The following is a 56,973-nucleotide window of genomic DNA, read 5'->3' on the forward strand; positions in this document are numbered from 1 at the left end:
CCGGCCTGCCCCCAGCGCCCCTCAGCGATTCCGGCAACAAGGCCCTTATTGCTCGCAGGAGCTCAGCCTGAATTGGATGGCAAGCCATGCAGCCACAACCCGCCTTTCTGCTGCATAAGCGCCCCTACCGGGAGACCAGTGCCCTGGTGGAACTGATCACCCTGGACCACGGCCGGGTACGTGCCGTGGCACGCGGCGTACAGCGCCCCGGCAGCCGCAGCCGTGGCCGATTGCAGCCCTTTACTCCCCTGCACCTGACCTGGAGCGGCCACGCCGAGCTCAAGCGCCTGGGGCTGATGGAGAGTCGCGGCGCGGCGGCGCTGCTGGCCGGCGAGGCGCTGCTGTGTGGCTTCTATGCCAATGAGCTGCTGACCCGCACCCTGCCGGTGGAGTTGCCGGTGGCCGAGGTGTTCGCCTTCTATGGCGCATTGCTCGAGGCGTTGCCGTTTCCGGAGCGGCGGGCCCCGGCCCTGCGGCGCCTGGAGCTGGCCCTGCTGGAGGCCCTGGATGCGGCGCCCGTCTATATGGACGAGCAGGGGGCCGAGCTGGATCCCCAGGGTCGCTATGCCTATCGGGCCGAGGCGCGTCACTTCGTGCGCCTGGCCGAAGGCGGCCTGGACGGGCGCACCCTGCGCCTGCTGGCCCAGAGCGACTGGAGCGAGCCGGGGCTGGCGGGTCCCGCCAAGGGACTCGCCCGGGCGGCCCTGGCGCCGCTGCTGGGCAGCCGCCCGCTACGCTCCCGTGAGTTGATGCAGCGCCTCGCCGCTTCCCGGCATGCCGCGGCGTCGCCGGGTGCTTGATCCGGGCTTCCCGCTGTCGGCGTCTGCCTTTACCCTTATGCCCTGATTTCCTTTTTCCTGGAGCCCGTTATGCATCCCCCGCGTATTCTGCTCGGCGTCAATATCGATCATATCGCCACCCTGCGCCAGGCTCGTGGCACCCGCTACCCGGACCCGGTCCAGGCGGCGCTGCTGGCCGAGGAGGCCGGTGCCGACGGCATCACCGTGCACCTGCGCGAGGATCGCCGGCATATCCAGGAGCGCGACGTGCGCCTGCTGGCCGAGGTGCTCAATACCCGCATGAACCTGGAGATGGCGGTCACCGAGGAGATGCTGACCCTGGCCGAAGCCGTGCGCCCGGCGCATGTCTGCCTGGTGCCGGAGAAGCGCGAGGAGCTGACCACCGAGGGGGGACTGGACGTGGTGGGCGGCTTCGCGGCGATCGCCGCGGCCTGCACGCGTCTGGCCGCCGCCGGCTGCGAGGTGTCGCTGTTTATCGACCCGGAGCCGAGTCAGATCGAGGCCGCCGCCAAGGCCGGGGCACCAGTGATCGAGCTGCATACCGGGGCCTATGCCGAGGCCAGCGGCGAGGCGGCACGCCAGGAACATGAGCGCATCGCCGCCGCCGCCGAACTGGCCGGCGAGCTGGGGCTGATCGTCAATGCCGGCCATGGCCTGCACTACCATAATGTCGAGGCCATCGCCGCCATCCCCGGCCTGCATGAGCTCAATATCGGCCATGCCATTATCGCCCGATCCCTCTTCGTGGGGCTCAAGGAGGCGGTGGCGGAGATGAAGCGCCTGATCATCGCCGGCCAGGAGGCGGGTTTCGTGGCGGCCCTGGACGCGCACGACCACGATCATGAGCACTGAGCCGCGCCCGGGGAGACCAATCCCCCGGGCCGGCTATTTCGGCGCGCCGGAGGCGGTTTCCATGGCCTGAGGCGCCTCCTCGTCGCTCCAGGCACGCAGCCGCGCCATGGCGGCATGCAGGGCCTCGACCAGCGCCTCGGTATCGGCCAGGCCGGCGACCCGCAGGCGGGTCTCCAGGGTCTCGGCCAGCAGCGCCAACTGGGGCACGCCACAGTAGCGACAGGCGCCATTGAGGGCATGCACGGCATCCAGGAAGGCGACCTCGTCTTCGGCGTCCCAGGCCTCGCGCAGCTGGCGCTCGGTGTCGTCGAGGCTGGCCAGGAGCATTCCCAGGGTCTGGCGCGCCAGGTCCTCGCGCCCGCCGGCCAACTGGGTGCCCAGGGCCAGGTCCACCGCCGGCAGTTCCTCGTCGGCGGTGGGCGTCGGGCGCCGTCTGGCCACGCGGCGCGGCGCGGCGGCGGGCAGGCTCAGGGCCATGTTGAGATGCTGTCCCAGCAGGCCGACCAGGGCCTCCGCCTGAATCGGCTTGATCAGCACATCATGCATGCCCGCCTTGAGCAGCCGCTGGCGCTCCTCCTCCAGGGCATGGGCGGTCACCGCGATGATCGGGCAGCGTCGCCAGGCATCGCCCAGCTCGCGCAGTGCCTTCATCGCCTCCACCCCATCCATGCCCGGCATGCGGATATCCATCAGCACCAGGTCGAAGGGGCGGGAGCGGCCCCGGGCGAGGGCCTCCTCGCCGCTGGCGGCCTCCTCCACGTCCAGGCCCAGGCCATCGAGCATCTCGCGGACCAGCAGCCGATTGGAGTCGGTGTCGTCGACGACCAGCACCCGCCGGGGGGTAATGGCGGCGGCAGGCGACTCGATCGGGGCGGGCGTCGGGGCATTCAGCTGGCGCTGGATTACCGCCGCGAGGCTGCGCCGCGACAGCGGCTTGCTGATCACCTCGCCGCCATGGGGTAGGGGCAGGTCGGGGATATCGAAGGGCGGCACGTTGGCCATCACGATGCTGGGGCAGCGCACGCCGGCCAGGCATTCCCTCCAGCTGACCATCTCGGCCTTGGCCATCGGCAGCGGCGGCAGCCCCACCAGCAGCAGGTCCGGGGCCGCCTGGGGGGCGTCGCAGGGCGTCGCCTCCTCCAGGACCTGCAGCTCGGCGCCCCAGGCCCTCAGCAGGTGCGCCAGGGCGTGGCGAGTCGCCGCGTGGGGCTCGTAGAGGGCGACCCGCTGGCCGCCCAGGTCCAGCTCCAGGGGGCGCTCCTCCAGCGACTTGGCGCGCAGCGGCAGGCTCAGGGTGAAGGTGGAGCCGCGCCCCGGGGCGCTCTCCACGGCGATCTCGCCGCCCATCTGTTCGACCAGCTGGCGACAGATCATCAGCCCCAGGCCGGTGCCGCCATAGTGGCGGGTATCGCTGTCACGGGTCTGCTGGAAGGCCTGGAAGAGGCGTCGCTGGCTGGCCTCGTCCATGCCGATGCCGGTATCGCTGATCTGCACCCGCAGGATCACCTCGGCGCCTTCGGCCTCCTCGAGCATCACCCGCACCAGGATCTCGCCCTTCTCGGTGAACTTGATGGCGTTATGGACCAGGTTGGTCAGCACCTGCTTGAGGCGCAGGGGGTCACCCTGCAACTGGGCGGGTACGTCATCATAGACCAGCCCCAGCAGGTGCAGCTGCTTCTGCTGGGCCATGGGCGCCTGCAGGCCCAGCACCTCGTCGACGATCACCAGGATATCCAGGTCGACGCTCTCCAGTTCCAGCTTGCCCGCCTCGATCTTGGAGAAGTCGAGGATATCGTTGATCAGCGACAGCAGGTTGTTGGAGGCCTTGTGCACATGGCTGAGCCACTCCTGCTGACGGTCGTCGAGCTCCGAGCGGGCCAGTAGCTGGCAGAAGCCGATGACGCCGTTGAGCGGGGTGCGGATCTCGTGGCTCATGTTGGCCAGGAATTCCGACTTGATGCGGCTCGCCTCCAAGGCGCGGCGGTGGGCCATATCGAGCTCGATGTTCTTGATCTCGATGGTCTCCATGGACTCCTGCAGGTCCAGGGTGGTCTGCTCGATATGCTGCTGCATCTCCTCCTGGGCACGGCTCAGGTAGTCGGCCAGGGCATTGAGTCCGTGGGCCAGCTCGGCGGTCTCCACCGGGCCGCGGGTATCCAGGCGCGGCCGGTAGTCGCCGCTGTTGAAGCGCTCCAGGGCGCGGCGCAGCGACTCCAGCGGCTGCACCCATTGGCGCCCCAGGGCGTAGGCGAGCAGGAAGAGCGCCAGCCCCAGCACCAGGCAGCCCAGGCCGACCAGGGTCAGGTGGCGGTAGAGCGCCAGGCGCAGGGGCGTGGGGTCGAGCTCCAGGTCGACCCACAGGGGGCGCTCCAGGTCCGGCAGGGGCGTCAGCAGGCGCCACTCCTGCCAGGTGGCCGTGCTGGCCGGGTCGGGGCGCAGCGACTCCTGTCCCTTGCCCAGATGCAGGGGGGTATCGCCCTGGGAGTCACGCAGGCTCAGCGCCTGGACCGGTGGCTCGTCCATCAGGCGCTGGGCCAGGCGCTCCAGGCGTGGTTCGTCGCCCGCCTCGATGGCCTCGGCCAGGGAGGGGGCCAGCAGGCTCACGGCACGCTCCAGGCGCTGCTGGACGGCCTGCTGCTGCTGGTGTTCGAGGTAGAGGAGGCTCGCCACGGCGATGCCGCTGATCAGGATCAGCGGCATCAGGAAGACGAGCAGCATCAGGCGGGTTCGCAAGGACATCGGGGCTTCCCTTGGCACCAGGAGTTGGCGGACAGTATGACATAGCCGGGGATCATCACTGTCACCCGGCCGGTCCCACGGATATAATGGAAAAAACGTTTCCATAAGGAAAGTTAGATGCAGTTTCCCACCCTCGAGGACGTGGTCGGCAACACGCCCCTGGTGCGCCTGCAGCGCATCGGTGCCGGCCGCAACAACACCCTGTTGGCCAAGCTGGAGGGCAATAACCCGGCGGGTTCCGTCAAGGATCGTCCGGCCCTGTCGATGATTCAGCAAGCCGAGGCCCGCGGCGAGATCCGCCCCGGCGATACCCTGGTCGAGGCCACCTCCGGCAATACCGGCATCGCCCTGGCCATGGCCGCCGCCATCAAGGGTTACCGCATGGTGCTGATCATGCCCGAGAACGCCTCCGAGGAACGCAAGCAGGCCATGGCCGCCTACGGCGCCGAGCTGATCGGCGTCAGCAAGGAGGGGGGCATGGAGGAGGCCCGGGACCTAGCCGAGGCGATGATCGGCCGGGGCGAGGGCAAGGGGCTCGATCAGTTCGCCAACCCCGATAACCCCCTGGCCCACTACCAGGGCACCGGTCCCGAGCTGTGGCGCCAGACCGAGGGGCGGATCACCCACTTCGTCAGCTCCATGGGTACCACCGGCACCATCATGGGCGTCTCCCGCTACCTCAAGGAGCGCAACCCCGAGGTGCAGATCGTCGGCCTGCAGCCGGAGGATGGCGCCAGCATCGCCGGCATCCGCCGCTGGCCCGAGGAATACCTGCCGCGGATCTATGATGCCAGCCGCGTCGATCGGGTGCTGGATATCGGCCAGGAAGAGGCCGAGGTGCATATGCGCCGCCTGGCCCGGGAAGAGGGCATCATGGCCGGCGTCTCCTCCGGCGGCGCCCTGGCCGGGGCCCTGCGTATCGCCGAGCGGGTGGAGAACGCGGTGATCGTCTTTATCGTCTGCGACCGCGGCGACCGTTACCTCTCCACCGGCCTGTTCGGAGCCTGACATGGCGATGCTTGGCAAACGTCGCCCCCCGCGGCGGCGCTCCGGCGTGTCGGGACTCAGTGGCCGCGCCGCCACGCCGGCGCCCGCACCCGTCGGCGACGAGGGTGGCGTGGTGATCGAGCGTCTCGCTCACGATGGCCGTGGCCTGACCCATGGCGCCGATGGCAAGGCCTGCTTCGTCGAGGGCGCCCTGCCCGGCGAGCGAGTGCGCCTGGCGGTGCACCGCCAGCGCAAGCGCTTCGACGAGGCCCATCTGCGCGAGCTGATCACGGCCTCGCCGGAGCGAATCGAGCCCCCCTGCGCCCACTACGGCAGCTGTGGCGGCTGTGACCTCCAGCATCTGACCCCGCACGCCCAGCGTCGCCACAAGCAGGCGGTGCTCGCCGAGCAACTCGGCCGTCAGGGCGTGGCCCTGGAGGCGCCGTTGCAACTGCTGGCCGGCGAAGGGCTCGGCTATCGGCGCCGGGCACGCCTCGGCGTGCGGCTCGATGCCGAGGGGACCCTGCACCTGGGGTTTCGCGGCCGGCGTAGCCACCACCTGGTGGATATCGCCGCCTGCCCGGTGTTGACCCCGTCCCTCGACCGGCTGCTTCCGGCCCTGCGCGAGCATCTTCCCAGCCTGGAGGCACCCCGCCAGGTGGGGCACCTGGAGCTGATCGACAGCGATGCCGGCGTTGCCCTGGTGGTGCGCCAGCTGCGCGACAATCCCCGCGACGCCGAGCGCTGGCGGGCCTTCGCCGAGCGCCAGGGCGTGCACCTGGCCTGGCTGCTAGGCCGCGAGGCGCCGGTGCTGCGCTGGCTCGGCGAGGCACCGAGCCTGCACTATGCCCTGGGCGAGCTGCGGGTCCACTTCGCCCCGGGGGACTTCATCCAGGTCAATGGCGAGGTCAATCGTGCCCTGGTGGAGCATGCCCTGGCCTGGCTGGCGCCGGCCCCGGGGGAGGCCGTGCTCGACCTCTTCGCCGGGGTCGGTAATTTCAGCCTGCCGCTGGCCGCCGCCGGGGCCCGGGTCACCGGGGTCGAGGGCAGTCCGGCGATGGTCGAGCGCCTGGCCGATAATGCCCGGGCCAATGCGCTCTCCCTCGCCGCGCGTCAGGCAGACCTCAACGACCCCGGGGCGGTGGCGCGATTGCTCGACGAGGTGCCGGCGACGGCGGCACTGCTCGACCCGCCCCGGGAGGGCGCCGAGGCGGTATGTCGCGCCCTGGCCAAACAAGGGGCGGTGGAGCGGCTACTCTATGTCTCCTGTGACCCGGCGACCCTGGCTCGGGATGCCGCCATCTTGGCGGCGGGGGGCCTGCGGCCGGTGCGTGGCGCCGTGGCCGATATGTTCGCCCAGACGGCACACCTGGAGTCGGTACTGCTATTTCGCCGCGGGGAAGGTTAGTCGGGGATACGCCATTGGGAACAAAGGGGCGCTGGGGGTAGGTCGGAGCAAAGCGTCTTTATCATGGACGATAAAGTCGAGCTTCCATGGAAGGATTCACAGCGTCTTTGCGGAGTGCCTACCCCCAGGTTAGCCCCGGGACCTGGCCAGGCTGGTGGGCCAAGATGCCATCGTTTGCCTTGGCGAGGTTGTTAGAACAATTAGCGGGCCGTCGGCCGGCGGCCCGGGGTGGAATCAAGGAGCGCCAGGAGATGGTGAAGGTTCGTGAAGACCAGCCGCTGAACGGCGAGGGCCGGGTCGATATCGACCAGTGGCTGGTGCGCCTGCAGGAAGACGTGACCCTGAGTGACCCGGCGAAGCTGCGCCGAGCCTGTGAGCTGGCACAGCGCCTGGCCGCCGATAACGCGGGCAGCCACAAGACCTGGCTGCCCCAGGACACCAGCTTCCGCATGGGCCTGGAGATGGCCGATATCCTCGGCGAGCTCAAGCTCGACCAGGCCGCGCTCGAGGCCGCGGTGCTCTACCGCACCGTGCGTGAGGGGCTGCTGAGCCAGGAGCAGGTCGCCAAGCAGTTCGGCGACGAGGTGGCGCGGCTGATCGACGGCGTGCTGCAGATGGCCGCCATCAGCCAGCTGACCCCCAGCCACGGCATGCAGCAGCACGACCAGCAGGACAACCTGCGCAAGATGCTGGTGACCATGATCGACGACGTGCGCGTCGCCCTGATCAAGATCGCCGAGCGCACCTGCGCCCTGCGCCAGGTCAAGGACGCCCCCCGCGACAAGCGCCTGCAGGTGGCCCGGGAGGTGTTCGATATCTATGCCCCCCTGGCCCACCGCCTGGGCATCGGCCACCTTAAGTGGGAGCTCGAGGACCTCTCCTTCCGCTACCTCCACGAGGAGGACTACAAGGCCATCGCCAAGCTGCTGGCGGAGAAGCGCCTCGACCGGGACCGCTATATCAGCGATGTGGTGGGCACCCTCGAGGAGCTGCTGGAGGCCCAGGGCATCACCCGCTACGCGGTGGACGGTCGCGCCAAGCATATCTACTCCATCTGGCGCAAGATGAAGCGCAAGCGCATCGACTTCTCCCAGGTCTATGATGTCCGCGCGGTGCGTATCCTGGTGCCGGAGGTGGCCGACTGCTACACCGCCCTGGGGCTCGTCCACTCCCGCTGGCACCATGTGCCCCACGAGTTCGACGACTATATCGCCAACCCCAAGAAGAACGGCTACCAGTCCCTGCACACCGCCGTGCTGGGGCCGGAGAACAAGGTACTGGAGATCCAGATCCGCACCTTCGCCATGCACGAGGAGGCGGAGCTCGGCGTCTGCGCCCACTGGCGCTACAAGGGCCACGACACCAAGGCCAAGAGCTCCAGCTACGAGGAGAAGATCGCCTGGCTGCGCCAGGTCCTCGAGTGGCAGGAGGAAGTGGGCGAGTTCGGCGACCTGCGCGAGGGCCTCAACAGCGACGTGGCCCCGGATCGCATCTACGTCTTCACCCCCGACGGCCACGTCATCGACCTGCCGCGCATCGCCACCCCCATCGATTTTGCCTACCGGGTGCACACCGAGGTGGGGCATCGCTGCCGGGGTGCCAAGGTCAACGGCCGCATCGTGCCGCTCACCTACAAGCTCAAGACCGGCCAGCAGGTGGAGATCCTCACCGCCAGCAAGGGTGGCCCCAGCCGCGACTGGCTCAACCCCAGCCTCGGCTACGTGCGCACCTCCCGGGCCCGGGCCAAGATCCAGGCCTGGTTCAAGCAGCAGGCCCGGGGCCAGAACCTAGAGGAGGGCAAGGCGCTCTTCGAGCGCGAGATGAAGCGCCTCGACCTCGAGGACATGGACCTGGAGACCCTGGCCCACAAGGTCAATTATCAGGGCCCCGACGACATGTACGCGGCGCTCGGCGCCGGCGACCTGCGCATCGGCCAGGTGCTGCACCAGGCCCAGCAATTGTTCGGTGAGTCCGACGATCAGGAGCGGCTCGACCGGCTGCTGGCCAAGCCCCGCAAGGCGCCGCCCAAGGGGGGCAAGAGCGCTATCACCGTGCTCGGCGTGGGCAACCTCAAGACCAGCATGGCCAACTGCTGCCACCCAGTACCCGGGGAGGCCATCGTCGGCTTTATCACCCAGGGGCGCGGGGTCACCATCCACCGCCAAGAGTGTCCGAATATCCTCCAGCTGCGCCTCGACGAGCCGCAGCGCATCATCGAGGTGGAGTGGGGCGAGCGCCCCGGCACCCAGTACCCGGTGGATATCGTCATCGAGGCCTGGGACCGCTCCGGGTTGCTGCGTGACGTCACCGGCCTGTTGGGCAACGAGAAGGTCAATGTGCTCTCGGTAAACACCCGCACCGACAGCGAGGACGGCATCGCCCGGCTGGCCATCACCCTGGAGGTGGATAGCCTGGAGACCCTGGGGCGACTCTTCTCGCGGATCCAGCAGTTGCCCAATGTGATCGACGTCAAGCGGTTGCGCACCGGCAAGGGGGGCAAGGCATGAGCGAGCCCCGCTACGGCCTCGATGACCTGCTGACCCTGATGGCGGTGCTGCGCGACGCCGACCAGGGCTGCCCCTGGGACCTCAAGCAGGACTGGGACAGCATCGTGCCGCATACCCTGGAGGAGGCCTACGAGGTGGCCGACGCCATCGAACGGCGCGCCTATGCAGAGCTGCCCGGGGAGCTCGGCGACCTGCTCTTCCAGGTGGTCTACTACGCCCAGTTCGGGGCCGAGGAGGGACGCTTCGACTTCCACGATGTGGTTCACGCCCTGACTGCCAAGATGCTGCGCCGCCACCCCCATGTCTTTCCCGAGGGCAGCCTGGCCTCGCGGCGGCCCCCGGGGGTGAGCGCCGAGGCGATCGAGGCCCGCCAGGTGCACTCCCGCTGGGAGAGCCTCAAGGCCGAGGAGCGCGCCGAGCGGGATGCCCGCTCGGTGCTCGACGACGTGCCGAGGACGCTGCCGGCCCTGTCGCGGGCCGCCAAGCTGGCCAAGCGCGCCGCCCGGGTCGGCTTCGACTGGCCCGACGAGACCGGGGTGATCGCCAAGATCCGCGAGGAGCTCGCCGAGGTGGAGGCCGCCCTGGCCGCCGGGGACCGGGATCACGCCGCCGAGGAGGTGGGCGACCTGCTGTTCGCGGTGACCAACCTGGCGCGCAAGCTCAAGGCCGACCCCGAACGGTGCCTGTGCGGCACCAACGCCAAGTTCGAGCGCCGCTTCCGCCGCGTGGAGGCGGCCCTGGCCGAGGCGGGGCGGGATCTCGCCGACGCCAGCCTGGACGAGATGGAAGATCACTGGCAGGCCGCCAAGCGCGAGGAGCCGGCCGCCGCGCATTCCGAGGAGGGAGCCAAATGAGTCACGACCTGCACGAATCCCTGCGCGACAACGTACGCATCCTGGGCGATAGCCTGGGGCGCACCATCGCCGATGACCTGGGGGAAGCCTTCGTCGATCGTATCGAGGCGATCCGCGCCTTCGCCAAGCGCGGCCGCTCCGGCGACGCCCAGGGCCGCCGCGAGCTGATCGAGTACCTGCGCCGGCTGCCGGACCGCGACCTGCTGCCGGTGACCCGGGCCTTCAACCAGTTCCTCAACCTGGCCAATATCGCCGAGCAGCACTACCGGGCGCGCTTCCGCCGGGTGGAGGACTACAAGCCCGGCAGCCAGCCGGTGCTCGGCGAGCTGCTGGCCCGGGCCCGGGCCTCCGGCTACTCCGCCCAGACCCTGGTGGAGACGCTGGCCAGCATGCGCGTGGAGCTGGTGCTGACCGCCCACCCCACCGAGGTCATCCGGCGTACCCTGATCCAGAAGTACGATGCCATCGACGACTGCCTGACCACCATCGAGGCCTCCGGCGAGTACCCGGAGCGGGCCAGCCGCGCCCAGGGACGCCTGGAGGAGCTGATCAGCCAGGCCTGGCACACCGACGAGATTCGCCACGAGCGCCCCTCGCCGGTGGACGAGGCCAAGTGGGGCTTCGCGGTGATCGAGAACTCCCTGTGGCAGGCGGTGCCCGATTTCCACCGCGACCTGGACAACCTGCTGCTGGAGGAGGCCGGCGAGCGACTGCCCCTGGACGCCGCGCCGCTGCGCTTCGCCTCCTGGATGGGCGGCGACCGCGACGGCAACCCCAATGTCACCGCCAAGGTCACCCGGGAGGTGCTGCTGCTGGGACGCTGGATGGCCGCGGACCTCTACCTGCGCGACCTGGAGCAGCTCAAGGCGGAGCTCTCCATGTGGAAGGCCAATAGCGCGCTGAAGGCCGAGGTGGGCGAGGTGGCCGAGCCCTACCGGGCGCTGCTCAAGCGCCTGGCCGCCCGGGTCGAGGCGACCCGCGACTGGGCCAAGGCGTGCCTGGACGGGCGCCCCTACGAGGGCGGCCCGATCATCGAGAACCGCGACCAGCTCTATGCGCCCCTGCTGACCTGCTACCGCTCCCTGTGCGACGTGGGCCTGGACACCATCGCCAACGGCGTGCTGCTCGATACCCTGCGCCGGGTGGCGGTATTCGGCGTCACCCTGACCAAGCTGGATATCCGCCAGGATGCCGCCCGTCACGCCCAGGTCTTCGAGGAGCTTAGCGACTACCTGGGGCTCGGCAACTACCGGGAGTGGGACGAGGCCCGGCGCCAGGCCTTCCTGCTCGAGGAGCTCGCCTCCAACCGGCCGCTGATCCCGCGTCGCTGGGAGTGTTCCACCGAGACCCATGAGGTGCTCGATACCTTCCGGGTCATCGCCCGGGAGCAGCGCGAGGCGCTGGGTACCTACATCATCTCCATGGCCGGCCAGCCCTCCGACGTGCTGGCGGTGGCGCTGTTGATGAAGGAGGTGGGCGGCGACGTGCGCCTGCCCATCGCCCCGCTGTTCGAGACCCTGGCCGACCTGGACCGGGCCGGCGAGGTGATCGACCAGCTGCTGGCGCTGCCCGGCTACCGGGCCCTGGCCGGCGACAGCCAGGAGGTGATGATCGGCTACTCCGACTCCGCCAAGGACGCCGGCCAGTTGGCCGCCGCCTGGGCCCAGTACCGGGCCCAGGAGACCCTGGTGGCGGTCTGCGAGCGCCATGGCGTCGACCTGACCCTGTTCCATGGCCGCGGCGGCACCGTGGGTCGCGGCGGCGGCCCGGCTCACGCCGCCATCCTCTCCCAGCCGCCGGGTTCGGTGAACGGCAGCCTGAGGGTCACCGAGCAGGGCGAGATGATTCGCTTCAAGTTCGGCCAGCCGGATATCGCCCTGCGCTCCATGGAGATCTACGCCTGCGCCGTGCTGGAGGCCTCGCTGCTGCCGCCCCCGGCGCCCAAGCCCGAGTGGCGGGAGGAGATGGATCGCCTGGCGGGCATCGCCCACCGCGGCTACGTGGGGGTGGTGCGGGAGAACCCCGACTTCGTGCCCTATTTCCGGGCGGTGACCCCGGAGGGCTCCCTGGGCCGCCTGCCGCTGGGCTCGCGGCCCACCAAGCGGCGTCAGGACGGCGGCGTGGAGACCCTGAGGGCGATTCCCTGGATCTTCGCCTGGACCCAGACCCGCTTGATGCTGCCCGCCTGGCTGGGCAGCGGCGAGGCCTTCGCCACCCGGCTGGCGGAGCAGGGCGGCCTGGAGCGGCTGCGTGAGATGCGCGCCCACTGGCCCTTCTTCGGCACCTACCTGGACATGCTGGAGATGCTGCTGGCCAAGGCCGATGTGGAGATCGCCGCCTACTACGAGCACCGCCTGGTGGACGAGCCGGCGCTGCTGGAGCTGGGGGGCGCCCTGCGCGAGCGCTTCGGCCGCTTGCATCAGGGATTGCTGGAGATCCTCGATCAGCAGGAGCTGCTCGAGGGCACGCCGCTGATTCGTCAGGCCATCGAGGTGCGCAACCCCTATATCGACCCCCTGCACGGCCTCCAGGCGGAGCTCCTGCAGCGTAACCGGGACGCCGACGGCGCCATCAGCCCCGAGCTCTCCCGGGCGTTGATGGTGACCATGGCCGGTATCTCGGCCGGGCTGCGCAATACTGGCTAAGAGGGACGTCGCTTTGACCTGGGTTGAAACGCCTGATGGTGGCTCTCTATCCATCGGCCGGTATCTCGGCCGGCTTGCGCAATACCGGCCACCTCACCTTCTCTTGTGATACCGATAATGGATACCGGGGCCTTCGCCCCGGTTTTTTTGGTAAAGTTGGTTGCGGAACAGACGAAATAACCAAATAACCGGTGTGTCGCAGGGATACGTGACCCCGGGCCCCTTCTCGGTACCCAAGGTGACCCATGCATTACCAGGATTACTGCCAGCTGGTGGCGGGCTGGCAACAGCTGCTCGGCCGTTTCACGGATAGTCTGCGTCGGCAGGTGGAGGCCATCGTGGCAGCCAACACGGAGGAACTGGCCAGCCACTTCTACGCCACCATGCTGGAGGACCCCCACGCCTCGCTGTTTCTCTCCAACGAGCAGGTCAAGCAGCGCCTGCACCCCTCCATGCAGCGTTGGCTGACCAGTCTCTTCGCGGTGGGCAATACCGCGGGCGAGGCCCTGGAGAGCCTGATTCGCCAGCAGGAGCAGATCGGCCAGGTGCATGCCCGGGTCGATATCCCGGTCAACCTGGTGCTCAGCGGCGCGCGCCACCTCAAGCAGCGCCTCTATGAGTTCTTCGCCGAGCAACTGGTCGATCCCGCCCTAGGCGGCCAGGCCGCCATCTACGCCTCGGACAATATCGATATGGCCATGGAGATCATGAGTCACGCCTACTCCCTGGCCAATGATCGCAACGCCCGCACCGAGGAGGCCTACCGGCTCTTCTCCCTGACCCAGAACCTGGGCAGCGAGCGGGAGCGACAGCGCGCCGCCCTGCTGGACTGGGAAAACAACCTGATGTTTGCGGTGGCCGCGGCGCAGGACACCGAGGCGCTGCCGCGCCTTGGTGCCTCGGAGTTCGGGCTCTGGTATCACCACAAGGCGATGCATGCCTTCGAGGGCGTCCAGGAGGTCCGCGCCATCAGCGAGACCATCGCGCGTATCGACCAGTCGCTGTTGCCCGCCATCGCCGGCGAGGACCGCCAGCAGGCCATGGCGCGTCTTACCGAGATTCGCGAGGGGACCCGTTCCATTCATCTGCTGCTCAATGGCCTGCTGGAGCGCGCCGCCGGGCTCGAGGCCGGGCGCGATGCCTTGACCAAGCTGCTCAATCGCAAGTTCCTGCCGGTGGTGCTCAACCGCGAACTCGAGATGAGTCGGGCGGCCGGCAAGACCTTCGCCTTGCTGATGGTGGATATCGACCACTTCAAGCGCATCAACGATACCCATGGCCATGAGGCCGGCGATCAGGTGCTGCAGCAGATGGCGGCGCTACTGGATCGCAATACCCGCGGCGGCGACTACCTCTTCCGCCTGGGGGGCGAGGAATTTCTGATCGTGGTGGTGGATACCGATGCCGAGCGCGCTCGGCTGTTTGCCGAACGCCTGCGGCGCCAGGTGGAGGCGGAGGACTTCCTGGTGGCGGCGGATACCCTGATCGAGGTCACCGTCAGCCTGGGCCTGGCCCTGCATCACGGCCACCCCGACTACCAGCGGCTGATGCGCAGCGCCGACGAGGCGCTCTATCAGGCCAAGCACGGCGGCCGTAACCGCCTGGTGATCGCCACCCCTTGATAGCGCCGACGAGCCGGCTCTCTCCAAGTCCAGCCAAGCATGGTGGCCGTAATCGCCTGGTGATCGCTTAGGTCGGCTGTTGCATAAGGCCTAGGCCCTGGATCAGTGGTAGCGGTCCAGGCCGCGGTAGGCCGCCAGCAGGCCGTCGTGGGGGAGGCCGTGGCGGCGGGCGGCCTCGAGCAGCGGGCCGAGGATGGCGTCACGCTCGGTGGGACGCCCGGCGCTGGCGTCCTGAAGCATGGAGGCGCGGTTAGTGGCGGTGCCCTCGATCACGCCCCATACCAGCGCCGCCCAGCCCGGTTCGGGGGCGGGAATCCCCTCGGCGGCGAGAATCGGCGCCAGCTCATTGAGCATCGCCTCGACCATCGGCCGGAAGGGGCGGTCGCGAAGCTGGCCATTGCGAATCCCGAAGCGCGCCACCAGGGGATTGATGGCGGCGTTCACCGCCAGCTTGTGCCATAGCCGCTGGCGAATATCGGCGACCGCCGTGGCCGGCAGGCCGGCGCGGCTGAGGCGCTCGGCCAGCGCCGTCGCCAGCGCGGCGTGCTTCCCGTCGAGGCTGCCCAGCCAGGTATGGCCATGGCCGGCGTGTACCACGCCATCCTCCACGACATAGGCGCCCTCGCTGGTGCTGGCGCAGAGCACTGGCCCCGGCCAGGCATCGTGCAGGCGTGGCTGGACCTCATAACCGTTCTGCCAGAGCACCAGGGGCGTCTGGGGGGGCAGGACGAGCGATGCCAGGGCGGCCTCCGCCGACATCGACTTGGTGGTCAGGTGCAGGGCAGTGACGTCTTCCGGCAGCGCCGCCTCGCCGCTCAGGGCGCTATCGATCTCACGGTACAGGGTCTCGCCCTCGGGGGTGGTGAGCGCGAGTCGGGCCGACAGAGGACGGCGCCCCAACAGCTTGACCGGTTCCAGGGGGGCGAGGCGCAGGGCCAGCAATCGCCCCAGGGCGCCGGGGCCGAGTATCAGCTGGGTCATCAGGCGTCTCCCTTGGCGCGGCGTGCTCGGCCGCCCGTGGTGCGGGGTGTCGAGGCGCGTCGATTCGAGGTCTTGCTCCCCTTGCCGCCGCGCTTTCCTGCGCTGCCGCGACGCCCCTGGGTCGCGCGCCGCGGCGAGGGTGTCGGCGCCTCGATGGCCTGGCTCGCCGCCAGGGTCTGGCGCAGGGTCTGGGCGTCGGCGGCATTGAGCAGCCGGCGCAGGTCATCCACCAGGGCGCTCAGGAAGGGGGCCGGCGCCTCGTCCCGTTCGGCGATGGCGGCCAGGCGCTGCTCCCAGAGGGCGGTGCGCTCGGGCCGGCTCGCTGCCTCGGGCAGGGCGTTGATCAGCGCATGGCCGGTGCGACTGGCCCGCAGGCTACTCTTGTCGCGCACCAGATAGCCCCGTTCCACCAGGGTCTCGATGATTCCCGCCCGGGTCGCCTCGGTGCCCAGGCCATCGGAGTCGCGCAGGGTGCGCTTGACCGCCGGGTCGCTCACATAGCGGGCGATATTCATCATCGCCTTGATCAGGCTGGCGTCGTTGAAGGGCTCCGGGGGCCGGGTCTCGCGATCCTCCACCCGGGCGTCGAGGGCTCGGGCGGTCTCGCCTTCCACCAGGGGCGGCAGGGGCGGCGTCTCCTCCCGGGTGGTAAATAGCGGCTTCCAGCCCGCCACCTTGAGTTCGCTGCCCTGGGCACGGAAACGCTCGTCGAGAATCCGAAATTCCGCCTTCACCTCCCGGGTCTCCAGGGGCGGGTAGAACTGCGCCAGTACATTACGCACCACCAGCCGATAGACCCTGGCCTCGGCGTCGTCGAGGCGCGAGAAGTCCGGGGCGCGGCCGGTAGGCGCCAGGGCGTGGTGGGCGCCCACCTTGGCGTCGTCCCAAGCCCGGGAGCGCCGTGACAGGTCGGCGCCGGCCAGCCACTGGCCCAGGGTGGCGTCGCCCTGGCAGGCCCCGGCCAGGGTGCGTGGGGCCAGGGCGTGATGCTCCCGGGGCAGGTAGCGGCAGTCGGAGCGGGGATAGGTGATCAGCTGATGACGTTCGTAGAGGCGCTGGCAGATATCCAGCACCGCCTTGGCCGGGAGCTTGTAGCGCCGCGCCGCGTCCACCTGCAGCGCCGAGAGGGAGTAGGGCAGGGGCGCCGCCTGGCGCTTGTCCTGGGTCTGGAGTGCCACCAATTGACCCTCGGCGCCGGGCAGGCGCGCCGCCAGGGCCTCGGCGGGGAGCCGGGCCAGTAGCCGGCCCTGATCATCCAGGGGATGAGCCTCGCCGGGCTGCCACCAGGCCCGCAGCTGGCCGCCGGCCACCTGCAGGTCGGCCCACAGCACATGAAAGGGGCGCGGTTGGAAGGCGGCGATCTCCGCGTCCCGGCGCACCACCAGTCCCAGCACCGGCGTCTGCACCCGGCCCACCGAGAGCACGCCGTCGTGGCCCGCCTGGCGACCCACCAGGGTCCAGGCCCGGGTCAGGTTGATGCCGTACAGCCAATCGGCCCGGGCGCGCGTTTCGGCGGCACGGTACAGCGCCTGGTAGGCGGCGTTATCCTCCAGGCGGCCGAGGGCCCGCTCTACCGCCGGGCGGTTGAGGTCGCTGATCAGTAGCCGCGCCACCGGGCCCTTCCAGCCCAGGTGCTCGATCACCTCCTGCACCAGCAACTGCCCCTCCCGGTCCGGGTCGCCGGCATGTACCACCTCGCGGGCCTCCTTGAGCAGGCGGCGCAGCACCGCCAGCTGAGCGCGGGCCTTGGGGCGTGGCGTCAGCCGCCAGGGCTCGGGCAGGATCGGCAGGTGATCGAGCCGCCACTGCTTGTAGGCGGGATCGTAGGCATCCGGGGACGCCTGCTCCAGCAGGTGCCCCAGGCACCAGCTGACCCGGGTATCGCCCACCTGCAGGTAGCCCTCCTGGCGCTGGCTGCGACCCGGCAGGGCCTCGGCGATGGCCCGGGCCAGGCTGGGTTTCTCGGCGATGATCAGGCGCATGGGGCTCCCCTGAAAAAGCGGTATCTATGGATATTTTTCCAGTATTCCCGGCGCCTCGCCAGGTGTAACCTGTCAATAAATCCGTATAAGGTTTGTATCATTATGCGTGAGCGCGGCAGAACACGACGATTGCTGGGGCTGGGGGCACGGGCCGGCGGGGCCGTGCTGCGCACCCGCCTCGGCGGCGAGGCCGACTGGCAGGCCCTGGGTGAGGCCCTCTTCGAGGGACTCTCCGAGCTCAAGGGGCCGGCCATGAAGCTGGCCCAGATCATGTCCCAGTGGGATGACCTCTTGCCGCCGGCCCTGGCCGAGGAGCTGGCGCGGCTGCAACGCCAGGCCGAGCCGATGCCCTGGGAGCGGATCCGCGCCACCCTGGCGGCGGAGTATGACGACCTCGAGGCGCGCTTCACCGAGATCGAGCCGCGGCCCTTCGCCAGCGCCTCCATGGGCCAGGTGCATCGTGCCTGGACGCCGGCGGGGGAGGCCCTGGTGCTCAAGGTGCAGTACCCGGGGCTCGCCGAGGTGCTGGAGGGGGACCTCTCCCAGGTCAAGCGGCTGATGCGCCTGGGGCGTTGGCTCAAGGTGCCCCAGGCGCGCCTGGATGCGCTCTTCGAGGAGCTGGCGGAGAGCCTGCGCGGCGAGCTCGACTATCGCGCCGAGGCCGCGGCCCTGGCGCGTTATCGCACCCGTTATGCCGGCTGGCCCGGCCTGGCCTTTCCCGAACCGGTGGAGGCGCACTGCACGTCTCGGGTGCTGGCCATGCGCTACCTGCCCGGCACGCCGCTGCGGGAGCTGGAGGGTGACGACGGGGCTCGCCGCCAGGCGCTGGCGACGCAGCTCGCCGACTGGCTCACCGAGGAGCTCTTCGTGCATGGCGAGCTGCACGCCGACCCCCATGCCGGCAATTTCGCGGTGGATGACGCCGGACGCCTGGTGATCTATGACCTGGGCGCGGTGATCCGCGTCGCCGAGGCGCGCCTTCGGCAACTGCTGGCGCTGCTCGAGGCGACCCTGGCGGGGGATGCGTTGGGCATGGAGACGGCGGTGCTGGCGATGGGGGGGCGCCAGGGGCAGGGGGCGCCCCTGGCGCTCTATCGTGAGTCCGCCGAGGCGGTGGCGCCGCTGTTCGCTCCCGGTGAACAGGACTTCGGCGATGTGCGGGTACATCGCCGCCTGCGGGCGCTGAGCCCCAAGGTGTGGGCGGCCATGGATCGCCTCCAGCCGCCGGCGGATACGCTGCTGCTGGCGCGCACCCTCAATGGCCACTACTGGAACCTGGTGCGCCTGGGAGCACGGCTGAACATGCACGAGCGCAGCCGGCCACTGCTGGCCTGGGGGCGGGGCGAGGTCGGCGTTGCTGCGCTTAGCCGGGCCCCGACCGCGCCGGTATAGCCTAGTGATCTAATGCGCGGCGGGCGGTCACCAGCGCCCGATACCAGTCGCGCTTCGGGGCCCCCACCGCTGGCGGGCGCTGGCTCAGGTAGCTGACGTTGGCGGTCTCGCGAGCGCCGCCGCCCGAGTGACTGGCGTGGTAGTTGGAGAGCATGGTCAGGGTGGCGTGACGGGCCCCATAGTGCTCATGCAGGAAGTCGATGGCCGCGGGTTCGAGCTCCACCTGGTAGTGGCGCACCAGGGCCAGCGCCAGTTGCTCCGCGGGCCGCGACAGGTCGACCCGAATCTCCTTGACCATGGCGGCTCCCAGGGCCGCCTTGGCCGCCGCCGAGAGGTTGGGCTCCAGCTGGCCGAAATCGGCGGCATTGGTGCTGTTGATGGCGCGCTGCACCTCCGGGCGCGAGAGCTGGATATGCGGCTCCAGGGCCAGGGCGATCTCGATGGCCAGGCGCTTGGAGGCGTCCAGATTCAGCGGGGCGCACACCGGCTGGCCCGAGCTCAGGCGCTGCGGTGAATCGATTCCCGCCTCGGCCAGGTGGCTGGCCAGGTGCTTGCAGACCCGCGCCTTGGCCTCGTCGTCGAGCTCGATCACATGCTCGCGGAGTCGCAGGCCGCGGCGCCCAGGGCCCAGGCGCAGCCGGGTCTGGTCATCCTTCTCCTCGCTGATGCGCTCCCAGCGCTCCAGCATCTTGAGCAACTGGGCGTGCTGGCGCCCGACCTGCTCATAGGCCGCCGAGACGCTCTTGTAGAGGCGCAGGGCGTTGGCCAGCACATCCGATTGCCGACGCAGGCGGGTGCGCTGGCCGGGGGCCGCCGCCAGGCGCGGCAGCTCCTCGGCCAGGGCGTCCATGGCGGCCTGGGAGCGCTCCAGCAGCACCTCGGCGCGCAGCCCCGAGGCGGCGTCCTCCACCAGGGTGTCGGACTGCTCGGCCAGGTAGACGGTCAGCGCCTTGAGCCGCGACAGCCCGGTGGCCTGGGCGATGCGATGGCGAGCGCGGGCCTGTTCCAGGGCATCGAAGGCCTGGGCCAACTTCCAGCGGCCCTTGTATTCGAAGGTGAGCATGGGGATCTGGCGGCCGCTGATCAGCTCGAAGGCCAGCACCAGCATCTCCTCCACGTCCTGCAGGGTCATCAGCAGCTCGTCGTCCTGCTCGATGGCCGCCAGCACCCGCTCGATGAAATGCTCGTCGCGCACCACCCCCTGGCGCAGGTCCGGGGCCTCACCGGCAAAGCGGGCCCGCAGCAGGTCGGCGGCGCCGGGGGCCACCTCGGTCAGGGTCTGGAACTGGGGTTCCAGCAGCTCGCCGTAGAGCTGCTGGAGGTCCTGGATGCGGGCGTGCAGGCCGACCCGGCGATAGATATCGATCTGGCCGATGATCCGCGCGCTCTCCCGGTCGTCGAGCAGCTCCAGGGCGGCCAGCTCCACCCCCTCCGGGGAGAGGTCCTCCTTGCGCAGCAGCATGGCGGCGGCCTCGCGGCGCCGGGCCTCCCCCTCCAGGGCGTCGACGATCAGGTTGCGGGTGGCCAGCAGCAGCTCCGGCAGGGCCTTGATCACCCGCTCGATCTGGGCGCTGGTACGCGCCGCCTTGCGCGCCCCGGTGAACTGATGCACCAGGTTGGCCGCCACCCCGGCCACGCCGGTGATCACCGTATAGGTGATAAAGAAGATGTAGTTCTGCGCGCTGGGCGCCTGCCCATAGCCGAGCAGATAGCCGCCCCAGGCTCCCAGCAGGGTCACCGGTCCCGCGGTCCACAGGATCTGCAGCAGGCTCACCGACCAGGGCACCCGCTCCACGGCCCGGGTGATGCGCTCGATTTCGTCGCGGCCCTGGCGCTCCAGGCGCACCCGGGGGGCCTCGTCATCATTGGCGGGAGGGCGTCGAAAGGGCAGGCGCAAGGCGGGACTTCCTGTACTGGAGGCGAGCAGCCACACCCTAGCACCTCGCCCCGGAGCTGGCCACGCCGCGGATGAGTCGCTCGGGCCCGACGTGCTAGAATATGCCCCTTTTCCTGGCGGAGATTGTCATGCTGTCGGTATGGGTGGAACAGCTGCTGGGCTACGCCTCGGGCGCCCTGGTGGCGATTCGCGACGATGAACACTATCCGTCGCTGGTGGGATGGGCCCGCACCGAGGGCGCCGATCGCCTGGGGGGCAACCTGGCGCTGGCCCAGGCCCTGGCCCCGGAACTGTGGTCCCAGACGCCCCTGGAGCGCCTCGATTTCGAGTGCGAGCGGCTGGCGCGCCCCGGGCGCAACGAGCCCTGCTGGTGCGACTCCGGGCGCAAGACCAAGCATTGCTGCGGCGCCGTTCAGGTACCGGGGCCGGTGCCCAGCCACCTGATGTGGATGCTCTCGCTGCGGGAGTGGAAGGGCGATGCCCTCAAGGCGGCCCTGGCCAGCGGCAAGGCTCCGGCCCAGGCGCTGCTGGAGGCGGGGCTGATCGCCGCCGAGAGCGGCCAGCGCGGGCGCGCCCAGCAGATCCTCGAGTCGCTGTTCGACGAGCAGGGCGACTGGTCGCGACTCCCGGATCAGGCGGAGCCCGCCTTCGAGCTGTTGATCGATCTCTATCAGGAGCGCGGCTTCCTGCGCAAGCGCGAGGCCTTGCTGGATGCGGTGCTCGACCGCGGGCCGCTGTTCCTGCGTGGTGTGGCCCTGGAGCGACTCTGCCTGTTGCACCTGGACAACGACGACCTGGCCAGTGCCCGGGAGGCCTTCGTGCGGGCCCAGCAGGCGCTGCCGGACTCGCCCACCCTGGCCTATATCGAGGCGATGCTACTGCTCCACGAGGGACAGGAGGAGGAGGCGGCCCAGCGCGCCCGCTTCTGGTTGCGGCGCCTGGCTCGCCAGGGCGACATGGACCCGGAGCAGCTGGAGTTCCTGGGCGAGCTGGCCGAGAACCCCGGCGCCACCCTGGCCGAACAGATGGTCAACTCCGAGGAGAACCTGGCCGGTCCCCTGGTGGCCCTGCAGAGCCTGCTGGCGGAACTGCCCACGGCGCCGGTGCTCGGCGTCACTCAGGGCGAGGCGGGCGCCATCGTCTACGCCAGCTCGGCCCGGGAGGACACCCTCTATGCGGCCTGGCGGGCCCATTTCCCGACCCGTGTCGACGAGGAGACGGTGCTGGGCTTCGAGGCCGACCCCTGGGGGGAGGCGGAGGCCTGGCTCAGCGAGTTGTGCGCCAACCCCGAGTGGCTCGACAGCCCCCGCGTCCACCAGGACCTGGCCCTGGCATTGACCAGCCGCTTCGGTAGCCTGCCGTGGATGGCCCCGAGCCTCTTCGAGCCCCTGGCCGAGCGCCTCGAGCGCTGGCTGACCCAGCTCGATGGTCAGGGCGAGCGGCTCGCCTGGGACGACGGCGACAACGCCGTGCTGCTGCGCAGCGGCCTGGCCCTGGTGGTGGGCATGGAGCGCGGCGCCCGCGAGCGCTCCCGGCGCCTCGCCGAGCGCCTGCTGGCCCTGGACCCCGAGGATAGCCTGGGGCTGCGCGAGCTGGTGCTCGACCAACTACTCAGGGAGGGACGCAACGCCCAGGCCCTGGAGGTCAGCGACGTGGCCCTGGAGACGCCGCTGCTCGGCGTGCTGATGGGCCGGGTGCTGGCGCTGCTGCGCCTGGAGCGCTTCGACGAGGCCGCCGAGGCGCTGCAGGCGGCCGTCGCCGTCAATGGCCATGTGGTGGCCATGCTCTGCGACGAGAAGGTGCGTCCCATGGCGCTGCCCAGCGACCAGGCGCCGCCCGCGGGCAGCCGCGCCGAGGCCTGGCAGTATCGCACCCTGATGCGTGACCAGTGGACGGCGACCCGGGGGGCCCTGGCCTGGCTGCTGGAGCAGCGCAAGGGCTAGGAGCACGGCCTTCTCCCCTGGGGGAGGGGCGCGCCGTCGGCATGGCCAAGGGGCGCTGGGGGCAGGGCGGAGCGGGGTCCTATGCCAGGGATGGCATCGGTAGCGCCCAGGGACGGGTTCACAGCGCCCCGCGAAGGCCTGCCCCCAGGGTAGCCCCGATCTCACCTAGTGGCGTGTCGACGCCTTATCCGGCCCGGGGCGCCGGCACCAGGTCGCGATCGCGACTGATCCAGAGGGCCAGGGCGATCGCTGGCAGCCCCAGCAGGGTGGAGATCAGGAAAAAGGTCGCATAGCCCTCGGCGGCCACCACCAGGCCGCCGAAGCCGCTGAGGAACTTGCCGGGCAGGGTCATCAGCGACGAGAAGAGCGCGTACTGGGTCGCGGTATAGGCCTTGGAGGTAAGGCCGGAGAGGAAGGCGATAAAGACCGCGCTGGCCAGGCCGTTGGCCAGGTTGTCGCCGACGATGGCCATCACCAGCAGCGGCAAGCTCTGGCCGGAGAGCGCCAGGGCGGCGAACAGCAGGTTGGTGAGCGTGGCCGCCGCCGCGCCCAGCACCAGGATGGGGCCGACGCCGTAGCGTGCCACCAGCAGGCCACCGAGCAGGCCCCCACCGATACTCATGGCGATGCCGAACACATTGGTGACATTGGCGATGGTGGCGAGCGAGAAGCCCAGGTCGATATACAGGGGGTTGGCCATGGAGGCCATGGCCAGGTCGCTGATCCGGAACACCGCAACGAACAGCAGCAGCCACAGCGCCTTGCGCCGGTGCCGGGTAAAGAAGTCGGTAAAAGGGCAGACCACGGCGCCGATCGCCCAGGCCAGCAGGCGTCGCAGCCAGCGCGGTCGGCCGCGGCTGGCGCGTAGGAAGGCACGCACCCGGGGTTCATGGATCAGTTGGGCGGCCAGTGGCAGGCGCGCCGGCTCCGGGCGCACCAGCACCGTGACGACCCCGATGCCCACCAGGGCCGCCATGCTCAGGTAGGCGGCCTGCCAGGAGAGTAGCGAGGCCACATAGAGGGCCCCGGCGCCGGCGGCCAGCAGGCCGCCCCGGTAGCCGATGATATAGGTGGAGGCCATGGCCGCCTGCATGTCCTCCGGGGCCGATTCGATACGAAAGGCATCGATGGCGATATCCTGGGTGGCCGAGCCGAAGGCCACCAGCAGGGCACAGGCCGCCACCAGTGGCAGGTTGCCCTGGGGCTCGAGGCTGGCCAGGGCGGCCAGGCCGCTGGCGATCATCAATTGCGCCAGCAGCATCCAGCCGCGGCGCTGGCCGAAGTGGCGGGTCAGTAGCGGCAGGGCCAGGCGATCCACCACCGGGGCCCAGAAGAACTTGATCGAGTAGAGCATGCCGATCCAGGCGAAGAAGCCAATGGCGGCGACTTCGACCCCGTCGCCGCGCAGCCAGGCGGAGAGGGTCGAGAAGACCAGCAGGAAGGGCAGGCCGGCGGAGAAGCCCAGGAACAGCATGGTGATGACCGGCGCGCGCAGGTAGATGGCGAGGGCGCCGCGCCAGCTGCGATGGGCGGTGGGTTGGGGCATCGAGAAGGCTCTCCCTGGCAGGGCGATGACGGACAGTCGCCGCCGACGATGATAAACTGGGCCACTTGCCGACAGGCCGTGCGGTGATCCGACCGGCATGGCCAGGGTCGATTGTTACAGAGCCGCCGCTGACTGGGAACCGCCGCCGCGGGGTTTCTGGCCGGCGGCGCCACTCGGGCAAGTCAGGAGAGTCATGCACCACGCCATCGATGCGCGCGCCAAGCCCGGGACCGCCCGCTGGTACGTGATCCAGTGCAAGGGAGGCGAGTCCTTCCGCGCCGCCGAGCACCTGGTGAACCAGGCCTACGAGGTCTTTCATCCGGTGCTGGAGGTGCAGCGCCGGCGGCGCGGTCGCCTCCTGTGGGTCGAGGAACCGCTGTTTCCCCACTACCTCTTTATTCGTCTCGATCGCCTCGCCAGCGACTGGCGACCGATTCGTTCCACCCGCGGCGTGTTGCGCCTGGTGAGTTTCGGCGGCGAGCCCCTGGCGGTGGATGACGGCCTGATCGAGGCCCTGCGCCAGGGCGCCACCCACCAGGCTGCCGAGGCCAATCACTACTTCCGCGCCGGCGAGCCGGTGACCATTACCGAAGGCCCCTTCCAGGCCCTGACCGCGGTATTCGAGCGCCATAAGGGCGAGGAGCGTGCCATCGTGCTGCTCGACCTGCTGCACCGCCGTCAGCGCCTGGAGATGCCGGTGGCCCGGCTGCAGCCCCAGCGCTGAGCCTCGCCCGCGCCCCGTCATAGGAGAGAACTCATGAGCCAGATCGCCCCCCAGCGGGTCGTGACCCTGCACTATGTCCTCGAGGACGCCGCCGGGCAGGTGCTCGACGATTCCCGGGCCCGCCAGCAGCCCCTGGAGTACCTCCATGGCCACGACAATATCGTCGCCGGCCTGGAGCGGGCCCTGGATGGCCAGGCCGAGGGCGCCACCCTCAGCGTGACGCTGATGCCGGCGGAGGCCTATGGCCTGCGCGACGAGGCCCTGGTGCAGGAGGTGGCCCGCGCGTCCTTCCCGTTGGCGGAGCTGTCCCCGGGCATGCGCTTCCAGACGCCGGGGGAGGCGGGCCCACAGATCGTCACCGTGCTCGAAGTGAACGAGAGTCGGGTGCGCATCGACACCAACCACCCGCTGGCCGGCGAGACCCTGCGTTACCGGTTGGAGGTGCTGTCGATCCGCGAGGCGACCCGCGCCGAGCTGGCCAAGGGCCATCCGCTGCCGCCGGGCACCGAGGCGAGCAGCGTGGAAGACCGCAAGGTGCTCTGAAACGTGCGCCGACGCCCCTTCACTGCCCCTAAAACCTGACCTGGATCAAGGCTCCCCCCGCCCGATGGCGGGCCCCGCACCGAGACTTGATCCAGGTCAGTTCTCCCCCTCCCATCTGCCGCTAGAGTGAGGCCATACATTCACGGCGGGAGAGACGATCATGTACTGGGACGATGCCGTTATCTTCGGGTTGGTGACCGTCGGGCTGATGATCAGCTTCCTGGTGGGCTGGGTCGGTTTCATCATCCATGACCACAAGCACAAGGGCGGCAAGAAGTCCTGAGCTTCCGCCAGCGTATCGCGGAGCCCGGCGGTCGCCGGGTGTCCATAGTCGTCAGGGGAAGGGGGGCAACCCCCATTTACGCCGGCCTTCGGGCCGGTTTTTTCTTGTCCGTTCGCCGGCGCCTCAGGCATCCGCCTCCGGGGTGGCGGCCTGGGCATCCAGGCGGGCGAGGAAGGCCTCGGGGGATTCCGGGCGCGCCAGGTAGTAGCCCTGCAGCAGGTCGACGCCCTGACGGCGCAGGAAGTCGAGCTGGTGGGCGCTCTCCACGCCCTCTACCACCAGGCGCAGGCCCAGGGTGCGCACCAGGGCGATGATCGAGCGGGCCAGGGGGGCGTCATCGGCTTGGTGCAGGGGGTCGATAAAGGCCTTGTCGAGCTTGATCTCGTCGACGCTGAGCTCCTGCAGGTAGCGCAGCGAGGAGTAGCCGGTGCCGAAGTCGTCCAGGGCGATCTCCACGCCCAGGTCGCGTAGCCGCGCCAGGCGCGTTTCCATGCCCGGTGCCAGCAGCAGGGACTCCACCACCTCCAGTACCAGGCGGCCCGCGCCGACCGGATAGCGCCGGAGCAGGGCCTCGAGTTGCTCCACCAGGGTGTCGTCGTGGAGCTGCTGCACCGAGACATTCACCGACAGGTTCAGGTGGCTATCGCGCAGCGGCCCGGCCAGCAGGGCGAGGCTCTGTTCCAGCAGCCAGCTGCCGATGGGACGAATCAGGCCACTGCGCTCGGCCACCGGCACGAAGTCCCCCGGTGCCAGCAGGCCCTGGTCGGGGTGCTCCCAGCGCAGCAGCACCTCGGCACCCCGCAACACGCCGGCGGCATCGAACTGGGGCTGCAGCAACAGGCGCAGCTCCTCCCGGGGCAGCGCCTGGCGCAGTTGCTGGGTGAGCTGATCCTGGCGCTGCATCCAGCGCCCGAAGCGCGGGTCGAAGAGCGCCAGCGGATGATGGGGGTGCTCCCGGGCCTGCTTGACCGCCAACTCCGCCTTGAGCAGCAGGCGGTCGAGCTGGCGATCGTCCTCGGGGTAGCGGGCCAGGCCGAGGAAGAAGCGCAGGTGGTAGGGGGTCTCCGGAGCCAGCCAGCGCTGGGCATTGAGGGCCGAGAGCAGCTCCGCGCCCAGGGATGCCACCTGGGCGCGATCCAGCCCTCGAGCCACCAGGGCCAGGCGGTTGGAGGGCAGGCGGGCGAGGTGAGCCTCCAACTGGCGGCGCTCGCCCCAGTGGCGCAGGAAGAGCACCAGCTCGCGCAGGGCACGATCGCCGGCGGCGAAGCCGAGGGTCTCGTTGAGGCGATGCAGGCCGGTGATGCGCAGCACGCCGAGGGTGAAGTCGCCCTCCTGGCGGGCCAGGTGGGCCATCAGCTTGCGCAGGGTGGGCAGGCCGGTGGTGTCGTCGAACTCCAGGCGGCGCTTGAGGTGTTGCTCGGCGACGCGGCGATGCAGCGACTCGCTGAACTGGGAGAGCAGCCCCGACAGCGCCGTCAGGCTGCTGATCTCCTCGCTGCGCCAGTGGCGAGGGCGTGACGATTCACAGCACAGGATGCCGCGCAGTTCGCCGCCGTCGAAGATGCCGATATCCAGCAGCGAGACGATGCCATGCTGGCGAAAGTAGTCGTGCATCTCCCGCAGGCGGGGATCCGCCTCGACCCGGCTGACCGCCAGATAGGGCCCCTGCAGCAGGGCCTGGCGGTAGGCGCCGAGGGGCGCCAGATCGAGGGACTCGCCGTGCTGAGCGGGCTCCAGGCTGGCCCGGCAGATCAGCCGCTGACTCTCGGGGTCCAGGCGCCAGATACTGATGCAGGCGTCGCCCAGCAGGCGCTCGGCGTGAGCCAGGACCGCGGCCAGGAACTCCTCTTCGTTGCTGCCGCGGCGATAGAGGGCGCGCAGCGCCTGCCAGGCCTGCTGCTGGGCCGCCAGCCCCGCCTGGGTGGCCTGGAGCTCCTCGCCGATGGTCCGGCTCTGCTCGAGCTGGCGGGTCAGACGGCGGAAGAGACCGGCGGTCAACAGCGCGAAGCCCCCCATGACGCCGGCCAACCAGGGCAGGGCGGCGAGCAGGATCGCGCGTCCCGGGCGCTGGGGAGACCAGTGGAGCCAGGCCAGCTCGCGGCCGTGGGCATCGTGCATGGCCAGGCGCTGGCCCAGGCTCGGTGTTTGGGTGAGCGCCAGGTCGGGGAGGCCGGCGGTCTTGCGCAGCTCCTCCAGCAGGTCGCCCTCTAGCCGGCGGGCGAAGAGCAGGCGGTGGGGGCGGGCGGCGGGCGCCAGGTGCGGACTCTCGGGGCGAATCTCGGCGATGGCCAGCAGCATCGGTTGGTCCTGCCAGCGCGCGTAGGCGATACGGGCCCCGCGAGAGGCCCTGGGCGGCAGGGGGTGGGGAGGCTGGGTGATCGCCTGCCAGGGGGCTCCCGCTTGCATGGCGTAATCGACGCCGCCATCCGGGGCGATCAGCATGGCCAGGTCGATGGCCAGGTTGTCGCGCAGGCTGCTGCCGAGTTCCTGGGCCAGCCAGTGGGGATTGAGCGCCGGGCGCAGGTGCACCTGTTCATGGCTGGCGTCCCACAGGGCGTAGTCGAGGACCTGGCCCCCCAACTGGCGGCCGAGCTGTTCCAGTTGGGTCTCCAGGCGCGTTAGTTCGCGCTCGGCCTGCTGAGCATTCTGGGTCTGGGCCGACCACAGCAGCACCAGCAGACTCAGGGTCAGGGCGGCCAGGACCAGCAACACCAGCTGGCGTCGGATGCTTCGGTAGGCCCGATCGATCAGGTGCAGTGGGGGGTCGAGACTCTCCGCCATGGGGGCGTGGCGCCTTCCTTCGTTGTGGTGGCCAGGCTCAACGCTGGGCGGTGTCCCGGGGCAGGTTGTCCGGACCGGGGATGTGCCAGCGGCCGAGCCAGGCCCGCATCACCCGCTCCGGATACCAGGTCTCGCCATGGCTGCCGTTGTAGCGCACCAGGGCCCGCGTCACGTCGCCGTGCTCGGCGTCCAGGTAGTGGGCCAGAATGGTACAGCCATAGCGCAGGTTGAGCCAGGGATCGAGGAGGTCGTCCTGGGCGCGGCCCAGTTCGTCGACCCAGAAGGGCATCACCTGCATCAGGCCACGGGCCCCGGCATGGGAGACCGCCTCCGCCTCGAAGGCGCTCTCCACCTGGATCACCGCCATCACCAGCGCCGGCGGGAGTCCCGCCAGGGCCGCCTCGTGATAGACCCGTTCCAGAAGCCGCCGACGCAGGTCGGCGTCGCCGATAAAGCGCGCCAGGCGCGGCTCCATGCGAGTGACCCACTGCCGGGCGGCCCAGATCGCCTCGGCGCTGCGGGGCGCCTCGACCACCGCCTCCAGGGTCTGGGTGAGGCTCGTTGGCAACGTGTCGGCCTGGGCCAGGGGCGCCAGCGAGAGGCTCAGGCCCAGTAGCAGGGGCGCCAGGTGGCGCCCCCGGCGTCGCCTAGCGGCGAATGGCTTCGTCCAGGAAGTCGAACAGGCTGTCGGCGGGTACCATGGTGGCCTCTTCATCGCGGCGCCCCTTGTATTCGAGCTCACCCTTGTCGAGGCCACGATCGCCGATCACCAGGCGGTGCGGAATGCCGATCAGCTCCTGGTCGGCGAACTTGACCCCCGGCCGGGTATCGCGATCATCGAGTAACACATCGTAACCCCGGGCCGTGAGCTCAGTGTAGAGGCGTTCCGCCTCGTCGCGCACGCGCTGTGACTTATGCGCATTCATCGGTACGAGGACGATATGGAAGGGCGCGATGGCATCCGGCCAGATGATGCCATTGGCGTCGTGGTTCTGCTCGATGGCGGCGGCCACCACCCGGGTCACGCCGATGCCGTAGCAGCCCATCCACGGGTGGGTGCCCTTGCCGTTCTCGCCGAGCACGGTGGCGTTCATCGCCTCGGAGTACTTCTTGCCCAGCTGGAAGACGTGACCCACCTCGATGCCGCGCTTGATGGACAGCGTCCCCTGGCCATCCGGGGAGGGGTCGCCCTCCACCACGTTGCGCAGGTCGGCGACCTTGGGCAGGGGCAGGTCGCGCTCCCAGTTGATGCCGAAGTAGTGCTTGCCGTCGACATTGGCGCCGGCGCCGAAGTCGCTCATCAGCGCCACCGAGCGGTCGATGACGATGGGCATCTCGAGGCCCACCGGCCCCAGGGAGCCGGGGCCGGCACCCGCCGCGGCGCGGATCTCTTCCTCGGTGGCCATGGTCAGGGGCTCGGCCACCTCGGGCAGGTGCTCGGCCTTGATCTCGTTGAGCTCGTGGTCGCCGCGCACCAGCAGGGCCACCAGGCCGCCCTCGCTGCCCTTGACCATCAGGGTCTTGAGGGTCTTCTCGATGGGCAGGCCATGCTGCTCCACCAGGGCGGCGATGGTCTTGGCGTTGGGGGTGTCGACCAGGCGCAGCTCCTCGCCGGGGGCGGGGCGCTGCGCCTTGCTGCCCAGCGGCGCCGGCAGCGCCTCGGCCTTCTCGATATTGGCGGCGTAGTCGGAGTCGCTGGAGAAGACGATGGCGTCCTCGCCGGAGTCAGCCAGCACGTGGAATTCGTGGGAACGGTCGCCGCCGATGGCGCCGCTGTCGGCCAATACCGGGCGGAAGCCCAGGCCCAGGCGGGTGAAGATGCGCACATAGGCGTCGTACATGGCCTGGTAGGTCTGCTTCAGCGAGGCCTCGTCGATATGGAAGGAGTAGGCGTCCTTCATAATGAACTCGCGGGAACGCATCACCCCGAAGCGCGGCCGGATCTCATCGCGGAACTTGGTCTGGATCTGGTAGAAGTTGGCCGGCAGCTGCTTGTAGCTGTTGAGCTCGCGGCGCACCAGGTCGGTGATCACCTCTTCGTGGGTGGGGCCCACGCAGTAGTCGCGGTCGTGGCGATCCTTGAGGCGCAGCAGCTCGGGGCCATACTGCTCCCAGCGCCCCGACTCCTGCCACAGCTCGGCGGGCTGCACCGCCGGCATCAGCAGTTCCTGGGCGCCGGCCCGGTCCATCTCCTCGCGGACGATGCGCTCCACCTTGCGTAGGGTGCGCAGGCCCATCGGCAGCCAGGTGTAGAGGCCGGAGGTGAGGCGGCGGATCATCCCCGCCCGCAGCATCAGCTGGTGGCTGACCACCTCGGCGTCGTTGGGCGTTTCCTTGAGGGTGGACATCAGGAGTTCACTGGCGCGCATGGCTTGGGCGTATCCTTCGAAGCGTTAACAGGCGGGGCTGCGGCTCGCAGCGTCTTTGTCGCGCATTGTACGGCAAGCCGGGGTGGCGGCAAAACGTCGGGTCGGGAGATGGGGCATGCTGAGGGGCGCTGGGGGCCGGTCGGAGCAAAGCGTCTTTTTCAGGGGTGAGGAAGACCCTTCCGAACGGGTAGGCCATGGATGGCCTACCCCGGTCCTGAAAGCGAAGCAGGATAGCGTAGCGTCTCAGGAAAAAGTCGAGCGTCCAGGGAGGGATTCACAGCGTCTTTGCGTGGGGCCGGCCTTCCGAAGTGCCTGCCCCCAGAATAGCTCCGGGCCGCAAGAGAGGGCATGTTGACGGTTTAGCACTGCTGCCTCCAGTGCCCCTCGGCTATTCCTCGGTAAGTCGCATAGCCTCGACGCCCAGGGCGAGGCGCTGCGGTTGCAGCGCCCAGTCATGGTAGTTATTGACCTGGCCCTGCTCGCGCAGGGCGCGAATCAGCGGCAGGTCGAGGCGGGCCAGTTGCCAGCCCGGGGTGGCGTCCTCGCCCCGGGTGAGGATGCCATCCGGCGGGAAGCCGTGATCGCAGGGGGTATAGATGGCGGCATGGCCGGTATTGATATCCACCGCCGGCGACCAGAGCGCCTCGCCCACGGTGGGGGCGTGGACGATGGCCACCTGCTGCTCGATGGCGCGGGCCTGGGCCGAGAGGCGCACCCGGTGGTAGCCGGCGGGGGTGTCGGTGCAGCTGGGTACCAGCAGCAGGTCGGCACCGGCCTCGACCAGGGCCCGGGCCAGGTCGGGGAACTCGCTGTCGTAGCAGATCAGCACGCCGAGCCGCCCCGCCGGGGTATCGAAGAGACGTAGGCCGTCGCCGGCGGAGACGCCCCACTCGTCGTTCTCGAAACGGGTCATGATCTGCTTGTCCTGGTGGCCCAGGCGGCCGTCCGGGGTGATCAGCCAGGCGCGATTGACGTAGCGGCCATCGGCCAGGCGCCAGGGCAGCGACGGGGCGAGCAGGGTGACCTCATGTTGCATCGCTAGGCGCCGCCATACGGCCAGGGCATCGTCGCGTAGCGGCTGCAGCGCCTCGAGCTGGGCCGAAAGGTCGCCGATCACCGCTTCGGGCAGCAGGGAGGTGAGCTCCATGCCGCCATACTCGGGGAAGACCAGCAGGTCGGCGCCGCGGTCGGCGGCGTCCTTGACCCAGCGGCTCGCCTTGGCGACGAAGTCGTCGAAGTAGCGGAAGCGGTCGATGGGGTACTGGGCGGCGGCCACCGTGACCGTCATGGGGTCAGCTCCTTGAGCCAGAAGACCATGGGCTTGTCGCTCTCCTCGGCCTCGCCGAGATCCTTCCAGACAAAGGTGGTGGCGAGTTCGCCCCGGCGGCGGTAGCCGCGGCTCGCCCAGAATCCGTGCAGGGGGCGATAGCCGGCGGGCTTGCGGGGGTGGTCGTCGGGGCGTTCCACGGCACAGAAGGCGGCGAGGGCGAAGCCCGCGTCGCGGGCATGGGCCTCCCGCTCGGCCATAAAGGCCTTGCCGATGCCACGGCCCCGGTACTCGGGCAGCAGCAGCGACTCGCCATAGTAGAAGACCGTGGCGGGATCGATGCCGGCGGCGGCGAAGGGGGCGCGGAATTCCGCCACCTCATCGGCCAGGGGCTGGCCGGTGGCGGCACCCACCAGGGCCTCGCCGTCGAAGGCCAGCACGAAGCGGCTGGCCGGGTTCTCGGCGTAGCGGCCCAGGTAGGCGGCCTCGTAGGCGGGATCGCCGTCGTAGAGGTAGGGAAAGTCGCGGAACACCCGGATGCGCAGCCCGGCGAGCGCCTCCAGGTAGGGGGCGATGGTCGGCCCCTGGCGGGTGGTCAAGGTCAGCCCGGTCATGACGCCTCTCTGCGGCCGGTGAAATGTCCGAACCCTAGCAGGCCGCGGGGCCGTCGCCAATTCTCCCGGCGACGCGAGACTAGGCCTTAGCGCCGCCAGGCATGCAGCCCCAGCATGGCCATTCCCGCCAGCAGGCCCCAGAAGGCGGCGCCGATGCCCAATAGGGTGACCCCGGAGGCGGTGAACAAACAGGTGACCAGGGCGGCGTCGCGCTGCTCGGGGTCGGCCATGGCGCCGGCCAGGCCATTGCCGATGGTGCCCAGCAATGCCAGGCCGGCCAGGGCCATCACCAGCTCGGCGGGGAAGGCGGCGAACAGGGCGGTGACGGTGGCGCCGAAGATCCCCAGCACCAGGTAGCCGGCCCCGGCGGCGACCCCGGCGGTGTAGCGCCGGGCCGGGTCCTCGTGGGCCTCGCGGCCCAGGCAGACCGCGGCACTGATCGCCGCCAGGTTGAGGGCGAAGCCGCCGAAGGGCGCCAGCACCAGGGTGGTGGCGCCGGTCCAGCCGATCAGCGGCGAGCTGGGGGCCGGGTAGCCGGCGGCCCGCAATACCGTGATGCCGGGCAGGTTCTGGGTGGCCATGGTCACCACGAAGAGCGGGATGCCCACGCCGATCAGGGTCGAGAGCGCAAGGCTCGGCGCGGTGAAGACCGGCAGGGTCGGGGTCAGGGCGATACCGTCCAATTGGAGCTGCCCCTGGGCGGCGCTGATCACCACCCCGGTGAGCAGCACCAGGACGATGGCGTAGCGGGGCACGAAACGCCGGCCCAGGGCATAGGCCAGCAGCATGGCCAGGGGCAGCGGCCACTGGGTCTCGAAGGTAGCGAAGAGGTCGATGCCGAAGCGCAGCAGCACCCCGGCCAGCATGGCCGCGGCCAGGGCCGGGGGAATGCGCTTGACCAGGGCGCCGAACAGGCCGGTGACGCCGCACAGGGTGATCAGCGCCGCCGAGAAGAGGAAGGCGCCGATCGCCTCCTCCATGGGTACGCCGGGCAGGCTGGTGGCGAGCAGGGCGGCCCCGGGGGTCGACCAGGCGGTGAGCACCGGCATGCGGTAGCGTAGCGACAGTCCCAGGGAGGTCATCCCCATGCCGATGCCCAGGGCCCACAGCCAGGATCCGATCTGTGCCTGACTGGCGCCCGCCGCCTCGGCGGCCTGGAAGATGATCACCGCCGAACTGCCATAGCCCACCAGCACCGCCACCAGGCCGGCGGTGACGGTGGAGGGGCTGAGGTCGCGCCATAGCGAGCGACGCGATGCCTCGAATCCTTGAGTCTGGGGTGGCATGCCGATGTCTCCTGACGCCGGGGCGTCTGCCTGCGATGTGCGTTATAGCGTACAATGGCGGCACTCTAGCATTGTGCGCTATAACGCACAATAGGAATAACTCTCATTGGAGGCGCTGATGCAGGAGATCGCCAACCATCTCGCCACCCGACTGCGCGGCCTGCGCAAGGCGCAGGGCTGGAGCCTCGACCGTGCGGCCCGGGCCACCAGGGTCAGCAAGGCGATGCTGGGGCAGATCGAGCGGGGCGAGTCGAGCCCCACGGTATCGACGCTATGGAAGATCGCCAGCGGTTTCGCGGTCTCCTTCTCGTCGCTGTTCGCCCCGCCGGGGGCGGACGCCGAGGAGGGGCCGGCGGCGGAGACCCGCTGGGGGCGCGATGCCGCGGGTATGCAGGCGCGGGTGCTTTTCCCCTTCGACCCGCTGCTGGGCTTCGAGATGTTCGAGATCGAGCTGGCCCCCGGGGCGGTCAGCGAGTCGTCGCCCCATGCCCGGGGGGTGGTGGAGCATATCGTGGTGGTCGAAGGCACCCTGGGGCTGACCCTGGAGGGCGACGAGGCGCGGCGCCTGGAACCCGGCGAGGGGCTGCGCTTCCATGCCGACCGTCACCATGTGATGCGCAATCTGGGCGAGGGGCCGCTGCGCTTCCATGATGTCATCCACTATCTGCCGGGCGCCGCCTCCGGGGACGCCTCGGTATAAGGCGTTAGCGCCTCAAGGGCCTCGGGGTGGTAGCGCTCCAGCAGCGCCCAGAGCATCGCCGCCGTCTCGGCATCCGGCCGGCCGCGGTAGTCGGCGGGACGAAAGCGCATCTGGAAGGCGCGTAGCACGGCGCGGGTCGGAGCATCGAGCTCGCCGCTGACCTCGAGGGGGTAGCCCCAGGCCGCCAGGGCCCGCTGCAGGGTGGCGGTGTCGGGGGTGGCCGCGGCGAAGCGCGCCCGGTAGTGGGCCACCCTGGCCGCCTCGGGCCAGACGCCGATGCCGGCCGCATAGAGTCGCTGCCAGGGGAAGGCGGGGCCCGGGTCGATCTTGCGGGTCGGGGCGATATCCGAGTGGGCCACCACGTCGCTGGGACGGATGCCGTGGCGTGCGATGATATCCCGGGCCAGGCGGATCAGGGCGTCGATCTGCGCCTCGGGGTAGGGCGCCCAGTGGATGGCAGGGGCGACCTCGGGGGCCGCCTCCAGGGCGGCTTCCACCTCGGCGAAGGAGCGGTCGGGGCCAAGGTTGACGACCTCGATGCCGATGGAGGTGTCGTTGAGGTTGGTGCGTCCCCGCCAGGCGCTGGCGCCGGCGTGCCAGGCGCGTCGGGACTCGTCCACCAACTGGTAGACCAGCGGCTCGCCGTCGTGCCGGCGAGCCGGGAGCGGCAGCACATAATGGGCGCTGACATGGGGACCGGTCAGTGTCGCCAGGGAGCGCGCCTCGTCGCTGCTGGTGTAGTGGATCACCAGGTGGCGCACCCGGCTGGTATGGGACGGGGCGCCATGGGTGTGATCGACAAGATAGCCATGGCGCCGCTCCAGCATGGATGGGGCGGTACACCCGGTCAGCAGGAGCAGGGAAGCGGCGACAAGCACCGTCAGGGATCGCCACATCGGCTTAGCCCTCCAGCAGCCGTCTTAGGATCAAGCCCAGGGCCAGGGTCGAGGCGACGCTGAGCAGGGTGCCCAGCAGCACATACTCGGTGAGCTTGCGGTCTTGGGCCTCGCGCAGGTCCCCGAAGCGCAGCACCGACTTGGCGGCGAGCAGGAAGCCCACCGCCGTGAGCTGGTCGAGCAGCACCAGGGTCAGTACCAGGAAGCGCTCCAGCATGCCGATCCTCGCACCCGCCGCCGCCAGGGTCCCGGTGGCCTCGAGCTGGTCGCTCCAGCGCCGCATCACCAGGGCGATGGCGATGGAGAGCGGACGCGACACCAGCAGGTAGGCGCAGGCCAGGCCCAGCACCCGGGGCGTGGCGAGCCAGGCAACGGCGGCCCCGAGCGGCTGCCAGCTGCCGACCCAGGCCAGCCAGACCCCCACCAGCACCAGCCCATGAAGGGCCTGATCGAGCAGGAACCAGCGCAGCCGGTGAGGCGATAGCCATGACTTGGCCAGGTCGATCCACCAGTGGCTGATCGCCACGACCAGGACGCCGAAGAGCACCGCCAGCGCCCCCCGTTGCGCATCATGGGCGGCGGCGATGACCAGAACGGCAAGGGTGAGGGCCGCGTGCACCAGGGCATGCTGCCAGAGGTGCGGCGAGCGGTGCCCCAGGCGATAGCGCTCCTCGACCCAGGCGCGTGGCTGGAGCAGGAAGTCGCCGGTCAAATGGGCCAGCCACAGCGCCAGCAACAGGGAGTCGGGATTAGTCATGGGCCGGGGTCTCGTCCTTGAGGCGCCGTTCCAGGTAGCCGAGGGTCTCCTGGAGCAGCGACCAGTGAGCCGTGCGCAGGCGTTTATGGACGGCGGGTTGGCTGATGCCGAGCCGCTCGGCCAGGGCCTGCTGGGATTCAGGATGACACAGCAGCTCGGCGATGGCCTCCGCGGCGGCGGGGGTCCAGGCGTCGAGCAGGGCGTCCAGGTGGCGTATCAGCAGGGCCAGGCAGGGCGCGTCGCCCGACGTCAGCCGCAGGGCCAGGTGGTGGTCGCCGTCCAGGGCATCGAGTGTCTCGCCGGAGGTCACGAAAGGCGCCGAGCTCGCATCGGCGATGCGCGCCTCGTCCCGCCATGGGTCGTCATGGCCGATGGCGATGGCCAGGCGGGCATCCCAGCGCTGCCGGGGCCGGGAGTGGCGAATCAGCTCGGCGCGCAGCAGGACGGCGGCCGATACGCCCTGCCAGGCCTGGGGGAGGACGAGCTGGAAGCCGTCGCCCCGGTAGCGTTGGCTGATCGCGCCGAAGCGAGTGGCCAGTCGGGACAGGGCGTGATCGAGGACCGCCGAGAGCCGCTCCGCGGGACCCAACCGGCGCGAGGCGATGATATCGCCGGTGATGACCGCAATGGTGGGGGGCATGGCTATCTCCCGAACGGGCCTGCCGCGGGGTCACGGTAGGCATCTGTCCTCAATATAGCCTCTATGAGTTATTTTTCCAGATAATAACTATATTTGGTTATTATCTCCGCCGCGCCAGTTCGACCATCGCCGCCTCCAGCCCCGCTAGGCTCAGGGGATACATGCGATCCTCGATCAGCTCGCGGATCAGCTGGGTGGAGTGGGTAAACTCCCAGGCCCGGGGCGGCATGGGATTGAGCCACACCAGGCGGGGGAAGGCGTCCACCAGGCGCCTGAGCCACACCGCCCCGGCCTCGTCGTTGAAGTGCTCGACGCTGCCGCCGGGGTGGGTGATCTCGTAGGGCGACATGGCCGCATCGCCGACGATCACCACCTGGTAGTCGCGCCCATAGGTATGCAGCACGTCCAGGGTCGGGATGCGTTCGTCATGACGCCTGGCGTTGTCCCTCCATAGGCCTTCATAGACGCAGTTATGGAAGTAGTAGGGCTCCAGGTGCTTGAACTCGGCCCGGGCCGCCGAGAAGAGTTCCTCGCAGGTGCGGATATGGTCGTCCATGGAGCCGCCCACATCGAGCAGCAGCAGCACCTTCACCGCGTTATGCCGCTCGGGGCGCATCTGTACGTTAAGCAGGCCGGCGTCCCGGGCCGTCTCGCGGATGGTGGCATCCACGTCGAATTCCGCCGCGGCCCCCTGGCGGGCGAACTTCCGTAGCCGGCGCAGGGCCATCTTGATATTGCGGGTGCCGAGCTCCAGGGAGTCGTCGTAGTCGCGGAAACGTCGTTCATCCCACACCTTCACCGCCCGGCGGTGGCGGGAGCCGTCCTGGCCGATACGGATGCCCTCCGGGTGGTAGCCGTAGGCGCCGAAGGGGCTGGTGCCGCCGGTGCCGATCCACTTGTTGCCCCCGGCGTGGCGCTCCTTCTGCTCTTCCAGGCGCCGCTTGAAGGTCTCGATCAGCGCCTCGAGCCCGCCGAGGGAATCGATCTTCGCCTTCTCCTCCTCGCTGAGCCGCTTCTCGAACTCGCGGCGCAGCCAGTCGTCGGGGATCAGCGCCTCGATGGCGGCATCCAGATTCTCGAGGCCCTCGAACCAGGCGGCGAAGGCGCGATCGAAGCGGTCGAAGTGGCGCTCGTCCTTGACCATGACGGTGCGCGCCACCCGGTAGAAGGCCTCCATGTCGGCGAACACCACGCCGCGTTCCACCACCGCGTGGAGGTCGAGCAGCTCGCGCAGGGAAACCGGCACCCCGGCGCGCTTGAGGGTCTCGAACAGGCCGATAAACATGACTCAGCGACTCTTGCGGCGCAGCATAAAGGCCAGCCGCTCCAGCAGTTGGGTATCCTGCTCGTTCTTGACCAGGGCCCCGGCCAGCGGCGGGATCGCCTTGACCGGATCGCGCTGGTAGAGCGCCTCGCGGGCCAGGTCGTCGGCCATCAACAGCTTCAGCCAGTCGACCAGCTCCGAGGTGGAGGGCTTCTTCTTGAGCCCCGGGGCCTGGCGCAGCTCGAAGAACACCTCCAGGGCTTCGCTGACCAGTTTCGGCGCGATCTCCGGGAAGTGCACATCGACGATGGCCTGCATGGTCTCTCGGTCGGGGAACTCGATGTAGTGGAAGAAGCAGCGGCGCAGGAAGGCGTCGGGCAGTTCCTTCTCGTTATTGGAAGTGATGACGATGATCGGCCGGTGCCTGGCCTGGATGGTCTCCCCGGTCTCATAGACATGGAAGGCCATGCGGTCGAGTTCCTGAAGCAAGTCGTTGGGGAACTCGATATCTGCCTTGTCGATCTCGTCGATCAGCAGGACCACCCGCTCGTCCGCGGTAAAGGCCTCCCACAGCTTGCCGGGCTTGATGTAGTTGGCGACGTTCTCCACGCCTTCCACGCCCAACTGGGAGTCGCGCAACCGGCTCACCGCGTCGTACTCGTAAAGGCCCTGGGCCGCCTTGGTGGTGGACTTGATATGCCAGGTGATCAGCCGGGTGTTCAGGGCGGCCGCCAGCTCCTCGGCCAGCAATGTCTTGCCGGTGCCCGGCTCGCCCTTGATCAGTAGGGGGCGTTCCAGGGTCACGGCGGCATTGACCGCCTGCTTGAGGGCCTCGGTGGCCACATAGGTGGAAGTTCCCGCGAATGCCATGGCTGTCTCGCTCGTCGAAAGGGTCACTGAAGATCAAACAAGTGTACGGAAGGCGGCGGAGGGGAACAATCGACAAAAGGGCCCCGCCAGGATGGCGGGGCCGCAGGAGAGGGGGTGAGAGAGCGGTGAGAAAGGGCGGCGAGAGAGGGCGGCGAGAGAGGGCAGTGGAAGACGCGGATCAGTCCCGATAGGCCTCCACCAGGATCGCCGGGTCCTGCTCGGCGTGGCCGCGTTTGGCGTGGGCGCGCATCAACTGGGCGGCCAGGCCGCTCATCGGGGTGGCGCTGCCGGCACGCTGGCTCTGGGCCACCGCCATGTCCAGGTCCTTGAGTAGGGTACGCAGGTGCCAGGGCGGGTTGGCGAAGTCGCCGGCCGCCATGCGCGGGGTGAGGATCTGGAACGGCTTGGAGTCGGCGAAGCCGCCGGAGAGCGCCTCGGTCAGGCGCGTGGCGTCCACGCCGCTGGCCTCGGCGAGCGCCACCATCTCGGCCAGCACCGCCGCCTGGCAGCCTACCACCATCTGGTTGCATACCTTGGTGACCTGGCCCGCGCCCACCGGGCCCATATGGGTGACCCGGGCGGCCAGCGGCGCCATCAGCGGTCGGCAGGCGTCGACCGCGTCGGCGTCGCCGCCGCACATGATGGCCAGGCTGCCCGCCTCGGCGCCGGCCACGCCGCCGGAGACCGGGGCGTCCACCCAGTCCATGCCGCAGGCGGCCGCGAGGCGGGCCGCGAAGTCCCGGGTCGCCGCCGGGTCGCTACTGGAGAAGTCGATCAGCCGCTGCCCAGGGCGGCCATGGGCAGCCACGCCCTCCTCGCCGAAGACCACCGACTCCACCACATCGGTATTGGCCAGGCAGAGCATGATCACGTCGACCTCGGCGACCAGCTCGGCGATGGAGGCGGCGAGACGGGCGCCGGCCTCGCCTAGCGGCTCGGCCTTGGCGGGAGAGCGGTTCCAGACGGTGACATCGAAGCCGGCCGCCAGCAGGCGGCGGGTCATGGGGTCGCCCATCAGGCCGATGCCGATAAAGCCGAGGCGGGGGTGCGTCATCAGGGAATCTCCGGCGGGATAAGGTGCCGGCAATGATGCGTTATGGAAAGCCTTTCCATCAACATCATGGGTGGATGGATGTCCCGACAGGGGGATTAAGAGAGTGCCGATTTACATAGCTTATGCCTAAAGGCAGGAAATATCACCAGAGATAAGGACGATGATAGAGTGATGCACAAGGATGAGGCAGATCGAGTAGAGAAAGCCCCTTAGTGGTGCGGCGCCGTGAGCCTGGGGGCAGCACCAGACTGAGTATGGCATGGAGGTTGTTTTTTAACTGATTGATAGTAAAGAAATTCTAGAGAGGGTGGCATGGATTTCGAATAGGTAATCATAGCCAGATGCCTCGGCCGAGAAAACCGGTCGAAGGGCAAGGAAGAAATTACGGGATCGACGCGGGGCGTCCGAGAGCAATAACAACGAGAAGAGAGTGACGAGTCGCAACATCGTCGGATAATGGCGATACACAGAGTGAGCTGGCGTGCTCCACCTGGCCTCCTTCGGGGGGCCTTTTTTATGCGTATCTTATTCTTGTTGTTGCCGCGACGCTTTTTATGGTGGCTCTTGTTGTTATTGGTTGTCTTCGCGCTATGCCGTGCATCATGACAGCCTGAGCGGTGCGAACAATCCGACTTTGGTGGAGGGCAGCGATGAGGCTCGTCAATCTCTTTGCCTCGCCAGCCGAGGCGCTCCCCGAGGAAATCGTCGACGTCCTGGCCCGGGGCCAGGACGTGCGGGTAGAGCGTATCGTCTCCCGGGGACACGTTTCCGGCTGGTACGATCAGGCCGATCACGAATGGGTCGCCTTGCTGGCCGGTGAGGCGCGCCTGGAGTTCGAGGACGGCGAGAACCGCCAGCTGTTGCCGGGTGACCATCTGCTGATCCCCGCCCATCGTCGCCATCGCGTGGCCTGGACGACGCCGGAGTGCGACAGCATCTGGCTGGCGGTGCATTATCGGGCGGCGTCGGTCGAGGGCCGCCCGGCTTGAAGATACCTGCCTCGGCCTCCATCTCCTGGGTTATCACCTCGAGGAGACTCCCATGTCCGATGCCCTGACCCTGGGTTGCCCCCATTGCCATGCCGTCAATCGCGTTAGCCGGGCGCGCCTGAGCGATGCGCCACGCTGCGGCAAGTGCAAGCAACCGCTGTTCACCGGCGAACCGGTGGCGCTGACCGCCGAAAACTTCTCCGCCCTGGTGGCGCGCAGCGAGCTGCCGGTGGTGGTGGACTTCTGGGCCGGCTGGTGCGGCCCCTGCCAGATGATGGCGCCGATCTTCGCCCAGGTCACCCGGGAGCTGGAGCCGCGCATGCGCTTCGCCAAGCTGGATACCGAGGCGCAGCAGGCCCTGGCCGGACGCTTCGGCATCCGCAGCATTCCCACCCTGATGGTATTCCGCGAGGGTCGCGAGTTGGCGCGCCAGGCCGGGGTGATGCAGCCGGCCCAACTGGCCCAGTGGCTCAGGCAGCATCTGGCTTGACGGGCCACGGAGGCCATTGGCGTCGGGCCGTCTCCAGCGTTGGCGAGGGCGGCCCGACGCATACCGAGATGCCTTATCGAGGGCGATCCGGCGAAGCTTGGCACTTTGGCGATCATGCTGACCGAGGAGAACGACATTGCTGACGCAGGCCTTGGCCAGTGGCAATTGACCGACCGAGAAAGGGCCAGTAGGGCGTCGGCGTTACCTGTCTGGAATCGATGCCAATCAGCCCTCTTTCAGCTTCTTTCCTGCCAGTCGTTTACCTGTTGTGTATCGCTTCTAAAGCACATGACACGAGTCGTTTTATCACGTTATCGATAGATACCGTAGGGCAGCTAGCCTCTCGTTACTCTTCCTAATCATGCTGATGATCCCCGAGATGACGGTGCATCAGGAAATGCATGCCGAGACAGAGTGCCAGGGGCAGCAATAGCCAGGCTCCGCTGGCCAGCGATTGGCCGCGCCACATGAAGAGCAGCACGGCGCCTCCCATTAGCATCAGGCAGGCGGTCATCATCCATTTATGAAGCGCCCTGATATGTGGTGATGGTGCCTTCTGCGGCTCGATCTTTTTTGTGGGGCGTTTGGGGGGATGTGGCTGTGTCATAAGAGGTCGCCTTTGTCTTAGGACTGAGACGATTGGGCAGCAGTCGATGGCTCGCGGTGGGATTGCTCGCGGGCGTAGCGCCGCTTGAGGCGCAGCGAGTTGCCGATCACCGACAGCGAGCTGGTGGTCATGGCGATCACCCCGATCATCGGGTGCAGCAGGCCGATGGCGGCGATGGGGATGGCGGCCACGTTATAGGCGCTGGCCCAGATCAGGTTCTGGACGATCTTGCCGAAAGTGGCCTGAGACAGATGCATGGCATCCACCACCCCGGTGAGCTCGCCGCGCACCAGGGTCACGTCTGCCGCCTCGATGGCAACGTCGGCGCCTGCGCCGATGGCGATGCCCACGTTGGCCTGCTTGAGCGCCGCGGCGTCGTTGATGCCGTCGCCGACCATGGCCACGTGGTTGCCGTGCTTCTCCTGAAGCGCGCGGATGGCCTCGACCTTGCCTTCCGGAAGCACGCCTGCCTGGACCTCGTCGATGCCCACCTCGTCTGCCACGGCGTGGGCGGCGCGTTCATTGTCGCCGGTGATCATCACCACGTGCAGGCCGAGGTCGTGCATGCCGCGAATGGCCTCCACCGACTCCTGCTTGAGGGTATCGGCCACCGCGACCAGCCCCAGCGCCCGGCCGTTGGCGGCGACGATCACCACGGTGCGACCCTTGCCCTCGAGCTCGCCCATGGCGTCGTCCAGGGCCTCGAGGCCGGTCACGCCCTCCTCCTCGAGCAGGCGTCGGTTGCCGATCAGAACGCTCTCCTCGCCGACCTTGCCCGAGACGCCGCGCGCCCCAGTGGAGCGGAACTCGCTGACCTCGCCGGGTTTCACGTCGCGCTCCCGGGCACCGTCGACGATGGCCCGGGCGATGGGGTGCTCAGAGGCATTCTCCACGCTGCCCGCTAGGGTGAGCAGGTGGCTCTCATCGCTGCCCTCGGCGGTCACCACCTCGGTGAGCCTGGGCTCGCCCCGGGTGATGGTGCCGGTCTTGTCGAGCACCATCACCTTGACGTCCTTGAAGGTCTGGATCGCCTCACCGGAGCGGATCAGGATGCCGCGCTCGGCGCCGATGCCGGAACCGACCATCAGCGCCGTGGGGGTGGCCAGGCCCAGGGCGCAGGGGCAGGCGATGACCAGCACGGCGATGGCGGCGAGTATCGCCAGCACCGGCGTGGCGGCCCCGGGGGTCACCCAGGGCAGGAAGCCGGCGCCCCAGTCGAGGATCGGCCGCAAGGCTTCCGGGAACAGCGCCCAGGCCGCGAGGCTCGCCAGGGCGATGGCCAGGACCGCCGGCACGAATCGTCCGGTCATGCGATCGGCGAACTCCTGGATGGGCACCCGTGAGCCCTGCGCCTGGTCGATCAGGCGCACCACCTGGGAGAGGAAGGTGTCACCACCGACCCGGGTCGCCTTGACCCGCAGGCGTCCCTCCTTGTTGAGGGTGGCACCGATCACCTCGTCGCCGGCGCTCTTGTAGACCGGTATCGATTCACCGGTGGCGATGGACTCGTCCAGGTGGCTCTCGCCCTCGACCACCTCCCCGTCGGTGGGAATCTTGTCGCCCGGTCGCACGATCATGATGTCTCCGGTGGCTAGCTCCTTCACCGGCACCTCGACCTCCTCGCCATCGCGCTCCACCCGCGCGGTCTTGGCGCCCAGGGTCAGCAGGCGGCGGATGGCCTGGGAGGCGCGCCCCTTGGCCAGGACCTCCAGATAGCGGCCCAGTAGGTGGAAGGTCATGATGGTGGCGGCCATCTCGATGAACGAGGTCATCGGATAGACGAAGCCGACCAGACCGATCAGGTAGGGCGGCAGGCTGCCCATCGAGATCAGCACGTCCATGTTGAAGGTGCCGTTCTTCAGCGAGCGCCAGCTCGATCGATGGGTGGCGGCCCCGCCCTGGAGGAACACCACCGGGAAGGCCAGCACGGCGATGATGGCGAGATACCCCGGGATCGGCTGCCAGAACATGTGCGGCATCATCAGCAGCATGATCAGAGTGGTGGGCACGGCGGCGATGATCAGCCGCTTGCGGGCCTGGCTCAGATAGGCTTCCTCGATCTCGGCGTCGCTGTCGGCGTCCTCCGCCTCGTCGCTCTGCACGGCAGCCACGTCATAGCCGGCGCCCTCGACGGCTTCCTTCAACATGTCGCTGTCGGGCCCACCTTCATCGAGCGTCACGCTGATATGGTGGTTGGCAATATTGGTCTGGATATCGCCCACGCCATCGAGGCGTTCGAGTGTCTTGCGCACGATGCCGGCACAGTGGTCCGAGCCCATGCCGGGGACCGTTAGGGTGATCGTTCTTGTCGCGGTGTCTCTCATCGCGTATCTCCTGCTGGAGAAGCCGAAGGGGCGGACCTTCTGTGGCCGCCTGGACGTTCTGGCGCTTCAATCGAAGTGATTCAGTGATGCTCGTCGTGGCCGTCTGGATCGACACCACCCTCCGGGTTCGCCTGTTGCAGCTGCTGACGTTGTTCGTCGGTCATGAGGTCATGCATGGCATTTCGCATGCGCACCATCTCGGACAGCATCTCCCCGTGCAACTCGGCCATACGAGCATGGTGTTCCTGCACGGCCGCCGGGTCGGGGCGCTCCTGGTGCATCTCCGCCATCAGGTCATCGCGCAGGTTCATCAGGCGTCCCATACGCTCGAACTGTGCCGGGCGATGTGCCTGCATCAGTTCACGCATCTCGTCGCGCTGCTCCGACTCGAGCATCTCCTGCATCATGCCCATGCCGGCGTCGCCCATCATCGGGCAGGGCATGGTCCCGCCGCCTATCATTCCACGCATCATGCCGGGGCCCATGCCGCCCTGGCCGCCACCCATCATTCCCCTCATCATGCCGGGCTCCATGCCGCCCTGGCCGCCACCCATCATTCCCCTCATCATGTCGGGCCCCATGCCACCCTGGCCGCCGTTGCCACCCATCATGCCGCTTCCCTGACCGAACTGATTGGTCGGCATGCTCTGAGCGAGGACAACACCGGTACCACTGGCACCGAGTACCAGGGCGAGTCCGAGGGCGAGAGTCTGCTGGCGAATTTCCATGATCGTTCTCCTCAAGCTATTGAGCCGATTCGGGACTTTGCTTGCATTATTTCGGCGACGTGCTGCACACAGGCTAATCCCATGCAACAGCGGCTGGGGTAACGCCTCCAGAAGATGGTTCCGGTGCAGCACCGCCCTACAGGCCCCTGGCCCGGTTGGAATGCTGGGCCAGGCGCATTGCCTCGAGTTTCAGGAGCTGGTCAATCAGGTTGCGGGTTTCGGGGATCTCGGCGCGTCCTTCGAGGTAGCGGTATAGCGCGATGATCTAATCATGCAGCGAGAAGACTTCCCGGCAGATGTCATCGAAGCTCATCTCGGCATAGGGGAAACTACACGCCTAACGCATGACTGCGGGCTCATGGGTATCAGTATGAGTATTCTGTCTGAGCGTAGCCTGAATCTAGTCGGCCTCACCCTTGACTCAAGTCAAGAAGTGAGCGCTTTCCAGGTGAAAGACGCCACCTTGCGGTGACGTCGATAACGAGGCAGGGACGCAGATCAGAACATCAGCCTGATCCCGGCGACGACGCCGGTATCCTCGCTGCGGTCGCCGTCGGCGCGGGCCAGGTCGGCGGTTTCCCCATAGCGTTTCTCCCAGTAGGTGCCGAGATAGGGGGCGACACGCCGGGTGATCTCGTAGCGCAGGCGCAGGCCCACGCGTACCGAGTTGAGCCCCTCGCCGACGCCGAATGCTTCGGCCTCGTCGGCGGCCACGGCGATCTCGGTGCGTGGCTGCAGGTAGAGGCGTTGGGTCAGGCGCAGGTCGTATTCACCCTCGAGGCTGGCCGAGACGTCGCCCTCGTCGCTGACTTGCAGCGCCAGGTCGGTCTCGATGCCGTAGGGCATCACGCCCTGGAGGCCGATCACGGCGTAGGTGCGCTCGGCATGGTCGTCGGAGAAGACCCCGCCCTGATAGCCGATGCCACCCTGGAGCTCCCAGAAATCGGCGACAAGGTGACTGTATAGGAACTCCAGCGATTCGAACTCGGCATCCTCACCGTCGCCCTGGACGCTCTCGCCCTCGGACTTCAGGTAGAGGCGGTTGACGTCACCGCCGTACCAGGCCTGAAAGTCCCAGATTAGTGCTTCTTCGCCCTTGTCGGGTACGGCGTATTCCAGCCGCTCGAACAGCGCCATGGCCATGTTGTGTTCGACCATCGGGGCGGGCCAGTCGGCCGGGGCATCATAGCCGTCCTCCGCCTGGGCAGTGGGGAGCGTGGCCATGGCCAGCAGGGCGCCGGCCACGGTTAGTGAGATTCGGGGATTCATGGTTTCTCCTTACGACACCTCGACGACACGGAACATGCCGGCGTCCATGTGGTAGAGCAGGTGGCAATGGAAGGCCCAACTGCCCACGGCGTCGGCGGTGATCAGCGCCGAGACCCGCTCGCCGGGCTTGACGTTGAGGGTATGCTTGCGGGGAATCAGCTCGCCCTGGCCGTTCTCGAGCTCCATCCACATGCCGTGGAGATGGATGGGGTGCTCCATCATGGTGTCATTGATCAGGATCAGGCGCAGGCGCTCATCCTTGGCGAAATGAATGGGGCCGCTTACCTCACTGAATTTCCGACCATCGAAGGACCACATATAACGTTCCATGTTGCCGGTGAGGTGCAGTTCCAGCTCGCGGCCCGGTTCGCGACGATCCGGCCAGGGAGTAAAGGCCTTGAGGTCGCGGTAAACCAGCACGCGGCGTTCATCGGGATCGATGCCGATGCCGGCCTGGTCGTAGCGGGAGCCCGGTTGTGCCGCGCCTGCCGCCAGCATGCCACCGGCGGCGATCCTGTCCTGTTCCCCCGAGATGCCCGGCCTATTTGAATGATCCATTCCCGGCATATTGGAGCGGTCCATTCCCTCCATCGAGGAGTGATCCATGCCTCCCATGCCGGAGTGGTCCATTCCCTCCATCGTGGAGTGATCCATGCCTCCTATGCCGGAGTGGTCCATTCCCTCCATCGTGGAGTGATCCATGCCCGCCATGCCGTGGGCGCCCATGGCCTCCATGCCGCGGTCGGCGATCCGGCGACGCTCGGGGAGCTCCGCGGTCATCCCCTCCCGGGGCGCCAGGGTGGCACGGGCATAGCCGCTGCGGTCCATGGACTCGGCGAAGAGGGTATAGGCGGTGTCGTTCTCGGGGGCCACCAGGACGTCATAGGTCTCGGCCACCGCGATACGGAACTCGTCGACGGGGACCGGCTGCACCGGCTGGCCGTCGGCGGCCACCACGGTCATCCTCAGCCCCGGGATGCGCACGTCGAAGTAGCTCATCGCCGAGCCGTTGATGATCCGCAGGCGAATCCGCTCGCCGGCCCGGAACAGCGCCGTCCAGTTCTCTTCGGGCGAGTGACCATTGATCAGGTAGGTGTAGGTACTGCCGGTCACATCGGCGATATCCCGCGAACTCATGCGCATGCGTGCCCACATGCCGCGTTGTTCGGCCGTCGCGGCGAAGCCCCGCTCGCGCACGTCGGCGAAGAAGTCGGCGACGGTACGCTCCTGGAAGTTGTAGTAACCCTCGGCGGTCTTGAGGTTGCGGAACACCGCCATGGGCTCCTCGAAGGTCCAGTCGGTGAGCAGCAGCACATGCTCGCGGTCGTAGCGGAAGGGCTCGCGCTCGGCGGCGTCGATGATCAGGGGACCGGCATGACCGAGCTGCTCCTGCAGGCCGGAGTGGCTGTGATACCAGTAGGTGCCGTTCTGGCGCACCGGAAAGCGGTAGGTGAAGGTCTCGCCGGGGGCGATGCCGGCGAAGCTGATCCCCGGCACGCCGTCCATCCCGGGGGGCAGGATCAGGCCATGCCAGTGAATGGAGGTGGGCTCGTCGAGCAGGTTGGTGACCCGCAGCACGGCATCCTGGCCCTCCCTGAGGCGAATCAGCGGCCCGGGGCTTCCACCGTTGATGCTGATCGGATGGGCTTCCTGGCCGGCGATCGGCAGCGATTCCCGACGGATCGCCAGGGACACCTCGGGCCCCTCCTCGATGCCCTTGGCATAGGTGCTGGTCTGGCCCCAGGGGTCGGCCCAACTGGGGCGAAGGCCCAGGGCGGCCGCCGATCCCAGGCCGAGGGCCGCGCCGCCTTTCAGGAGCTGGCGGCGGGACAGTGGCTGGGTGATGACTCTCGAACTTGCCATGCAGGACTCCCGTCAGTGTCTGGTCGGAGCCATCTTGACGGGGCAAGCTGAATTCGCCCTGAAAAAAACTGGCCTTACTCCGACCGTAGGGGAATCGTCAGCTCGACCCTCAGGCCGCCGAGCGGGCTGGTGGCAAACCGAGTCTGTCCCGAGTAGCGCGATACCAGTTGCGTGAGAATCGACAGGCCCAGCCCGTACCCGGGGTGGCGCTCATCGAGACGCATGCCCCGCCGGCCGAGACGGCACAGGTCGGCCTCGGCGACGCCGGGCCCATCGTCCTCGACGAGGATACGCAGGCCGTCCGTGAGCGTGATGTGGCAGGTCACCTCGCGGGTGGCCCATTTCCCGGCGTTATCGAGCAGGATGCCCAACATTTCGGAGAGATCCTGGGCCTCGATGGGCACGCGTTGGTCGCTGGCCTGCGGCAGGCGCAGGGTGAACCGTCGATCCGGGTAGAGGGCGCGAAACAGCTCGATCAGGCGGGTGCCATCCCGGTGCGGGTCACTCATGCGCCCGGCATGGGGGCCGGCGATGCGTGAGTGCCGCAGCTGGGCATCCAGTTGGGCATGCACCTCCTCGAGGCGCCGCACCAACTTCTGGCGACGCTCGTCGTCGATGGGACGCGCGCCCCTCAGTACCTGGGTGACCGCCGCCAGCGGCGTCTTCAGGGCATGGGAGAGGTCGGCCGATGAGTCGCGGGAGCGCTGCAGGCGAGCGTCGATCTCGTCCATGAAATGGTTGAGCTGCATGACCAGGCTATCCAGCTCCGAGGGCACGTCCGGGGAGAGGCGTTCGCGTTTCCCGGCTTGCAGTTGGCCAAGTTGGTCGCGCAACCGAGACAGTGGGATAAGTCCTCGGTTGACAGCGAGAAGGTTCAGGGTGACCAGTAACAGCAACAATCCGGCGGCGATGCCGGCTACCCACCAATGCAGCTGCGCCAATCCGGCCTCCACCTGTGCAAAGTCTTCGCCCACCAGCAATACGCCAGCCTCTCCATTCAGGGTGAAGTGGCGTCGATAGACCAGCAAGTGCTGTTCGTCCGCCCTCACCTCGACATGAGCCTCAGGCGCCTCATCGAGCAGCGGCGCCAGCACATCTTTCCAGCGCTCGTCCGACGCGGAGATATCGCCTCCGAGGCGCAGCACATAGAGATGGTGGAAGATTTGGTAGCTCTGGCTCGCCGAGTCCAGCACGACGGGTAGGGATTGGCGATCTTGCTGTAGTTGTTCGATCGCGCTTCGCGCTTCGCGCTCGAGGCGCTCTCCGAGAAAGTCGCGTGCTAGGTCCTCCAGCAAGATGCCGTGCAGCAGCCAGGTGGTGCCGGTCACCAGCAGGGCGATGCCGGAGAGCCAGGCCAGCAGGCGAATGCGTAGGCTGCGTCGATCAATGCGAAACAAGTCGGTATCCCTGGCCACGGCGTGTATGGTTCACGAATTTACCAAGATAGCGTCGAGGGCGGGCGAGATACACATCGACTTCGTAGAGTCTGACCTTGAAGTGAGGCAGAGCTAACGTAACGACAAGCTATCTTAGGCTTCGGTTTTCGTTCAAGCATGGCGAAAGACCGGCAATCGCAGCACAGTCAAGGCCGAGCCCCGCCCCGTCGAAGTCATGGCTTCGTCCGGCAAGCGCGCCGGGAGTGCGTCGCCGAGCCTCAGGCTTAATTTTCTTCTCCGTGAGGCCAAGCAGGCTAGCCGAAACATGTCTTGATCTGTTTAGTGAGTGCCGGTTTCTTGAGATCCGATGCGCTCTTGTCGAAGGGTGGTTCTCACTAAGGAAGGCCAGCTCCCGTCTGGCCTTCTTGATTCATGCCAATAGTTAAATGGGGTCAATAGGTGGCATGTAATTCATACCGATTGCGTAGATCTGCCGTATTGCCGCCTGGCGACCATCCAGAAATTTCCAGTAAATAGTTTCCGGGCCGCAATTGACGCTGGATCAGGAAGTGCCCATTAGGGCTTGAGGCCTCGGCAATACGCTGGCCAGAAGCATCATAGAGGGTCCCGGTGATATGGCTACCCTGGCTTGATATGCCGGGAAAGTGCTCGCTGGTGACATTCAATGTGGTGGGCTGGTCAATATTAACCTGTAGGCGTTTCGGGTGCCCATTTGCCAGAATCTGCGTAGATGAAATCCCTTTTTCCAATATGGCGGGGATGCTGTTGTTGCCTCCCATGCTGGCCATGGTCGGCGTTGAGATGGCGCTTGCCAATGCGATTCCGAAGGTGACGATTTTTAGTTTCATGAGAGTTTCCTCTGCTTTGATGACACTCTCAGCGTAGCGAGATAACTTGAAATAGAGCTGAAAGCCCAATCGTGAATTGTAAAAACTTGTACAGTGACCATATCGAAAAACGACAAGATCACAGCCTCGGCCTTTCCTCAGCGACGACACCGCTAATCTTCAGTCGTAGTCGCCCTTCGCGCGGGCCAGCAGGCGCATCCGCAGGCTGCGTCGATCAATGCGAAACAAAGCGATACCCCTGGCCGCGCCGGGTCTCGATCCGCGACCTGCCGAGGTGGCGCCTCAGCCGCCCGATATAGACCTCAACCAGGTTGGGGGCCGCCGCGTCCTGATCCAGGGCATAGAGCTGATCGAGCAGATGCGCCTTGGAGAGGATGCGATCGGGGTGGTGCATAAAGTAGCGCAGCAGGCGAAACTCGGTACTCGTCAGGGTGCGCCAGGGGCCCCCGTCGACGCTGACGCTCTGGTTGGCCTCATCCAGGCAGACGCCGTTGAGCGAGAGCTGCAGGGAGAGGTGGCCGGAACGTCGCCGCAACAGCGCCTTGATCCTGGCGATCAGCTCGGGCTCGTGGAAGGGTTTGGTGAGGTAGTCATCCGCGCCGCCTTCCAGCCCCACGACCTTGTCTTCCCAGGTGTCGCGGGCGGTCAGGATCAACACCGGCAGGTCGCGACCCTGCTGGCGCCACTGCCTGAGCAGCGCCAGGCCCGATCCATCCGGCAGCCCCAGGTCGAGGATGGCCAGCGCATAGGTTTCGGTGGCCATCAGTGACCTGGCCGTCCCCAGAGAGGTGGCCAGGTCGGTGCGGTAACCGTTGTCTTTCAGGCTCTCGGCCAGGCTCTCGGCGAGCAGGTCGTCATCCTCGAGAAGCAACAGTTTCATGCGGCAAGCTCATCCCTGGAACTCGATGGTCCCGGACATGCCGGCCTCATAGTGGCCCGGGATATTGCAGGCGTACTCCAGGTCGTCCACATTCGCCGGGGCCGTCCAGACCAGCACCGCCGTCTCGCCCGGCGCGATGGTCACCGAGGGCATCTGACCGCCGTGTGCTCCCTCGGCCATATCATGGCCGCCGTGTTCGCCATGGCCATGGCTACCGCCCATCTCCAGCATCATCCGGCGATGAGCCTCCTGAGCCTCGGCATCGCCGATGACGAATTCATGCTCGAGATGACCGGTATTGGTGATCTCGAAGCGGAGGGTTTCGCCCGGGGCAATGTCGAGCCCCTCGGGGGCGAACCACATGTCGCCCGCCTCGAAACGAATGGTGCGATCGATATCGGCCTCACCGGTGGCGTCATGGGAGCCGCCGTGTTCGCCGGCGGCGAAGGCGGTGGTCGCGGTCAGGCCGAGGAGCAGGGCTAGCAGCGTCTTGCGCATGGTGTCACCTCTTGCGTGGTGTCTGGGGAGGCTCATTTATAGCGCACGAACCTGAAATGAGCCTGAACCCGTGGCGCCAGCGAGGGCACCCCACGCCGCCTATCCTAGCAGCCGGATGTCAGCCATGGCAGTGGCGCGTCTAGGGTGGGCCAAGCTTCGCCCCAGGAGCCCTATCCAGGAGCCCAGGAGGCTTGACCTTGGGGCTACCCATAGGTGCTAGGTTCAGGCCGTTATCCCGGCGGCGCCTCGCCGGGGCCTGCCTCGGGAGTCGTGTCATGATGAATGCCGATTGCTTCGCCCTGATGGGAGCCATGGGGTGGTGGGCATGGCTGATGCCGCTCGCCTTCCTGCTGCTGCTGGGCCTGGGTATCGCCGCGCTCGTCAAATACCTTTTCCAGTCCCACAAGGGGGATCGTCGATGAACCGTCACCTGACCGCGCTGCTTGCCGGTGGCACCCTGCTGCTGGGGGCCGCCACGGCCCAGGCCGCCTTGCCGGAGGAGGCCACCCTCTACAAGAACCCGCAGTGCGGCTGCTGCGATGCCTATGCCCGCCACCTGGAAACCCTGGGCATCGCGGTGACCGTGGTCGATGATATCGAGCTGGGCGAGATCAAGCAGGCCGCCGGGGTGCCCTATGGCCTCGGTGCCTGCCATACCGTGTCGCTGGGCGACTACTGGATCGAGGGCCATGTGCCGCTGGCCGCCGTCGAGTCGCTGTTCGAGGAGCGCCCCGCCACGGCCGGCATCGGCCTGGCCGGCATGCCTCTCGGCACGCCGGGCATGCCGGGCCCCCAGCGCGAACCCTACGAGGTCTATCGGTTCGAGGATCATCAGGCCACGCCCTATCTGACCCTCTGACGTCACCGCCCCGCCGCCCCTGCCATCGGCGGTCGCCGTTCAGAGCGTCGGCATGCCGATGGCGCTAGAATGGCCCGAGAGTCATGGCATAAGGGTGGGTAGTGATCACACGGCAGGGGTTTTTGCTGACGCGGCACTGGGAGGAGGGCGCGGCAGGCACGTGGGTAAGTTTCTGGCTGGCCACCGACGAGGGGCCCCTGAGGGTCACCCTGGCGCCCCGGCCCTCGGTGGCCTTCCTGCCCGCCGCGCAGCGCCACCTGGCCGAGCCCTTGTTGTCGAGCGTGCCGGCCGGCGAGGCCGAACTGTGCCCCCTTGAGCTTCGCGACTTCCAGCGGCGTCCGGTGCTCGGCCTCTATTGCCCGCAGTATCGCCGGCTGCTGCGCCTGGTGCGGCGCCTGCGCGAGGCCGGCATCGACTGCTACGAGGCCGATATCCGCCCCCCGGAACGCTACCTGATGGAGCGCTTTATCACCGCCCCGGTGGAAGTCACCGGCACCCCGGATGGCGAGGGCGGCCTGATCGATGCCCGGCTGCGCCCCGCCCCGGGCTATCGCCCGCCGCTTAGCATGGTGTCACTGGATATCGAGACCAGCGGCCGCGGCGAGCTCTACTCCATCGCCCTGGAGAGCGGTGCCGAGCGCCGGGTGCTGATGCTGGGGCCGGCCAATGGCGAGGACGGGGCGGCGCTCGACTTCGTCCTCGACTACTGCGCCAGTCGCGGCGAGCTGCTGGCGCGGCTCAATGCCTGGTTCGCCGAGCACGACCCCGACGTCATCATCGGCTGGAACCTGGTGCAGTTCGACCTGCGCCTCCTCCAGCAGCATGCCGAGGCCCTGGGTGTGCCGCTGCGCCTGGGGCGTGAGGGGACGGCACTGGAGTGGCGCGCTCATGGCAGCCAGGAGAACTACCACTTCGTCGCTGCCCCCGGGCGGCTGATCGTCGATGGCATCGAGGCCCTGCGCGGTGCCACCTGGCAGTTCGCTTCCTTCAGCCTGGAGCATGTGGCCCGGACCCTGCTCGGCGAGGGCAAGGCCGTCGATAATCCCTACCAGCGCCTCGCCGAGATCGAGCGGCGTTTCGCCGAGGACAAGCCGGCGCTGGCCCGCTACAACCTCAAGGATTGCGAGCTGGTCACGCGGATCTTCGAGACGACCGAGCTGCTGGCCTTCCTGCTCGAGCGGGCCAGCGTCACCGGGCTCCCCGCCGATCGCAGCGGCGGCTCGGTGGCCGCCTTTACTCACCTCTACCTGCCGGCCATGCACCGCCTGGGGTATGTGGCCCCCAACCTGGGCGAGGGGCAGGCGGCGGAGAGCCCCGGCGGTTTCGTCATGGACTCCCGACCCGGCCTCTACGACTCGGTACTGGTGCTCGACTTCAAGAGCCTCTATCCGTCGATCATCCGTACCTTCTTGATCGACCCGGTGGGGCTGATCGCCGCCGAGGACGAACCCGATGCCGTGCCCGGCTACCTGGAGGGGCGCTTCTCGCGGCGCCAGCATGCCCTGCCGGCCATCGTCGAACGGGTCTGGGCCGGCCGCGAGGCCGCCAAGGCCACCGGCAATGCGCCGCTCTCTCAGGCCCTGAAGATCATCATGAACAGCTTCTACGGAGTACTGGGTTCCAAGGGCTGTCGTTTCTTCGATGCCCGCCTGGCCTCGTCGATCACCCGCCGCGGCCATGCCATCATGCATCGCACCCGGGAGCTGATCGAGGCCGAGGGCTATACGGTGATCTACGGCGATACCGACTCCACCTTCGTATGGCTGGGGCGGGCCCGCGAGGAGGCCGAGGCAGCGGCCATCGGCCGGCGCCTGGTGGCCCAGGTCAACGGCTGGTGGCGCCGGCACCTGGACGAGGAGCTGGGCCTGGAGAGCGCCCTGGAGCTGCAGTTCGAGACCCACTACCGGCGCTTCTTGATGCCCACCATTCGCGGCGCCGAGGCGGGCAGCAAGAAGCGCTACGCCGGCCTGGTGCGCGACGCCGCGGGGCAGGCGCGGGTGGTCTTCAAGGGCATGGAGACGGTGCGCAGTGACTGGACGCCGCTGGCCCAGGCGTTCCAGCGCGAACTCTACCGCCGCGTCTTCACCGGCGAGCCCTACCGAGACTATGTGCGCGAGGTGGTCACTCACACCATCCGAGACTGCGTGGCGCGGCTAGAGGCGGGGGAGGAGGACGATCGGCTGGTCTATCGCAAGCGGTTGCGCCGGCGCCTCGACGACTACCGGCGCAATGTGCCGCCCCAGGTGCGCGCGGCGCGGTTGGCCGATGCGCATAACGCCCGCCTGGGCCGGCCACCCCAGTACCGGAACGGCGGCTGGATCCGCTATGTGATCACCACCGCCGGCCCCGAGCCCCTGGAGGCGCGGCACTCGCCCATCGATATCGACCATTACCTGAGCCGCCAGCTCAAGCCGGTGGCGGACGCCATCCTGCCCTTCGTCGGCGACGACTTCGACGCCCTGATCGACCGTCAGCTGGGGCTGTTCTAAAAGTGGCCTGATCGACCGCCAGCCGGGGCTGTTCTAAATCAGCGCTGCTTGAGCTGTTCCTTGAGCTGCTTGGGGACCTGCTTGATGATCAGCCGGTCGCTGGTCTCGTCGTATTCCACGCTGGAGCCCAGCAGGTGGGAGTCGAAGCTGATCGAGACGCCGCCGGCACGGCCGGTGAAGCGACGGAACTGGTTGAGGGCCTTCTTGTCGGGCGGGATCTCCGGGGAGAGGCCGTAGTCCAGGTGGCGGATATGCTCGTAGAAGGCCTTGGAATCGTGGTCGTCGACCACCTCGGAGAGGGCCTCCAGGGTGATCGATTCGCCGCGGCGCGCCTGGTCGCTGGCGTAGTCGAGCAGCGCCTCGGTCTTCTCCCGGGCCTGGTCGTCGGCGAGGTCCTCCTGCTCCACGTAGTCGCTGAAGGCCTTGAGCAGGGTACGGGTCTCGCCGCCGGCGTCGATGCCTTCCTCGGCGCCGAGCAGTTCGGCGAAGGCCTCGGCGAACTTCTTGCCGCCGCGGTCGCGGAGCCAGGAGAGGTACTGCTTGGAAGGCGTCTCGGCGCGCCACTGGTGGATATCGAGGCGCGCCGCCAGCGATAGCTGGGCCAGGTTGAGCTGATTGGCGGCGACGATGGCGCCGTGCTCGTCGATGCCCCAGCCCTCGCGATGATGCAGCAGTGCCAGGCTGAGGTACTCGGCGTCGCCGTGGCGGTAGTGGGCCAGCAGCAGGTGACCGCCCACCGAGAGGTGCTCGCCGAGCATCTCGGTCAGCCGCTGGGCCAGCTCGCGGCTGACGCTGACGAAGTCCGTCTCGCCGTCCAGGTAGGCGCCCAGGGAGGTCGCCATGCGACTGCCGGCGCCGAAGTGGCCCCAGGCCTTGGTCTTGCCGTGATAGGCGCTGTTGACCCCGGCCAGCAGCTCGTCCAGGGCCGGCGAGGGCGCGGCCTCGGCCTCTGCGGCCACCAGCCGGGCCGGCTGCTCTCCCGCCAGATCGATGCGATGGATGATGCTGTGGAGTATCGGCATGGAGCCCCCCGGTGACGAAAGCGAGATCACGAAAGCGAGGGGGCGATCATACCCGCCGCAGGCCCCCGGTGGTACCGGGTGATCAGGGCTTGAGCCGATAGCCGCTCTTGAAGATCCAGCCCACCAGGCCGATGCCGATGACCAGGAAGACACCGATCATTCCCAGGCTGGCGGCGAGGCTGACGTCGCCGATGCCGTAGAAGCTCCAGCGGAAGCCGCTGACCAGGTAGACCACCGGGTTGAAGAGGGTCACCGCCTGCCAGAAGGGCGGCAGCATCTCCAGCGCGTAGAAGGTGCCGCCGAGGAAGGTCAGCGGGGTGATGATCAGCAACGGCACCAGCTGCAGCTGCTCGAAGCCATCCGCCCAGATGCCGATGATAAAGCCGAGCAGGCTGAAGGTGACGGCGGTTAGCACCAGGAAGAACAGCATCCACAGCGGGTGGGCGATCTCCAGCGGCACGAAGAGGCTGGCGGTGGCCAGGGCGATCAGCCCCAGGGCCACCGCCT

General features: G+C 68.2%; 47 protein-coding genes (1 of these 47 only partly in view). 19 read left to right on the forward strand and 28 right to left on the reverse strand.

Annotated elements, in window-relative coordinates; genetic code table 11:
- Positions 1 to 86 precede the first annotated feature (86 nt).
- Both recO and pdxJ read left to right on the forward strand, forming a co-directional pair.
- Complete coding sequence (gene recO, locus HPA02_RS05295; RefSeq protein WP_146802047.1) at positions 87 to 800, forward strand: DNA repair protein RecO; 714 nt, start codon at positions 87 to 89, stop codon at positions 798 to 800.
- A gap of 69 nt (positions 801 to 869) precedes the next feature.
- Entirely contained in the window at positions 870 to 1,652 is a 783-nt protein-coding gene (pdxJ, locus tag HPA02_RS05300; protein ID WP_146802048.1) for a pyridoxine 5'-phosphate synthase, read from the forward strand.
- A 33-nt stretch (positions 1,653 to 1,685) separates the two neighbouring features.
- Here pdxJ and HPA02_RS05305 read toward each other — a convergent pair whose 3' ends face one another.
- A complete protein-coding gene (locus HPA02_RS05305) occupies positions 1,686 to 4,391 on the reverse strand; it encodes an ATP-binding protein (RefSeq protein WP_146802049.1) in 2,706 nt (901 codons plus the stop codon).
- Positions 4,392 to 4,508: 117 nt separating this feature from the next.
- Here HPA02_RS05305 and cysM point away from each other — a divergent pair, with 117 nt between their 5' ends.
- The 6 genes from cysM (at position 4,509) to HPA02_RS05335 (ending at position 14,414) form a co-directional block, all read left to right on the forward strand.
- Positions 4,509 to 5,399, forward strand: a complete 891-nt coding sequence (cysM, locus tag HPA02_RS05310; protein ID WP_146802050.1) for a cysteine synthase CysM — start codon at positions 4,509 to 4,511, stop codon at positions 5,397 to 5,399.
- 1 nt (position 5,400) lies between these two features.
- A complete protein-coding gene (locus HPA02_RS05315; protein WP_146802051.1) occupies positions 5,401 to 6,786 on the forward strand; it encodes a methyltransferase domain-containing protein in 1,386 nt (461 codons plus the stop codon).
- A gap of 251 nt (positions 6,787 to 7,037) precedes the next feature.
- Positions 7,038 to 9,293, forward strand: a complete 2,256-nt coding sequence (relA, locus tag HPA02_RS05320) for a GTP diphosphokinase (protein WP_146802052.1) — start codon at positions 7,038 to 7,040, stop codon at positions 9,291 to 9,293.
- Positions 9,290 to 10,147 carry a nucleoside triphosphate pyrophosphohydrolase gene (mazG, locus tag HPA02_RS05325; protein WP_146802053.1) on the forward strand — a complete coding sequence of 286 codons (858 nt, stop codon included), beginning with the start codon at positions 9,290 to 9,292 and terminating at the stop codon, positions 10,145 to 10,147. The genes relA and mazG overlap by 4 nt, the downstream gene beginning before the upstream one ends.
- Positions 10,144 to 12,792, forward strand: a complete 2,649-nt coding sequence (gene ppc, locus HPA02_RS05330) for a phosphoenolpyruvate carboxylase (protein ID WP_146802054.1) — start codon at positions 10,144 to 10,146, stop codon at positions 12,790 to 12,792. Before mazG ends, ppc begins: the two co-directional genes overlap by 4 nt.
- Before the next feature lie 245 nt (positions 12,793 to 13,037).
- Positions 13,038 to 14,414 (forward strand): diguanylate cyclase, encoded by a 1,377-nt coding sequence (locus tag HPA02_RS05335; RefSeq protein ID WP_146802055.1) that lies wholly within the window; start codon positions 13,038 to 13,040, stop codon positions 14,412 to 14,414.
- A gap of 102 nt (positions 14,415 to 14,516) precedes the next feature.
- On the opposite strand, the gene HPA02_RS05340 is transcribed toward HPA02_RS05335, so the two are convergent.
- Entirely contained in the window at positions 14,517 to 15,395 is an 879-nt protein-coding gene (locus HPA02_RS05340; RefSeq protein WP_146802056.1) for a ketopantoate reductase family protein, read from the reverse strand.
- Complete coding sequence (locus tag HPA02_RS05345; protein ID WP_146802057.1) at positions 15,395 to 17,377, reverse strand: DNA topoisomerase III; 1,983 nt, start codon at positions 17,375 to 17,377, stop codon at positions 15,395 to 15,397. The genes HPA02_RS05340 and HPA02_RS05345 overlap by 1 nt, the downstream gene beginning before the upstream one ends.
- A 102-nt stretch (positions 17,378 to 17,479) precedes the next feature.
- On the opposite strand from HPA02_RS05345, the gene HPA02_RS05350 reads away from it, so the two are divergent.
- A complete protein-coding gene (locus HPA02_RS05350) occupies positions 17,480 to 18,769 on the forward strand; it encodes an ABC1 kinase family protein (RefSeq protein WP_146802058.1) in 1,290 nt (429 codons plus the stop codon).
- 1 nt (position 18,770) lies between these two features.
- On the opposite strand, the gene HPA02_RS05355 is transcribed toward HPA02_RS05350, so the two are convergent.
- Positions 18,771 to 20,666: a coiled-coil domain-containing protein gene (locus HPA02_RS05355; protein WP_146802059.1), complete on the reverse strand. Its 1,896-nt coding sequence runs from the start codon at positions 20,664 to 20,666 to the stop codon at positions 18,771 to 18,773.
- A 128-nt stretch (positions 20,667 to 20,794) separates the two neighbouring features.
- Between HPA02_RS05355 and HPA02_RS05360 the strand changes: the two genes are divergently transcribed.
- Positions 20,795 to 22,609 (forward strand): SEC-C domain-containing protein, encoded by a 1,815-nt coding sequence (locus tag HPA02_RS05360; RefSeq protein ID WP_146802060.1) that lies wholly within the window; start codon positions 20,795 to 20,797, stop codon positions 22,607 to 22,609.
- A 184-nt stretch (positions 22,610 to 22,793) separates the two neighbouring features.
- On the opposite strand, the gene HPA02_RS05365 is transcribed toward HPA02_RS05360, so the two are convergent.
- Positions 22,794 to 24,155 carry an AmpG family muropeptide MFS transporter gene (locus HPA02_RS05365; RefSeq protein ID WP_146802061.1) on the reverse strand — a complete coding sequence of 454 codons (1,362 nt, stop codon included), beginning with the start codon at positions 24,153 to 24,155 and terminating at the stop codon, positions 22,794 to 22,796.
- A gap of 193 nt (positions 24,156 to 24,348) precedes the next feature.
- On the opposite strand from HPA02_RS05365, the gene rfaH reads away from it, so the two are divergent.
- The 3 genes from rfaH (at position 24,349) to ccoM (ending at position 25,705) form a co-directional block, all read left to right on the forward strand.
- A complete protein-coding gene (gene rfaH, locus HPA02_RS05370; RefSeq protein ID WP_146802062.1) occupies positions 24,349 to 24,879 on the forward strand; it encodes a transcription/translation regulatory transformer protein RfaH in 531 nt (176 codons plus the stop codon).
- 33 nt (positions 24,880 to 24,912) lie between these two features.
- A complete protein-coding gene (locus HPA02_RS05375) occupies positions 24,913 to 25,422 on the forward strand; it encodes an FKBP-type peptidyl-prolyl cis-trans isomerase (RefSeq protein ID WP_146802063.1) in 510 nt (169 codons plus the stop codon).
- A gap of 160 nt (positions 25,423 to 25,582) precedes the next feature.
- Positions 25,583 to 25,705 (forward strand): cytochrome c oxidase subunit CcoM, encoded by a 123-nt coding sequence (ccoM, locus tag HPA02_RS18535; protein ID WP_269750167.1) that lies wholly within the window; start codon positions 25,583 to 25,585, stop codon positions 25,703 to 25,705.
- Positions 25,706 to 25,828: 123 nt separating this feature from the next.
- Here ccoM and HPA02_RS05380 read toward each other — a convergent pair whose 3' ends face one another.
- The 6 genes from HPA02_RS05380 to HPA02_RS05405 all read right to left on the reverse strand — a co-directional run bounded on the left by HPA02_RS05380 (position 25,829) and on the right by HPA02_RS05405 (position 34,022).
- Positions 25,829 to 28,486, reverse strand: coding sequence for a bifunctional diguanylate cyclase/phosphodiesterase (locus HPA02_RS05380; protein ID WP_146802064.1), 2,658 nt, complete (start codon positions 28,484 to 28,486; stop codon positions 25,829 to 25,831).
- Positions 28,487 to 28,523: 37 nt separating this feature from the next.
- Entirely contained in the window at positions 28,524 to 29,054 is a 531-nt protein-coding gene (locus tag HPA02_RS05385; protein WP_232341053.1) for a transglycosylase SLT domain-containing protein, read from the reverse strand.
- A gap of 79 nt (positions 29,055 to 29,133) precedes the next feature.
- Positions 29,134 to 30,855 (reverse strand): proline--tRNA ligase, encoded by a 1,722-nt coding sequence (locus tag HPA02_RS05390; protein WP_146802066.1) that lies wholly within the window; start codon positions 30,853 to 30,855, stop codon positions 29,134 to 29,136.
- Positions 30,856 to 31,243: 388 nt separating this feature from the next.
- Positions 31,244 to 32,143: a carbon-nitrogen hydrolase family protein gene (locus HPA02_RS05395; protein WP_146802067.1), complete on the reverse strand. Its 900-nt coding sequence runs from the start codon at positions 32,141 to 32,143 to the stop codon at positions 31,244 to 31,246.
- Positions 32,140 to 32,736 carry a GNAT family N-acetyltransferase gene (locus tag HPA02_RS05400; RefSeq protein ID WP_146802068.1) on the reverse strand — a complete coding sequence of 199 codons (597 nt, stop codon included), beginning with the start codon at positions 32,734 to 32,736 and terminating at the stop codon, positions 32,140 to 32,142. The genes HPA02_RS05395 and HPA02_RS05400 overlap by 4 nt, the downstream gene beginning before the upstream one ends.
- A gap of 86 nt (positions 32,737 to 32,822) precedes the next feature.
- Positions 32,823 to 34,022 carry a benzoate/H(+) symporter BenE family transporter gene (locus HPA02_RS05405; RefSeq protein ID WP_146802069.1) on the reverse strand — a complete coding sequence of 400 codons (1,200 nt, stop codon included), beginning with the start codon at positions 34,020 to 34,022 and terminating at the stop codon, positions 32,823 to 32,825.
- A gap of 118 nt (positions 34,023 to 34,140) precedes the next feature.
- On the opposite strand from HPA02_RS05405, the gene HPA02_RS05410 reads away from it, so the two are divergent.
- Positions 34,141 to 34,722 (forward strand): helix-turn-helix domain-containing protein, encoded by a 582-nt coding sequence (locus HPA02_RS05410; protein ID WP_146802070.1) that lies wholly within the window; start codon positions 34,141 to 34,143, stop codon positions 34,720 to 34,722.
- Here HPA02_RS05410 and HPA02_RS05415 read toward each other — a convergent pair.
- From HPA02_RS05415 to HPA02_RS05440, 6 genes are all read right to left on the reverse strand, one after another.
- Complete coding sequence (locus tag HPA02_RS05415) at positions 34,683 to 35,618, reverse strand: N-acetylmuramoyl-L-alanine amidase (protein WP_146802071.1); 936 nt, start codon at positions 35,616 to 35,618, stop codon at positions 34,683 to 34,685. The genes HPA02_RS05410 and HPA02_RS05415 overlap by 40 nt on opposite strands.
- Before the next feature lie 4 nt (positions 35,619 to 35,622).
- Complete coding sequence (locus HPA02_RS05420; protein WP_146802072.1) at positions 35,623 to 36,375, reverse strand: DUF3307 domain-containing protein; 753 nt, start codon at positions 36,373 to 36,375, stop codon at positions 35,623 to 35,625.
- Positions 36,368 to 37,015, reverse strand: coding sequence for a MarR family transcriptional regulator (locus HPA02_RS05425; RefSeq protein WP_146802073.1), 648 nt, complete (start codon positions 37,013 to 37,015; stop codon positions 36,368 to 36,370). The genes HPA02_RS05420 and HPA02_RS05425 overlap by 8 nt, the downstream gene beginning before the upstream one ends.
- A 100-nt stretch (positions 37,016 to 37,115) precedes the next feature.
- Positions 37,116 to 38,300, reverse strand: coding sequence for a vWA domain-containing protein (locus tag HPA02_RS05430; RefSeq protein ID WP_146802074.1), 1,185 nt, complete (start codon positions 38,298 to 38,300; stop codon positions 37,116 to 37,118).
- A gap of 3 nt (positions 38,301 to 38,303) precedes the next feature.
- Entirely contained in the window at positions 38,304 to 39,149 is an 846-nt protein-coding gene (locus HPA02_RS05435) for an AAA family ATPase (RefSeq protein ID WP_146802075.1), read from the reverse strand.
- Between the two features lie 178 nt (positions 39,150 to 39,327).
- Entirely contained in the window at positions 39,328 to 40,203 is an 876-nt protein-coding gene (locus HPA02_RS05440; RefSeq protein WP_146802076.1) for an NAD(P)-dependent oxidoreductase, read from the reverse strand.
- 650 nt (positions 40,204 to 40,853) lie between these two features.
- Between HPA02_RS05440 and HPA02_RS05445 the strand changes: the two genes are divergently transcribed.
- On the forward strand, positions 40,854 to 41,192 hold the full coding sequence (locus tag HPA02_RS05445; RefSeq protein ID WP_146802077.1) for a cupin domain-containing protein: 339 nt from the start codon (positions 40,854 to 40,856) through the stop codon (positions 41,190 to 41,192).
- 52 nt (positions 41,193 to 41,244) lie between these two features.
- Positions 41,245 to 41,682: a thioredoxin TrxC gene (gene trxC, locus HPA02_RS05450; protein ID WP_146802078.1), complete on the forward strand. Its 438-nt coding sequence runs from the start codon at positions 41,245 to 41,247 to the stop codon at positions 41,680 to 41,682.
- Positions 41,683 to 42,037: 355 nt separating this feature from the next.
- On the opposite strand, the gene HPA02_RS05455 is transcribed toward trxC, so the two are convergent.
- The 9 genes from HPA02_RS05455 to HPA02_RS05495 form a co-directional block, all read right to left on the reverse strand.
- Positions 42,038 to 42,289 carry a hypothetical protein gene (locus HPA02_RS05455; protein ID WP_146802079.1) on the reverse strand — a complete coding sequence of 84 codons (252 nt, stop codon included), beginning with the start codon at positions 42,287 to 42,289 and terminating at the stop codon, positions 42,038 to 42,040.
- A gap of 17 nt (positions 42,290 to 42,306) precedes the next feature.
- Complete coding sequence (locus HPA02_RS05460; RefSeq protein ID WP_146802080.1) at positions 42,307 to 44,613, reverse strand: heavy metal translocating P-type ATPase; 2,307 nt, start codon at positions 44,611 to 44,613, stop codon at positions 42,307 to 42,309.
- An 80-nt stretch (positions 44,614 to 44,693) separates the two neighbouring features.
- A complete protein-coding gene (locus HPA02_RS05465; protein WP_146802081.1) occupies positions 44,694 to 45,341 on the reverse strand; it encodes a Spy/CpxP family protein refolding chaperone in 648 nt (215 codons plus the stop codon).
- Positions 45,342 to 45,839: 498 nt separating this feature from the next.
- Entirely contained in the window at positions 45,840 to 46,610 is a 771-nt protein-coding gene (locus HPA02_RS05470) for a copper resistance protein B (protein WP_232341054.1), read from the reverse strand.
- A 9-nt stretch (positions 46,611 to 46,619) separates the two neighbouring features.
- Complete coding sequence (locus HPA02_RS05475) at positions 46,620 to 48,473, reverse strand: copper resistance system multicopper oxidase (protein ID WP_146802082.1); 1,854 nt, start codon at positions 48,471 to 48,473, stop codon at positions 46,620 to 46,622.
- A gap of 74 nt (positions 48,474 to 48,547) precedes the next feature.
- Positions 48,548 to 49,870, reverse strand: coding sequence for a sensor histidine kinase (locus HPA02_RS05480; RefSeq protein ID WP_146802083.1), 1,323 nt, complete (start codon positions 49,868 to 49,870; stop codon positions 48,548 to 48,550).
- 431 nt (positions 49,871 to 50,301) lie between these two features.
- Complete coding sequence (locus tag HPA02_RS05485) at positions 50,302 to 50,718, reverse strand: peptidase associated/transthyretin-like domain-containing protein (RefSeq protein WP_146802084.1); 417 nt, start codon at positions 50,716 to 50,718, stop codon at positions 50,302 to 50,304.
- A 214-nt stretch (positions 50,719 to 50,932) separates the two neighbouring features.
- Positions 50,933 to 51,598, reverse strand: coding sequence for a response regulator transcription factor (locus HPA02_RS05490; protein WP_146802085.1), 666 nt, complete (start codon positions 51,596 to 51,598; stop codon positions 50,933 to 50,935).
- Between the two features lie 9 nt (positions 51,599 to 51,607).
- On the reverse strand, positions 51,608 to 52,096 hold the full coding sequence (locus HPA02_RS05495) for a cupredoxin domain-containing protein (protein ID WP_146802086.1): 489 nt from the start codon (positions 52,094 to 52,096) through the stop codon (positions 51,608 to 51,610).
- A gap of 275 nt (positions 52,097 to 52,371) precedes the next feature.
- On the opposite strand from HPA02_RS05495, the gene HPA02_RS18200 reads away from it, so the two are divergent.
- The 3 genes from HPA02_RS18200 (at position 52,372) to HPA02_RS05505 (ending at position 55,444) form a co-directional block, all read left to right on the forward strand.
- On the forward strand, positions 52,372 to 52,518 hold the full coding sequence (locus HPA02_RS18200; protein WP_186809933.1) for a hypothetical protein: 147 nt from the start codon (positions 52,372 to 52,374) through the stop codon (positions 52,516 to 52,518).
- On the forward strand, positions 52,515 to 52,955 hold the full coding sequence (locus tag HPA02_RS05500) for a DUF411 domain-containing protein (protein WP_146802087.1): 441 nt from the start codon (positions 52,515 to 52,517) through the stop codon (positions 52,953 to 52,955). Before HPA02_RS18200 ends, HPA02_RS05500 begins: the two co-directional genes overlap by 4 nt.
- Positions 52,956 to 53,056: 101 nt before the next feature.
- Complete coding sequence (locus tag HPA02_RS05505) at positions 53,057 to 55,444, forward strand: DNA polymerase II (protein ID WP_146802088.1); 2,388 nt, start codon at positions 53,057 to 53,059, stop codon at positions 55,442 to 55,444.
- Between the two features lie 38 nt (positions 55,445 to 55,482).
- On the opposite strand, the gene yejK is transcribed toward HPA02_RS05505, so the two are convergent.
- A complete protein-coding gene (gene yejK / locus HPA02_RS05510; protein ID WP_146802089.1) occupies positions 55,483 to 56,466 on the reverse strand; it encodes a nucleoid-associated protein YejK in 984 nt (327 codons plus the stop codon).
- An 82-nt stretch (positions 56,467 to 56,548) separates the two neighbouring features.
- Positions 56,549 to 56,973: the 3' portion of an ABC transporter permease gene (locus HPA02_RS05515; RefSeq protein ID WP_146802090.1), read on the reverse strand. Its footprint extends 337 nt past the window's final position; the window shows 425 of its 762 coding nt (coding positions 338–762); its start codon lies off the right edge, out of view; the stop codon is at positions 56,549 to 56,551.

Source organism: Bisbaumannia pacifica (assembly GCF_007989625.1).
Classification (GTDB): Bacteria; Pseudomonadota; Gammaproteobacteria; order Pseudomonadales; family Halomonadaceae; genus Bisbaumannia; species Bisbaumannia pacifica.

Coding starts and splice junctions, on each gene's coding strand:
- rfaH (WP_146802062.1), top strand. CDS start 24,349: ATGCACCACGCCATCGATGCGCGCGCCAAGCCCGGGACCGCCCGCTGG.
- HPA02_RS05500 (WP_146802087.1), top strand. CDS start 52,515: ATGAACCGTCACCTGACCGCGCTGCTTGCCGGTGGCACCCTGCTGCTG.
- HPA02_RS05490 (WP_146802085.1), bottom strand. CDS start 51,598: ATGAAACTGTTGCTTCTCGAGGATGACGACCTGCTCGCCGAGAGCCTG.
- HPA02_RS05345 (WP_146802057.1), bottom strand. CDS start 17,377: ATGCGCCTGATCATCGCCGAGAAACCCAGCCTGGCCCGGGCCATCGCC.
- HPA02_RS05405 (WP_146802069.1), bottom strand. CDS start 34,022: ATGCCACCCCAGACTCAAGGATTCGAGGCATCGCGTCGCTCGCTATGG.
- cysM (WP_146802050.1), top strand. CDS start 4,509: ATGCAGTTTCCCACCCTCGAGGACGTGGTCGGCAACACGCCCCTGGTG.
- HPA02_RS05485 (WP_146802084.1), bottom strand. CDS start 50,718: ATGAAACTAAAAATCGTCACCTTCGGAATCGCATTGGCAAGCGCCATC.
- HPA02_RS05365 (WP_146802061.1), bottom strand. CDS start 24,155: ATGCCCCAACCCACCGCCCATCGCAGCTGGCGCGGCGCCCTCGCCATC.
- HPA02_RS05445 (WP_146802077.1), top strand. CDS start 40,854: ATGAGGCTCGTCAATCTCTTTGCCTCGCCAGCCGAGGCGCTCCCCGAG.
- ppc (WP_146802054.1), top strand. CDS start 10,144: ATGAGTCACGACCTGCACGAATCCCTGCGCGACAACGTACGCATCCTG.
- HPA02_RS05475 (WP_146802082.1), bottom strand. CDS start 48,473: ATGGCAAGTTCGAGAGTCATCACCCAGCCACTGTCCCGCCGCCAGCTC.
- HPA02_RS05425 (WP_146802073.1), bottom strand. CDS start 37,015: ATGCCCCCCACCATTGCGGTCATCACCGGCGATATCATCGCCTCGCGC.
- HPA02_RS05375 (WP_146802063.1), top strand. CDS start 24,913: ATGAGCCAGATCGCCCCCCAGCGGGTCGTGACCCTGCACTATGTCCTC.
- HPA02_RS05470 (WP_232341054.1), bottom strand. CDS start 46,610: ATGAATCCCCGAATCTCACTAACCGTGGCCGGCGCCCTGCTGGCCATG.
- HPA02_RS05305 (WP_146802049.1), bottom strand. CDS start 4,391: ATGTCCTTGCGAACCCGCCTGATGCTGCTCGTCTTCCTGATGCCGCTG.
- HPA02_RS05380 (WP_146802064.1), bottom strand. CDS start 28,486: ATGGCGGAGAGTCTCGACCCCCCACTGCACCTGATCGATCGGGCCTAC.
- HPA02_RS05440 (WP_146802076.1), bottom strand. CDS start 40,203: ATGACGCACCCCCGCCTCGGCTTTATCGGCATCGGCCTGATGGGCGAC.
- HPA02_RS05410 (WP_146802070.1), top strand. CDS start 34,141: ATGCAGGAGATCGCCAACCATCTCGCCACCCGACTGCGCGGCCTGCGC.
- HPA02_RS05420 (WP_146802072.1), bottom strand. CDS start 36,375: ATGACTAATCCCGACTCCCTGTTGCTGGCGCTGTGGCTGGCCCATTTG.
- HPA02_RS05315 (WP_146802051.1), top strand. CDS start 5,401: ATGGCGATGCTTGGCAAACGTCGCCCCCCGCGGCGGCGCTCCGGCGTG.
- HPA02_RS05435 (WP_146802075.1), bottom strand. CDS start 39,149: ATGGCATTCGCGGGAACTTCCACCTATGTGGCCACCGAGGCCCTCAAG.
- HPA02_RS05465 (WP_146802081.1), bottom strand. CDS start 45,341: ATGGAAATTCGCCAGCAGACTCTCGCCCTCGGACTCGCCCTGGTACTC.
- mazG (WP_146802053.1), top strand. CDS start 9,290: ATGAGCGAGCCCCGCTACGGCCTCGATGACCTGCTGACCCTGATGGCG.
- HPA02_RS05455 (WP_146802079.1), bottom strand. CDS start 42,289: ATGACACAGCCACATCCCCCCAAACGCCCCACAAAAAAGATCGAGCCG.
- pdxJ (WP_146802048.1), top strand. CDS start 870: ATGCATCCCCCGCGTATTCTGCTCGGCGTCAATATCGATCATATCGCC.
- HPA02_RS05415 (WP_146802071.1), bottom strand. CDS start 35,618: ATGTGGCGATCCCTGACGGTGCTTGTCGCCGCTTCCCTGCTCCTGCTG.
- HPA02_RS18200 (WP_186809933.1), top strand. CDS start 52,372: ATGATGAATGCCGATTGCTTCGCCCTGATGGGAGCCATGGGGTGGTGG.
- HPA02_RS05495 (WP_146802086.1), bottom strand. CDS start 52,096: ATGCGCAAGACGCTGCTAGCCCTGCTCCTCGGCCTGACCGCGACCACC.
- HPA02_RS05400 (WP_146802068.1), bottom strand. CDS start 32,736: ATGACCGGGCTGACCTTGACCACCCGCCAGGGGCCGACCATCGCCCCC.
- relA (WP_146802052.1), top strand. CDS start 7,038: ATGGTGAAGGTTCGTGAAGACCAGCCGCTGAACGGCGAGGGCCGGGTC.
- HPA02_RS05360 (WP_146802060.1), top strand. CDS start 20,795: ATGCTGTCGGTATGGGTGGAACAGCTGCTGGGCTACGCCTCGGGCGCC.
- HPA02_RS05335 (WP_146802055.1), top strand. CDS start 13,038: ATGCATTACCAGGATTACTGCCAGCTGGTGGCGGGCTGGCAACAGCTG.
- HPA02_RS05340 (WP_146802056.1), bottom strand. CDS start 15,395: ATGACCCAGCTGATACTCGGCCCCGGCGCCCTGGGGCGATTGCTGGCC.
- ccoM (WP_269750167.1), top strand. CDS start 25,583: ATGTACTGGGACGATGCCGTTATCTTCGGGTTGGTGACCGTCGGGCTG.
- trxC (WP_146802078.1), top strand. CDS start 41,245: ATGTCCGATGCCCTGACCCTGGGTTGCCCCCATTGCCATGCCGTCAAT.
- HPA02_RS05395 (WP_146802067.1), bottom strand. CDS start 32,143: ATGACGGTCACGGTGGCCGCCGCCCAGTACCCCATCGACCGCTTCCGC.
- HPA02_RS05430 (WP_146802074.1), bottom strand. CDS start 38,300: ATGTTTATCGGCCTGTTCGAGACCCTCAAGCGCGCCGGGGTGCCGGTT.
- HPA02_RS05390 (WP_146802066.1), bottom strand. CDS start 30,855: ATGCGCGCCAGTGAACTCCTGATGTCCACCCTCAAGGAAACGCCCAAC.
- recO (WP_146802047.1), top strand. CDS start 87: ATGCAGCCACAACCCGCCTTTCTGCTGCATAAGCGCCCCTACCGGGAG.
- HPA02_RS05460 (WP_146802080.1), bottom strand. CDS start 44,613: ATGAGAGACACCGCGACAAGAACGATCACCCTAACGGTCCCCGGCATG.
- HPA02_RS05350 (WP_146802058.1), top strand. CDS start 17,480: ATGCGTGAGCGCGGCAGAACACGACGATTGCTGGGGCTGGGGGCACGG.
- yejK (WP_146802089.1), bottom strand. CDS start 56,466: ATGCCGATACTCCACAGCATCATCCATCGCATCGATCTGGCGGGAGAG.